This is a genomic window from Streptomyces sp. ID05-26A (genome assembly GCF_033794685.1).
In the GTDB taxonomy this organism is placed as follows: domain Bacteria; phylum Actinomycetota; class Actinomycetes; order Mycobacteriales; family Pseudonocardiaceae; genus Lentzea.
The window spans coordinates 507227-564897 of record NZ_JARAYZ010000003.1; the positions used below are offsets into that span (position 1 = coordinate 507227).

Genomic DNA, 57671 nt, shown 5'->3' on the forward strand with positions numbered 1-57671 from the left:
AGGGTGAGCCGGCTCCGGGCCGAGTGACCCGGTGCAGGTCCGGTCGTCTGCTGTTTCCAGGTTTCCTGCCGACCGGGGCGACAGGAAACCACTTCTGTCCGGCCCGTCCGCAGGCGAAGCTTCTGGTGTCGGCAAAAGCTGACGAAGAAGAGGAAGAAAAGCGTCGGTGGGCGCGGTCGCGGAGGTGTGAGATGAATTTCTTCATATCTGCCTCCGTGCTGCGCAGAATCGTCGCACTGGCCTTCGTCGCAGGACTCGTCCTCGGCGCCTGGATCGGTGACCGGATCGGTTCCACGCCACCTCCGCAGCCTTCCTCGGCCGTCCAGGAGGTAATACAGCCATGCACACCCACTTCGTGGTCGTCGTTGATTTCGTTCAGCTCGTGCTCGCCCTGATCTGAGTGGGCAGTGATGTTCCGGCTGCCGGGTGAAGCTTCCGGCCGGAACGTCCGAGAACATCCTTTTCAGCTGCTGGGTGAGGCATCATCAATCCATGGCAGCAGCGGAATTGTCCCTTTTCGGCGGTGAGTTGCGGCGGCTGCGTCTGTCGGCTGGGCTGTCCCAGTCCCGGTTCGCCGTCATGATCCACTACAGCAAGGGCTATCTGAGCAAGGTCGAGACAGGCAGTGCCGAGGTCAACCGCGAGTTCGCGCAGGCCTGCGACAACGCTCTCGAAGCGAACGGCGCGCTGCTGGAACTCGCCGGTGATCGTCCGCGCAAGCGGTCGGTGGGGCAGCTCGCCACCACCATGAGCGGGTTGCCACCGTCCACACCGCACTTCGTCGGCCGTTCCGCGGAACTGGTCCGCATCACCGCCTTTCTGGTCGCCGAGCAGGGAGCTGTCGCCTGCGCGCTGACCGGGCTCGCGGGCGCGGGCAAGACCGCGCTCGCGTTGCGGGCGGCGTGGACCGTGGCGGACTCGTTCCCGGACGGGTGTGCCTACCTCGACCTGGCCGGACACACGCCCGAAGCGCAGGCCGTGAACGCACAGGACGCGTTCCACCCACTTCTGCGCATGCTCGGCGTCCCGGCCGAGCAGATCCCGTCCCATCCGGACGCCAGAGCCAACCTTTACCGCAGTGTGCTGCGCGGCAAGCGATGCCTGTTCGTACTCGACAACGTCGGCAGTGCGCGTCAGGTCGCGCCGCTGCTGCCTTCCGAACCGAGGTGTCGAGTGATCATCACGAGTCGCAACCGGCTGAACGCGTTGGACGACGCGGTGCACGTCGCGGTGGACGTGCTCCCCGCGGAAACAGCGGCGTCGTTGTTTCGCGCCATTGCGCGGGAGCGTGCGGAGTCGGCCCCGGACGAGGTCGTCGCCCGAGTCGTCGATCGCTGTGGTCGTCTGCCGCTCGCGGTGCGCATCGCCGCGGCGCGCTTCCGCGGCAGTCCGATGTGGACGCTGGAGGAGTTCGACGAGCGGCTGGTCGGCGAGGCGTCCAGGCTGAGCGCGTTGAACGACGGCGAGCGCAGTGTCGCCGCGGCGTTCGCCCTGTCGTGCCGGGCGTTGACCGCTGACCAGCTGCGATTGTTCGCACTGCTCGCGCTCCATCCCGGCCGCGACGTGGAGGTGCGCAGCGCGGCGGCTCTCGCCGAGCTGGGGCTCGTGGAGACGCGACGGTTGCTGGACGACCTCGGCGACGTGCACCTCGTCTCCCCGCTCGGTACGAACCACGTCACCGTCCACGACCTCGTGCGCGCGTTCGCCGGCGATCGACTTCTTCCGGGCATCGCGCCGGACGAGCAGACGGCGGCGGTGCGGCGGTTGCTGGACCACAGCCTCGTACTGGCCGAGTCCAGCGACGAGTTCCTCGCGCCACACCGGCATCGCCTGGCTCTGTCGGTCGGGACAATCCCGGAGGTGTCGGTGAAGTTCACCGAGCGCACAGCAGCCGCCGCGTGGATCGACGCCGAGTGGCCGAACCTGGTGGCCTTGTGCCGTGCCGCGGCGGCACGCGGACTCCACGACCAGTGCTGGCAACTGGCGTTCCTGCTCAGGGACTTCTTCTTCCTGACGAAGCTGTGGGACGTGTGGATCGACATCCACCTGCTCGCCGCTGACGCCGCTCGTGTCGCCGGGGACGGGAAGGCGCTCGCGATCACGTTGAACAACCTGGGCATGGCTCACGCCGACCGGGGCGAGCTCGCAGTCGCGATCGGCTACTACGAGGAGGCGCTGGAGCAGTTCCGCGAACTGGAGGACGCGCGCGGGGTGACCGACGCGCTGTCCAACATCGCCTGGATCGCGCTCTACCAGGGCGATCCGAGCAGGACGGTGCGCGACCTGAACGAGGCGCGCGCTTCCTACCGCCGGATGAACGCACCGCGCAACGCGGCGATCGCGTTGCGGGGCATGGCACTGGCCGAAGTCGAGCTCGGACTGGGCGAGGATGCCGTGCGGCACGCGGAGGAGTCGCAGACCGAGTTCGCGACGCTCGGCCTGGAGCTGGACGTCGTCATGTCCGCCAACTGCACGGCGTGGGCACACTTCCGGGCCGGACGGCTCGACGACGCGGCCGAACACTACGCACGCGCGGCCGAGCTGGCCCGGAACTGCGGAAGTCAGTACGAGATGGCCCGCGCGACGACAGGCCTGGGCAACGTCGACGCGGCGAAGGGAAACCGGGCCGCGGCGGCGACCCACTGGGCCGCTGCCGACGAGCTGCACGGTGGCCTGAACGACGTCATGGTCGGCGAGACACGCGCCCGAACCTCTTTGGCGTGACAGGGTTTACCCAGAAGCCGGGCAGTTCCGTGACAACCGCGGCAGGTCGTTAACGGCGTCGCACGCCGTCCGATGACGAGCGGGGAGGCAATGAAGACCCCGACCATCCGGAGGCCGCAGTGGAAGAATCACGAACACAGGAAACACAACAGGAGAACCCGAGGCGACGGCGCCGTTCGATCGCCTGGGTGTACTACGCGATCCTCGCCGCAGTCGGCCTGTACCTGGGTTTCGACGTCAACGCGAGTCTGCTGATCCCCGGCGCCCTGTGCGCGATGTACTCGGTCTACCTCTTTCGCGGTGGCCGTTTCGTGCTGTGGATCTGGTGACCGCCATGAGAGGAATGTTGCTGATGATCGTGGTGTCCGTGGCTCTCACCGGCTGCTCGTTCGGGCCGACCACGAAGGACGAGGTGTGTGAGAGTTTCCAGGACCTCGCGCACAGTGTGAGCAACGCCAACGGGATCTTCGACAACGCGATCTTCAGCGATGCCGGCACGTTGTCCAGTGTGGCCGGTCGCTACGAGGGCGGTGAGCAGCTCAAGTCGGACGCGGAGGCACTCGACGCGATCGCCGACTCGAAAAGCACCAGCGTTCTGGCGCTGATGAACGCGACGCAACAGACCGCACGGCTTTGCGGTCAGCAGTTGGGCCGTGGACTCTCGCTACCCGGCTAGTGGTGTGGACACGGAGATGGGCGACTGCCGCACCGGCAGTCGCCCATCTCCGTGCAGGCGCACGGATCAGCAGTGCCCCACCGAGGTCTGGTTCTCCACCAGTGAGGAGTGGGTCCATCCGGTGCCGGCCGGAGACGCGATCCGGAACCAGCGCGCCGACGCGTAGTCGGACTGGGGCGGGTAGACCCACTGCGTGTCGGCCCAGCACAGCATCGTGACCGACGTGCCGTTGCCGTTGTAGCCGATGACGCCGCACGAGGTGGTCCCGCACGTGCGCAGGTTGGCACCGCCGGAGTTCGATCCGATGTAGCTCGGGCCGAAGAACGCGGACACGTCTGCCGAGGCCTGCGGGGCCGACATGAGCAGGCCGGTGGCACTGGCCGCCACCGCGACCAGCAACGCCTTCCAGCGCACCCCGCGCGTCTTCGCGACGTTGTTCATGAGAACCGCCTTTCGATGGGGACGGACTTCCTCGGAACAGCCACCATCGTGAACCGGCGAAATGTGCGATATAAGGTCAGTAGCCGGTCAACAAGCGGTGGTTCAGGCCTGATCGTGAGGAATACTCGAATGATTGAGAACGGGACGTCGAATCGACTCGTCCGAGTGGTTGCCGAACTGAAGGCACTGCGCAAGGGGTACGGCGTCGAGTCCCGTGACATAGCCACGCGCATCGGCCCGGAACTGCGTCTGATCTGCGGTCTCGTCGAATCCGACAGTCAATCCGCGCAACGCGTGAAGCTCGTCGAGGCACTGGCCGCGGTCGTCGCGGTGCTGCCGGGCCACCTGGCATCCGCGGCGGCCACGGCATTCGGTTTGCAAGGCCGCGGCGAGCGGCGATTCGAGGAACGAATAGCGCGAATGGCTGCCGAGATGGAACGCGACGTGCGAACCGCGCGCCGCCACGTGGACCACCTGATGGATCGAATCGCGGAGATGCTGATCGAATTCGCGCAGTCGAACAGCGTCGAACGCGAGCCTGAATGGACTTGGCACACAGCGGACCTCGCCACCGTCGTGGTGCTGGGGGCGGAGAGGACCGAGGTCATCGAGCAACGCCGTGTCGTCAGCAGGACCGAACACCTGACCGCCGTCGACTTCTCGATGACCATCGCCGAGAACCAGCCGCTCGACCTGGCCACCCTGGGAGTCGACGTCATCCGCGGAGCGATGCTGCGGACACCGCAGCGAGTGGGATCGACACGGGTCAGGTTCGATCTCGACCTGCCCAGGTCGCTTGGCACCGGCGAGGAGCACACGGTCGTGATGCGCATGCGGTTGCCCACGACGTTCGCGCCCTACTACGTCTGCACACCTACCCGCCCGTGCGACCGGTTCGACCTCGTGGTGCGGTTCTCGCCGGACAAAGCACCGAGCAGGGCCTGGCGTCTCGAGAACGAGCTCCCGATCGACATCACGGACCCCTTGTTCACCAGGGAACCGCTGGACGTGGACGTGGTCGGTGAGGTGCACGCCGAGTTCACCGGGTTGACGCTGAACCGCTCCTGCGGGATCCGCTGGGAGCCGGCCGACCCGCGCTGAAGGTCCTCTTCGGGTCAGTCCTCCGGCGGGGCGATCAGGTCGTCGAGGGCCGGTTGGCCCGCTTCCTCCAGCGCTGCCTCGGCCGCGGCGCGCAGGGATGCCGCCAGCAGCTCGTCGCCGCCCGCACAGTGGAGCACCTGGCCGTCGTCTGCTGCGGCGATGGTGTTCGCGTCAGTGAGCTTGTCGTGACGAAGCCGGAGGTACACCTCCCGATCGACGGCGCGGTTCAGGTGTCTGACCACGGGGGCGAGTCCTTTGCCGACCCCCGCCGAGAGCTGCCACGGCAGGTTCTCGGCGAGTTCGCCGAGATCGGCGTCCGGGTGCAGGTGCCGGGCGATGTCGATGACGGGCTGGATGACGTCGGCAGTGCGTCGGGCGGCGTACGCGATCGGACCGGGGTCACGGATGCCCGCCTGCGGGCGCAGGTAGAGCGACAGGGCTTGCTCGATCTCGGTGATCGGCTGGCCGGCCGACCACATCTGGCACGCGATCGCGCGCCTGGTCCGTCCGGTCCTGGCTCCTTTCTCACTGCGCCGCCCCAGGAGCGCGCCCGCCACCGCCGATGCACACAGCTGGCGGACCAGTTGCTGGGCGAACCTGTCGTACTCGCGGTCCCAGTTCGCGGACTTCTTGGCGAATCTGCTGTCGTCTGCTTCCGTGACCAGCTGCGCGGCACCGATCAGAGTCATCCTGGTCAGGTCTGTGGCGGAGACGTCCTTGAGCGTGGCGGCCAGCGCGCGAGCGGACGAGACCGAAAGTCCGCTGCGGACGACGGTCTCGCCGAGCGGGGTGAGCTGCCATCCGCCGGCTACCAGGAACCCTTCCTCGCTGAGGGCATCAACAGCGAACCGCACCCGTTCGAGGGAGAACGGGTTGTGCGCGTCGTCCCAGCGTTCGTGGAAGGCGGCGAACGACCACCGCAGGAAGTCCGCGACTCCCGCCGCGTCGGCTCCGCCTTCTTCCTTTTCCAGCACGTTGAGCACGGTCAGAACTACAGCGTCGAGATCGAGTTCGGGACCGATCAGCGCGGATCGAGCCACCTGCGGTTCGGCGTTCACGTAGTCGCGCCAGACGCGTTTCACCTCGTCCTCCCCGGCACAGACGACGAACGCCTGCCCAGGCTGGTCACGGCCGGCCCGGCCCGCCATGTTCTGGTACTCGTCAGCGGTGTACGGCCGGTCGGGATGGTCGAGCTCACAGATGACCACGGCGTCGGCGAACAGGTTCACGCCCTGGCTCAGCGTCGTGGTGGCGACAACGACCCGGATGTCGCCTGCGCGGTCGCCGAAACCCCGCACGACGGCTTCCTGCTCGACGTCGAGGAGGTCGGCGTTGTGGAAGGCGACCCCGCTTTTCAGACAGTCGCGCAAGAGCAAGCCCAGCCGCGACACGTCACCCTGGGGCAGCGCGGTGAGCGTGGACTTGGCTGGAGGCAGACCGAGCTGCCGGGCGAGTCGCCGGGCGAAGTCGCTGGCACCGGCGCGCCGCGCACGGAACACCAGGACGCGTTTCCCTTGTGCGACCAGAGTTTCGACCACGCGCTCAGCGAGGCGGCCGGGGCTGTTCTCCTCCGAGGCGGCCAATAGCCGCTGTGTGGACTCCTTCGCCTGTTGCCCGCCACCGTGTACCCGATGGCGATAGCTGCCATCCGGACCGACCACACCCTCCGAGAGCTCGACGGTGCGTTCCTCGTGCCGGGCCGGGTACGCGCCCAGCCAGCCCGCCAGCTGGTCAGGCTGGTCGCCCAGCACGGCGGACAGCCCGACGAGCTGGGGGATCGGCAGGCCCTGCTGGGCGGCCTTGCGCAGCCTGGTGAGAAACAGTTCCAGCCGCGGGCCCCGGTCGGGCAGCAGCAGGTTCTGGATCTCGTCGACCACCAGCACACCTACCCGGTCCAGCAGCTTCGGGTGCGCGGAGTACAGGCCGATGAAGGTCTCGTACGTGACCACCGCGATCTCGAACGAGCCCGAGACGAGATCGCCGACCTGCTCGCGCAGCCCGCCCGTGGCGCGTACGACCCGGTGACCGAGCGGACCGTACGTCGCCTGGAACCGCTGGTACTGCTCGCTGACGAGCGCGCGGCTGGGCAGCAGGAAGACGGCCTTCCGGTTGCCGTCCAGCGTGCGCAGTGCGGCGATCTCGCCGACGAGTGTCTTGCCACTCGCGGTCGGTGCGCTGACCACGACGTTGCACCCGTGCAGGAGCCCGCCCGCGTTGATGGCGTTGACCTGCATGTTGTTGAGCTTGCTGACTCGGTTGCGCCACAGTTTCGCCATCGCCGAGTCGATGCCGTGTGGCACGAGGGACATCAGATCCTTGTTGACCGGAGGGGGCTGGGCGTGGTCGCCGATCGCCAGGTAGCGCGGCCCCGGTCGCAGCGGCAGGAAGCTGGGCCTGCGCATCGTGCCCTCGAAGGTCGGGTGCTGACGGCGCTTCCATGTCCCGATCTCCTCCGCGCCGACCTTCGCCTGCACGTAGCGCACCAACGACGTCAGACACACCCTGCCCTTGTCGTCGAGGACGTCACCGGCGCCCATGAGCGCCTGGACTAGATGATGCGTCAGGATTCCGTGCCGGTAGAGGGGCAGTTCGAACGCCTCTTCGTCGGCAGAGGCCGCGCCGAGGAAGATCCGGCCATCACCGTTGATCGACTTCAGCACGTCCCACGCGCCGGTCGTGTCCGACCGGGCGACACTGCCGTCGTCGCCGGGCGCGTAGAACGCCCTCGCCAGCACGCCACCGGAGAAGCAGCAGTCGAGCACGACGACCAGCAGCCGGGCCTTGATCGTCCGGACAAGTGAGACGAACTCCGTCAGCGGCAGGGCGGTGTCCGCGAACTGACCCGGGACCGCGTCGTAGGTGGCGAGTTGCCGCGTCCGCGTGCCGTGACCGGAGAAGCTGATGAACACCACGTCATCGTCGCTGCTGACCTCGGCGAGGCGGTGGAGTTCGGTGACCAGCCTGACTTTCGTGGCCTCCGCGTCCTGAAGCAGGACGCAGTCGCCGCTCGAGTTGTCGGTCAGCAACGCGTGCACGGCCAGCGCGTCGCGCCTCGCGAACTGCATCGGCCTGAACTCAGGGTCGCGGTAGTTGTCGATGCCGATGCAGAGCGCGTGCAGGGTGCCGGTCAAGGCCGCTCCCATCCCTGCCACGGCGCGGTGTCGTCGATTGCCTTGAGCAGGGTGCCGAGTTCGCTCTCGATCAAGGCCTCGACCTGATAGTGATCCATGGTCTGCGGGTGCAGGAACATCGGGATCTCGTCCACCGAGCGGCCGGGCAGGACGACCGGCAGGAGGTGACCCGCCCAGTCGGGGTGTTTCTGCACCAGGTTCCTGATCATCCCGAGCTCGTTGCGGATGCCCGCGCGGTCAGTGCCTTCGTACGTACCGTCGCCGACGGCTTTGACGACCGGTGAGGCGATGACGGCGATGAAGTCGGCCCCGCGGATCTGATGGAGTGCCCAGTGATCCCACGACATGCGGGGGCCCTCGTGGGCGTGGTCGATCACCGGATCCAGGCCACACGCGCGCAGCAGGTCGGCGAAGTCCCTCACCAATTTCTTGTGCGCCTCGTCCTCGTGCGCATAACAGATGAAGATGCGAGATGAACGTGCGGGAAGGCCGATTGCGGGACCGCTTGTCGACGCGGTGTCGACCTGAGGTGCCAGTGTCGGCCCGGTCAGTTCGATGGAGAACTCGCGCGACGTGCCGGTCGCCCCGAAGTCGTCACCTTCCGCGAGTTCCGGGTCGAAACGGGCGGTCAACCGGAATTTCTCGCTGGTGCGGTCCGCAGGGGCGAGCAGCACCATCCAAGCCGAATAGGAGCCCGGCCGAACGCCGGTTTCGGTCGCGGCGACGTACAGCCAACGGATGTGGTCGCCGGATGCGCCGTAGACGTGGACCGGGCCCTCCGTCGCCGGGACGTGCGCGAGCGCGGTGCTGCCCTCCGCGGGGACGAACTCCAGGTTGCGGCTGAGGCCGTACGACGTCTCCGGCTGCGGTTCCACGGCGCCTCGTGGCACCGCAGCCACGATCGTCGACCCGCTTTCCGCCAGGCAGAAGCCGACCTCGAACCAGCGCACCGAGGGTGCGTCGTGGTCGAGCAGGACATCGAAGCTGACCTTGACCTGGTGCGCGGCCGAACCGGGGAACGTGGCGCTCGACCCGGCCACGGGGTGCACCTGCCATCGCCTGAGATGGATCGCGCCGAACGTCACCTTCTCCGGTCCCTGGTCGATCCGCCGCCCGCTCCTGTCGACCAGGGTCAACGGGACCACGATGCCGTTTTCCGGCTGCATATCACTCCTCTGGAGGGAGACCTGCGATGTTGGCGACAGATTAGACGTGCGGATTGTGAGGCGACGCGCGCCCCGCGCATGTCATGAAAATGTCCAAAAAATGTCATATTTCCGCCGAATTTGACCAATTGCAGTGATTAATGGGTTGTGGTTTGCTTCCGACTCAAATTCGCCAATCCGGTGACGGGTTTCAGAAAGGTTCGTTCGTGGTCGAAAGCTGGGCCGAGACTGTTTCGGCGACCCGTGCTCCCGCTGATCAACGCCGTGGCCAGGCCGTGACGGCGTGCTGCCTGGCGGCGTCGGTCGTCGGCGATCCCGCCGTGCCGCGTGCTCGCCAGGCACGCGTGCTTATGAGCTGCCTCGGCGTGCTTTCCGCGGCTCATCCCGTCGGCGAGGCACCCACGATGGCGGTGTTCCGCGAGGGGCTCAAGGGACATCTCGAAGATCTGCTGCCGGAGGACCTGGACCTCAGCGGGATCGGGAAGCTGAAGCTGCTCGACCAGGACGGCAGCTTCAGCGACGAGGCCGAGGACCTGTGCGGCGAGTTCCTGGTGCCCACCGCGGCGCTGGAGGAGCACTGGCCGTGGCCGCGGGTGGCCGCCGAGCAGGAGGAGCGGCGGTTGTTCGAGATGCTGCGGAGGCTTCCGCAGGGGGAGTACACGCGGTTGCGCACCGAGCTCGTCGAGCGTCCTGCGGGAGATCTCCGCACCCTGCGCCGAACGTGGGACAGCCTGCTGCCGCAGTTCTACGAGCCGGTCGCGCGGCTGCCGGGCCGACAGTTGCGCGGCTGGTTCTTCCTGTGCCCGTCGTGCCGGTGGCCGATGCGGGTGCTTGGCACCGGTTCGGTGGTGGACGTCCGGTGCGAGGCGCATTTCCGCCACGGGGTGTCGTACAGCTGCCGGACCAACACCCCTGCGGGCGAGGCTCCCCGGCTGATGCCGACCGGCGAGGCGGCGACGCCGGTCGACGCCCAGCCGGCCACGAGTGAGTCGTTCGCGGTGTCCCGGATCGCGTGGCGCTACATGACGCTGCCGGGCCTGCTGGAGTGCGAACTGCGGAACCACGCGACCGGTCTCCGTGCCGACAAGGTGGTCATGTGGCCGGACCGCGACCTGTACGACCTCGCGATCAAGCTGGCTGGAAAGGAATGGTTCGTGGATGCCAAGATGTGGGCGTCTCCGAGGGCGTTGGGCGAGGCGCTGCGTGCCCGTCCTCCGGCCGTGCCTGACCTGGTCATCGTCATCCCTGATCACCAGCGCAAGGACCTGCACCTGCTTCGGCAGCTGGTCGAGGGGTGCGGCTACCGGATCGTGACGGCACGGGAGTTGAAGAAGGAACTGGCTGACGCTGCGGGGAGGACGGCGTGATCGGCACCAGTCCCAGCGGGCTCGCGACCCAGATCGCCTGCGCCTTCGCCGAGGAGTTCTTCGGCTTTCCCGAGGACGGACGCACGGCCGTGCCGGTGGATGCCGCGGCGCTCATCGCCGCAGGCCTGGTGCACCGGTGGCACGGCTGGTCGGCGCAGGCCGCGGACACCCGGCAGCTCATGGGCCGGTTCCTGCGGGTGCGGCCGAACGAGATCGGTGCGCCGCGCAGGTTCCGCGCCGCTGTTCGTCAGATGTGCGCGGACCCGGACAGTCCCTATCGCACCGACGATGGTGCTCCTGTGGTGGTGGCACGGCACGGCCAGCGGCCGTTGGAGCTCGTGGCGCGCCTGCTCGACGACGCTGAGGTCAAGTACGGGCAGAGCCGCACGCCATTGCCTGTCGCGGGTGAGGGAAGGTGGCAGTTCGGCTGGCGCGGTGAGTCCGTTGTGGACTTTCCGCTCAGGGGCGGTGGCGTGACGATCGATCCGATCGTCGTCGACACCGTTCCCGCGGTGCCGCAGGTGCGGGCGACCGGGGAGGAGCTGCGGAAGCTGGCTCAGCGGATCACCGAGTTGCACAAGCAGGAGCCATGGCGGGTCCACCGACTTGAAGAGCTGTTCGGCGGTCTGCAGGACAGCGACGGCGCCGCCGTCCAGGAGCTGGTGCTGGAACCGGGTGGCATCCGTCTGCTCAACGCCCCCACCGGGGTCGGCAAGTCCGTCCTCATGCGACTGCTCGCGATCCATCTCGCGGACGCAGGGGTGTCGGTGGCGCTTGTGGTCGGCAACGTGAACGAGGCGGTCGAAACCGCCGAGAAGATCAACAGGGACCTGCCGGTCCTGGGCAAACCGTTGCGCTGCGCCGCTCTCGTCTCACCGCGGCGGCTCGCAGAGAAGGCCGAGCAGGCCGCTGACCGGGGCGAGTGGGACCGGTTCGACACCTTGGGTTACGGCTGCGCCCTCGCCGGGCTGATGGTCGACGGACCGCGGCCGGTCGCCGGAGACGAGCCGTGCGTCAAGCTGCGGCGGGTGTCCGACGAGACCGACTCGAAGGGCAGGCGAAAGACACAGCCACGGCATGCCTGTCCGTTCACCGGAGTGTGCGATCGTCATCAGGGTCTTCACCAGGCTGCGGTCGCTGACGTCGTCGTCACGAACCACCACAACTTCGTGGCCGGCACCATCCCCGTTCCCGTGAGCGTCGACGGCACCGAGCTGAGAGGTCTGCCGGTGCGGGAGTTCGTGTTGCGGCGGGGCGCGGTGGTGCTGATCGACGAGGTGGACCTGTTGCAGAGCAACATGTTCGACGCGGGAGCCCGGCATCTAAGGCTCTCCGCCAGTGGAACGGCCGTCGAGCTGCCGCTGGTCACGTTGGACAACGATCGGGCGGCGTTGCTGCCAGCGGAGGACCGCGCTGTCGTGCCGCCGTTGACCCGCACCCGGTTCCTGGCCGACCAGTTCCTCAACTACGTGCTGGAAGGCGACCTGTGGCTCGGTGACGAGCGCCCGCAGGCGCGCCGGTCGTCTGACAGCGCGGACTCCGGCTGGCACCTGCCGGGCTCACGCGACCAGGTTCTGCTCCAGCACCTGTTCGGCATTCGGCCCGCCACCGAGGACGAGCCGGCCGAACCGGCGTCGGACGAGGTCTACCAGCAGTTCAACCAGATCTTCCCCGACACGGCCACATCCGGCGCCGCGACACTGCCCGCGTGGTTGCGAAAGGTGGCTGACCTGCTGGTCACAGCAGTCAGCAACGACAGCGGCGAGGACCGCCTCCGGGAGATCCGGCACCGGCTGCTGGAAACGGTCGCGCGGAAGGTCAAGAGCGACGAGACCTGCCGGGACGTGGTGAACGCGTTGCTGGTGCGCACCTGGCTCGGAGCGTTGCACCAGGCGCTGACCGGCCTGATGTTCGCCGTCGCCGCACCAGGAACGGAGATGCCGGCGGCCAGGGCACTGGCTGACCAACTGGGCACCGTCGCCCAGCACCAGCCGATCCCGTACGGCCCGCTCGGCTACCTGCTGTTCGGGTTCCGGGTCGAGCGGGTCGACGACCCCAGACTGGGCGGGACCCTGTCCGTGCAGGCGGTCGGCGGTGATCCGCACACCACGATCGCGCAGCTGGGTGGCACCATCGCACTGGCTTCCGCCGGAGTCGAACGGGTGGTCCTCGGGCTCTCCGCGACCGCCTACTTTCCCGGCGCCGCTCGTGAGCACGTCCTGGCACCCGTCACCTACGCCATGACCGACGCCAAGCCGGGGGCCTTCACCACCCGATCCGGCAGAACGCTCGACGAGCTGGATGAGCCGATCAAGATCGGCGGCCGCATGGAGTCGGGGAAGGACGCCGCGGTCAGGGAGCTGGGTGCGCAGCTGTGGCGCCAACGCCTCGACCCGCATCTGCAGGAGCTGGCCGCGCAGGGATCGGACCGCGAGCGGTGCATGCTGGTCGGCAACTCCTACCGGCACGCCGCACTGCTCGCAGCCGGGGTCGCGAGCAGGACACCCGACAGCAGCTGGGTGGCCGTCCTCGTCCCCAAGGACGGTGGCTCGTCGCCGGTGGTGCTGCCCTCCGACATCGTCACGTTGACGATCGACGACCTGGAGCTGCTGCCGTCTCGTCACCCCCAGGTCAAGGTCTGCATCGCGCCGATGAGCCTGGTGACGCGCGGACTCAACATTCTCGTGCCGGGCGGCCAGAAGTCCGCCCTGGCGTCCGTGTGGGTGTGTGTACGCCCGCCGACCCAGATCACGGAGTCCGCCGAGATGTTCGCGAGCGTCAACGCCCACGCGTTGCGCGATGGCGGGCCGAGCGCGGATCCGGTCGGGGAGTGGACCGAACAACGCCGACGGGCGTTCTCGCGGTTGTTCCACATCCTCACGAGCGACCCGCGGTTCAGCCGGCTGAGCAAGACGCTCAAGTCGGAGGCGGTCGCCGGGATGCTCGTCGACATGATCCAGCTGGCCGGCCGGGCGCGGCGGGGCGGCACGCCGGTGGAGCTCTTCCTGGTGGACGACGCGTTCCACGACGAGAAGCTCGGCACAGATCTGCGGCGCCTGCTCCGCTACTACTACGACAACCTCAGCCCCGTCGAACAGTGCGAACTGAGGCGCATCTACGGCTCGACGCTGGAGTCCTGGTTGGTCTTCGCGGGAATCGATGACAAGGAGACTTCGTGACCACGGACAAGAAACTGGCATTGCTCGCCTACCCGCTCACCGGGACGGTGCACGGCATGGTCCACGTCTACCGGCTTCCGGACGCGGTGGTGGAGGTCTGGGAGCAGGTGCGGGCCCGTTACCGGGAACGCGTGCGCGCCAACGTCAACCTCCCTTACGCCGGGCTGGCGACTGGGCTGCGTGCCTACAGCGGCGCCTTCGTGAACCTTTTTCCCACCAGTAGAAAGGACGCGCCGCGACAGTTGGTGGCCAGCAGGCCGTTGGACCAACAAGATCTGCGCGATGCCGTGGTGCTGTGGGAGCAGGCGGTACTGGGGGTGCCCGACGACGAGATCACTTTTCGCTACGTCAGCGAGTTGGCGGACCTGGTTGCGGGAAGCACCGTCGAGGAGGTGTCGCTCGCGGATCACGTCCACCACGTCGGCAACCAGCCCGATGCGCCGAACTGGGTGTACGAGGCCGCGACCTGGGAGGCTGGTCGCCGACTGGCCGCGACGCCGTGGCAGGTCGACGGCCGCGAAGTGACCTTCCGGGTCGACACGGACGGCAACCTGCTGGTGTGGGACCCGAAGGCGTTGTGGTCGGATGCCTGGACGAAGGAAAGCGGCCTCCAGTACGCCGCCTTGCGCATCAGGCTGTCGATGCAGACGTTGCCGGACTTGCGCACGCCCGCGCTGGTGCTGGACCCCTCGGTGGCGAGGTTGAGCCGTTGGCTGCGGAACACGCGCACTGCGTGGCTTGCTCACCAAAGGGATGATGCGCCGTTGCTCACCCTTGGGGTGGAAGGCTGGGGCGAGCAAACAAGAATTGAGCCGACGAGTCGGATCGCCCTGTCGGTGTCCCGTCTGCTCAGCGGCGAGAAGCTGCTCGGCCCGGGCGACCTCGATCTGACCGGGGAACCCCGACGGTTGCGCGCGCTTGTGCCGATGTCCGCGCGGTGGCCGGTCGGCCGCGGTGTGGGCATGTACACCGTGCGGGAGCTGTGCCGGCACGCCGCCGAGGCGCTGGAGGTCCCGAACCTCACCGCAACCGAGGTGAAGGAACACAGGTTCTCCAAGCAAGCCAGGCGAAATCCGGAGAAGGGGAGGGATACTGAACTTCTTGAAGAGAACGCCCTGTCGAGCGTTATCAAGGCCTCCGGCTGCGAGCGGTTGCGCCTTCTCGTCCTCTACTACGAGCCACGCACTCGCAGTCGTGTGCTGCGTTTGCTCGGACATCACTTCAAGGAGGCGTCCCTGGGCGAGGACAGCCCTCACGACGAGCTGATCGACGTCGGCGCCGGGGTGGAGATCGTCTTCCACCACGCGAAGGAGCTGCTCGTCCACGGCAGGCAGGGCGAACGGCTCGCCGCTGTGAACCGTGTTCCGCACCTCGTAGGGCCGGCCGGAACGCGGGTGCTGGCGCTCTGCGAGACGGAGTACGACGGCAAGACCCCGGACGAGGACGCGAAACCGTTGGTCAACCAACTGCTCGCGAGGCGCGGTGTACTGGCACAGTTCCTGGCGACCGCACCGGAAGCACGGCCGGTTCACGAGCCGGCGGCAGACTTCCGCGGCCACGCCGCACTGGCCGACCTGATGCGGGTCGCGGGTCTGGTCCACCCGCGTATGACGAAGGCGTTGTCCTTCGGGCCGATGGGGACGAAGGAACCTGTCACGTACGTCGGGCTGCATGTGCGGGAGCAGCGTGGAAACGCGTGGACCAGCGGTCGACCGAAGTTGAGCTGGTCGCTGGTCGCCACGATTCCGGATGGCGACTACTGGAGGGTTCTCGCGTATCAGGCGGTGCGGGAGCGGAAGACGGGCACCGAGGTCGGGTGGCACGACTACTTCACCGCGAACGCGGCGTTCCGGGCGAGCCCGTTGCCGGGAGGAAAGCGGCAGGACGAGGTCCTGGTCACGACGATCGACGCCGCGCTCGGTTCGCTGCAGCGGCACATCGCCACTGGGGCCGGCTACGTGGTGATGGTCTCCGGCGACAGCGCGCGATCGTTGTATCCGTTGCTGGCCAACAAGAACCTTGACCTCGAACCGGATGCCTCCTGCCTGGTGAACGGCCGCCTCGCCCTGCCGGGCTGGGGACCGGTTGCTGGTCTGCGCCCTCGGGCCGTCGTGCGGATCACCTCTGGGAGTCGTGATCTGCCCCGGCCGGTCGAGGTGCGCATCGCCGACCCGAAGGCCGACAACGGTCAGCGCATCGGCAAGACCACCCGGTCATTGCACCAGCTGGACGGTTCGGCGAACACCTGGATCCTGTCAAATGTTCCGCGCCAGTTCGCCGGCAACACGAAACCCCGTCGTATCGGGCTTGACGCGGGGCGCTGGTCCGCGAGCGCCGAGGTGGGCAGGAACACGTGGTATGCCCACTCCACCACCGAGATCGTGGTCGTGGGAGCGGACTCCGATCTGGTGCGGTACGCCGTGGCGGCAGCGAGGTTGTGCGACCACTCCGTTTCCTGGGACGGGCGGACCAGTTATCCCGTGCCGGTGCACTTGGCGAGGTTGATGGACCACGATCATCCTGAATACCGGCGGACCGTCGACGGGGACGACGACACCGAGAGCGCGGAGTAGGCACCGCGGCTCTCCGAGAAGCGGCCGGTGGACGTGTCAGCGGAAGAGCTTGAGCGGTACCGCCTCCGCGAGCATGCGGTAGCCGGTGGGGTTGAGGTGCAGGTGATCGCCGACGTCCGCGGCGGGGAGCAGCAGCCGGGGACTCGCCGGATCGCGGACGGCGGCGTCGAAGTCGAGGACGGCGTCGAAGTGGTTCGAGCGGATCCAGTTGTTCACCGTTCGCCTGGCGTCCTCGCGGAAGCCGGCGTCGTAACCGCTGCCGCCGAACGGCAGAAGCGTCGCGCCGTACACCTTGATGTCGTGCGCATGGGCGCGCTCGAGGATCTGCCGGTAGCCGGCGATGAGGTTGTCGGCGACCGTCTTCTGCGCTGGTTCGGTGGAGTCGGCCGTGCCGATGTCGTTGACGCCCTCGAACAGGATCAGCCACCGGACCCCGCTCTGCGCCAGCAGGTCGCGGTCGAGCCGGGCCAGCACGCTGGGGCCGAGGCCGTCGGCGAGCACCCGGTTGCCGCCGGCGGCCTGGTTCAGCACGGCGACCCCGCCCTTCAGGCGGTCGGCGAGGCGGTCGGGCCAGCGGTCGTTGCCGTTGGTGGTGGAACCGCGGCCGTCGCTCAGCGAGTCACCGATCACCACGACACCGGACGCGGTCGACAGCACTTCGACGCCGCTGAGGAAGTACCAGTGGTCGGTGGGGGTCGCGCCGGGCAGATCGGCGGCCTCGGTGTGGTTGCCTGCCAGCAGGTGGGACGTGGTGCGGGAGCCGGGGTGCGAGGTGATCTCGCTGGACGCCTGCCCCTGCGCGAGATAGGCGGTCACGGTGAGGTTGGTGCCTGGAACCAGGGTGAAGTCCAGCGGGTCCGAGACGATCAGCGCGCCCGCCGCGACGTCCACAGAGGACCGGCCGTTGAAGGTCACCCGGTGCACTGTGTCGGGCTGGATCGCGCCGGCGCCCGCGCGGCCGTCCTCCGGGAGGGCGACGGTGACCGCGGTGAGTGGCAGGATCGCGCCGCCGAACGCGTTGCTGAACCGCAGCCGCAGCCTTCGCCCGCCGATGGTGACCCGGACGGTCTGGCGCAGTGTCGCGTCGGCCATGACCAGGCCCGGTCGCGTGAACGGCGGAGGCGGCATGTTGCCGGGTTCGGTGAGCTGCGGCATGGACGTCCAGGTGTTCACCCAGCGCGCGCGGCCCGAGGCCTGTGCGGTGGCGGGGACGAGCACGCCGGTGGCGGCGAGACCGAGGAACGAGCGCCTGCGCATCCGCCCAAGCTACCGGCTCGACCCCAAGGTCGTCGGGGTCATTCACGCTCGGAGGAAGAGACAGCCGCTGACCGCGTCGAATCGGGAATCGACATTCGACATTGTCAGCGGGGGAGATAGCGCTGCAACGGCTGCGACTCCCGCACGAGCTTCCTCAGATCCCGCAGGGTGCCCTGCGCCGCGCCGACCGCGCGTGCCTGCACCAGGACGTTGCCCAGCGCGGTGGCCTCGGCGGGTCCGGCGACCACCGGCAAGCCGCACGCGTCCGCGGTGAGCTGGCACAGCAGCTCGTTGTGCGAGCCGCCGCCGACGATGTGCACGACCTCGACTTCCTTGCCGGACAACCGCTGGGCGTCCGCGACCGCATCGCGGTGCGCGGCGGCGAGACTGTCCAGAATGGACCGGACGATCTCCGGTCGCGACAGGGACTTCCCGCACGCGCGTTCGATTCGCGCGGGCATGTCGCCAGGCGGGAGGAACACCGGGTCGTTGGGGTCGAAAACCGAACCGGTCGCGGTCGCTGCCTCAGTCAGCAGCGGCTCCAGCGAGGTGTCCCAGCAGCGCAGGCACTCCTGCAGCAGCCACAGGCCCATCACGTTGCGGAGGTAGCGGATCGTGCCGTCCACCCCGCCCTCGTTGGTGAAGTTGGCGGCCCGGCTCTCGGCGGAGAGGACCGGGAAGTCGAGCTCCACGCCCACCAGGGACCAGGTGCCGCAAGAGATGTAGGCGAAACGGTCGTTGGAGGCGGGCACGGCGACGACGGCGGACGCGGTGTCGTGCGAACCGACGGCGTTGACGGGGGTGCCCTTGAAGGTGCCGGCGAGGTCTCCGGGGTGGCGGAGGTCCGGCAGCAGGCCGGGCGGGAGGTCCTGGGTGAGCAGAGCGGACCACTGTCCTGTTCGGACGTCGATGAGGCCGGTCGTGGTGGCGTTGGTGTACTCGGTGCCGCACTGGCCGGTCAGCCAGTACGAGAGCAGGTCGGGTATCAGCAGGAGCCGGGACGCATGGGGGAGCAGTGGCTCGGCCATGAGCTGGAACATCGTGTTGAACGGCTGGAACTGCAGGCCGTTCAGCTCGTACAGGCCTTCCTGCGGTTTGGTGCCGTCGGTGCGGGAGTCGCGGTAGTGCACCGGGTTGCCGAGCAGTTCGCCGGACGCGTCCAGCAGGCCGTAGTCGACCGCCCAGCTGTCGATGCCGATGCTGGACACGTTTCCGGCGAGCCTCAGGCCGGTGAGCACCTCGTGGTAGAGCGCGGGCAGGTCCCAGTGCAGAGAGCCGTCCAGGTGCACCGGGCCGTTCGCGAACCGGTGCACCTCCTCGATGTGCACGGTGCCGTCGGTGACGACCCCGCGCACCACCCTGCCGCTGGACGCGCCGAGGTCGACGGCCGCTACCGCTGTCATCGCAGGAACGCCGCTGCGACACCGGCGTCCACCGGCACGTGCAGGCCGGTCGTCAGTGACAGATCGCCTGCTGTCAAAACGAACACCGCTGCCGCCACGTGCTCGGGCAGCACCTCGCGCTTGAGCAGCGTGCGCTGGGCGTAGAACGCGCCGAGCTCGTCCTCGGGCACGCCGTAGACGGCGGCGCGCTGGGCACCCCAGCCGCCCGCGAAGATGCCCGAGCCGCGGACCACGCCGTCCGGGTTGATGCCGTTGACGCGGATGCCGTCCTCGCCCAGTTCGGCCGCCAGCAAGCGGACCTGGTGCGCCTGGTTCGCCTTGGCCGCCCCGTACGCCACGTTGTTCGGGCCGGCGAAGACCGCGTTCTTGCTGGAGATGTAGACGATGTCACCGCCCATGCCCTGAGCGCGCATGACCTTGGCGGCCTGCTGTGAGACCAGGAACGACCCCTTGGCCATCACGTCGTGCTGCAGGTCCCAGTCGGCCTCGGTCGTCTCCGCGAGAGGCTTGGAGATCGAGAGCCCGGCGTTGTTGACCACCAGGTCGACGCCGCCGAACGCGAGCACCGCCGCCCGGAACGCCTCGGCGATGCCCGGCACGTCCGTGACGTCGACGGTCACCGGCACCGCCACGTCGGAGGAGCCGATGCCTTCCGCGACCGCACGCGCGGCCTCACCGTCGCGGTCGGCGACCACCACGCACGCGCCCTCGGCGGCCAGCCGTTCGGCGACCGCGCGGCCGATGCCCGATCCGCCACCGGTGACGAGTGCGACGCGGGTCGCCAGCGGCTTGGGCTTCGGCATCCGTCGCAGCTTGGCCTCTTCCAAGGCCCAGTACTCGATGCGGAACTTCTCCCGCTCGTCGATCGGCGCGTACCGCGAGACCGACTCGGCGCCCCGCATCACGTTGATGGCGTTCACGTAGAACTCGCCGGCCACGCGCGCGGTCTGCTTGTCGCGGCCGAAGCTGAACATGCCGACCCCCGGCACGAGGACGATCGCCGGGTCGGCGCCGCGCATCGCGGGGCTGTCCGCCTCGGCATTGCGCTCGTAGTAGGACCGGTAGTCCTCGCGGTAGGCCTCGTGCAGCTGCTTCAACCGCTTCACGACGTCTTCGAGCGGCGCGGCCGGGGGGAGGTCGAGCACCAGCGGCCGGACCTTGGTGCGCAGGAAGTGGTCGGGACACGACGTGCCGAGCGCCGCGAGCTCCGGATGCCGTTCCCGCGCGAGGAAGTCGAGCACGACCTCGGACTCGGTGAAGTGACCGACCTGCGGGCTGTCGGTGGACGCCAGGCCGCGGATCACCGGTGCGAGCTCGGCGGCGCGACCGTGACGGTCCTCAAGGGACAGAGGGGGGTGCACCACCGGTCCGAACGGCTCGGCGCGGCCGTGCTCGTCCAGGTAGCGCTGCGCGGTCTGGATGATCTCCAGCGAGTGCGCCTCGCACTCGTCGCTCGTCGCACCCCACGCCGTGATGCCGTGCCCGCCCAGGACCACGCCGATCGCCTGCGGGTTGTTCCGCTTCACCGCGGCGATGTCCAGTCCCAGCTGGAAACCGGGCCGCCGCCACGGCACCCACACGACGCGGTCGCCGAAGCACGCCTTGACCAGCGCCTCGCCGTCCGCGGCCGTGGCGAACGCGATGCCGGCGTCCGGGTGCAGGTGGTCGACGTGGTCCGCGTCGACCAGCCCGTGCATGGCCGTGTCGATCGACGGCGCCGCGCCGCCCCTGCCGTGCAGGCAGAAGTCGAACGCGGCGACCATCTCGTCCTCGCGCTCGACCCCCGGATACACCTCGGTCAGCGCGTGCAGCCGGTCCAGGCGCAGCACCGCGAGCCCGGACTCCCGCAACGTGCCCAGGTCACCACCGGATCCCTTGACCCACATGACGTCCGCGGGCTGCCCGGTGGCGGGGTCGGTCACGGACCCCTTGGCCGAGGTGTTGCCGCCCGCGTAGTTGGTGTTGCGCGGATCGGCGCCGAGCCGGTTGCTCCGGCCCAGCAGCGCTTCGACCTGGCTCATCACGCACCCCACCCGGCGGCCTCGCCACCGACTCGTTCCACGACGATCCGCTCGGCGTACCCCGATCGCCGGTACGCGGCCATCGGATCGGGGTCCAGCCCCATGTCCTCACGAAGTTCCCGCAGCAGGGGCCGCACGTCGGTGTTGTAGGCGTCCATCAACGCCGCGTTCGCCTCCAGCACGTCACCTGCCTGCTGCGCCGCGTCCAACGCGCTGTGGTCGACGAGGAGCGCCTTCGCGGTGGCCTCCTGGACGTTGAGCACCGAGCGGATGATCGCCGGGATCTTCGGTTCCAGGTTGTGGCACTGGTCGAGCATGAACGCGATGCCGGCCGCGGGCTTCAGCGCGTCGGCCAGCACGATCTCGTGCATGATCCGGAACAGCTGGAACGGGTCGGCCGCACCGACCATCAGGTCGTCGTCGGCGTAGAAGCGCGAGTTGAAGTCGAACGCGCCGAGCTTGCCCGCCCGCAACAGGAACGACACGATGAACTCGATGTTCGTGCCGGGCGCGTGGTGCCCGGTGTCGATCACGACCTGCGCCCGGTCGCCCAGCTGCTGGCAGTGCGCGAACGCGGTGCCCCAGTCCGGCACGTCCGTGGTGTAGAAGGCGGGCTCGAAGAGCTTGTACTCCAGCAACATCCGCTGGTCGGCGCCGAGCCGCGCGTAGGTCTCCCGCAACGCCTCGGCGAGCCGGTCCTGACGGGACCGGATGTTGTCCTGACCCGGGTAGTTCAGGCCGTCGGCGAACCACAGCTTGAGATCGCGCGACCCCGTCTGGTCCATGATGTCGACGCACTCGAGCAGGTGCCCGATCGCCTTGCGCCGCACCAGCGGGTCCGGGTGGCAGACGCTGCCGAGCTTGTAGTCGTCGTCCTGGAAGACGTTGGAGTTGATGGCTCCCAGCGCGACACCACGATCCCGCGCGTACTCGGCCAGCTTCCCGAAGTCGTCGACGCGGTCCCACGGGATGTGCAACGCGACGGTCGGCGCCACTCCGGTGAGCTTGTGCACCACCGCCGCGTCGTCGATCTTCTCGTACGGCGTGCGCGGAACTCCCTGCTGCGCGAACACCTTGAACCGGGTGCCGGAGTTGCCGTACGCCCACGACGGCGTCTCGATCCGCTGCTCGCGCAAAGCGTCTTTCACGCTCATGTGTGTTCTCCCCAAAACTCAGTCGAGGTGGAAGACCTCGTCGAGGGGCCGCATCCGTTCGTCGGCGTAACCGTCACCGACGAAGAACTCCGCCATCTCGGCCTGCCACCGCGCGTTCACCTCGGTGCGGGCCATCTCCGCGAGCGCCGCGTCGAAGTCGTCGCACTCCAGGTAGCCGATGAGCAGGCCGTCCTCGGCGAGGAAGAGTGAGTAGTTGTGCCAACCCGCCTCGCTGAGGGCAGCCCGCATCTCCGGCCACACCTCGCGGTGCCGCGCCCGGTACTCGTCCAACCGATCGGCGCGGACCCGCAAGGTGAAGCAGACGCGCATGTCAGAAGTCGAACTTGTCGATGTTGTCCTTGGTGAACACCGTCGGCGGGCCGAGCACGACCTCGCCCTTGGCGCCGATCGTGTAGTCACCGAGGTCACCGGCCTTGTACTTCTCGCCCTCCGCACCGGTGATCTGCCCGGACGCGAGCGCGGCGGCGGTGTAGGTGGCGAGGTAGCCGAGCTTCGCCGGGTCCCACAGCGAGAACGACTTCACCGTGCCGTCCTGGACGAACTTGCGCATCTGGTTCGGCGTGCCGAGACCGGTGAGCTGGACCTTGCCCTTGTACTCCGACGAGCTGAGGTACCGGGCGGCGGCCGCGACACCGACGGTGGTCGGCGAGATGATGCCCTTGAGGTTCGGGTGCGCCTGCAGCAGACCCTGGGTCTTCTGGAACGACGTCTGGTCGTCGTCGTTGCCGTACGCGGTCTCCACGAGCTTGAGACCCGAGTACTCGGGCTTCGCGAGCTCGGTCTTCATGACCTCGATCCACGCGTTCTGGTTGGTGGCGTTGGGGGTCGCGGACAGGATCGCGATCTCACCGCTGCCGCCGACCGCCTCGGAGATCAGCTTCACCTGGCCCGCCGCGATCTCGTTCGAGGTCGCCTGGTTGATGAACACGTCACGGGCGTCCGCCGCGGCGTCGGAGTCGAACGTGACGACCTTGAGGCCCTGCGAACGCGCGCTCTTCAACGCGGGCGCCACGGCGTTGACGTCGTTCGCGGAGATCACCAGCGCGTCCTGCTTCTGCTGCGCGGCGGTGTTGATGTAGGTGACCTGGGAGGACGCGGCCGCGTCGGACGGCCCGGTCGGCTTGACCTCGGCCTTGATCGCCGTGCCCGCCTGCTCGGCACCCTTCTGCGCCACCGTGAAGTACGGGTTGTTGACCTGCTTGGGCAGGAACGTGATCTTCAGGCCCTCCTTGAGGGCCGCGTTCGGATCACCCTTCGCGGCGTTGGTGGCGCCGCCGGTCTGGTCCGTCGCGCTGTCCTTGGTGGTGCCACCGCAGGCGGTGAGGGCGACCACCCCGGACATGGTCAGGGCGAGCACAAGCCGTGTTTTCATGGCGCGGCCTTTCGTAGGGTTCCGACGCGACGGGTGACGGACGGGGCGAGAACACTCACCAGCAACAGGAGTCCGGTGACGATGGTGAGGACCTCGGTGGAGGTGTCCTGGAGGATCAGGAGGTTGCGCAGGCCGCCCAGCAGCAGCACGCCCGCGAGCACTCCGAAGAGCGTGCCCTTGCCGCCGAAGATGGACACACCACCGAGCAGCACGGCGGCGACCACGGCCAGTTCGAGCCCGAGGCCGTTGTCCGCGCGGGCGCTGGAGAAGCGGAACGTGTAGACGATGCCCGCGATCGCGGCGACCGCCCCGGCGAGCACGAAGAGCGACAGCTTCACGCGCTTGACCCGGATGCCGGAGAACCGGGCTCCCTCCTCGTTCGCCCCGATCGCGTAGACGGACCGGCCGAACGAACTGGCGTGCAGGGCGACTCCGAACAGGATCGCGAGGACCGCGGCGAGCACGATCGGGTACGGGATGTCGGTGCCGGGCACCGGGGCCGTGCCGAACGACGTGTAACTGGCGGGGAAGTCGGCGACGGCCGTGTCACCGAGGACGACCAGCGCGAGACCGCGGTAGAGCGCCAGGGTGCCGATGGTGACGGCCAGCGAGGGCAACCCGAGGCGGGTGACCAGCAGCCCGTTGACCGCCCCGCACACCGCGCCGGCGACGATCACGGTCGGCAGGATGGTCTCGAGCGACCATCCCGCGTTCCACAGCCAGCCGATCAACGCGCTGGACAGGCCGAGCACCGACGCGACGGACAGGTCGATCTCACCCGCGACGATCACGAGTGTGAGCGGGAGGGCGATCAGCGCGATCTCACCGATGTCGAGACCGAGGTAGAAGAGGTTGCCACCGGACAGGAACGACCCGTCCGTGCTCACCTGCCCGGTCAGCGCCACCACGATCAGGAGGAACACCAGCGCGGTCTCCCACCGCAGGAGGTTACGCATGACTGGTCCCTTCGGAGGTGCGCAGGGCCTTGGCCAGTCGCAGCGCCAGGAGCCGGTCGACGGTGATCGCGCTGAGCAGCAACGCGCCCGCGATCGCCTGCTGCCAGAAAGCGGGGATCTGCAGCACCACCAGGCAACTGGTGATCGTGCCCAGCAGCAACGCGCCGAGAGCCGCGCCGGTCACCGTCCCCGATCCACCGAAGATCGCGACGCCACCGACCACGACCGCGGCGACCACCTGGAGTTCGAGGCCGGTGCCCGCCGCCGCGTCGACCGTGCCGTAGCGGGCCACCCACAGCGCGCCCGCCAGACCGGCGATCAGTCCGGAAAGGACGAACGTGGTGAGTGTGCGCCGGGCGACCGGGATGCCCGCGAGCGTCGCGGCCTCCGGGTTCGAGCCGATCGCGTAGAGCTCGCGGCCGGACCGGTACGAGCGCAGGTAGACCGCGGCGACCGCGATGACCACGAGGGTGATCAGCACGAGGATCGGGATGCCGAGGACACGGGCACTGCCGAGGTTCAGCAGGGCGTCGGGGAGGTTGGAGGCGTTGACCTGTTTTCCCTGTGCCAGCGCGAAGTCGACGCCTCGGAACACGTAGAGCGTGCCGAGGGTGACCACCAGGCTCGGCACGTTGCCCAGCGCGACCAGCAGGCCGTTGAGCAGGCCGCAGGCGAAACCGACCGCGACGCCGAAGCCGATGCCCAGCAGCAGTGGGGTGCCGGGGTTGTCGGCGAAGTGCTGGGCGGTGAGGAACGCCGACAGGCCCAGGACCGAGCCGACGGACAGGTCGACGTTGCGGGTGACGACCACCAGCGTCTGGCCCACCGCGAGGAGGGCCACGATGGAGGCGTTGAGGAGGAGATCGCGGAGGCTCTGGGGCTGGATGAACCTCGGGTTCACGATCGCCGTGGGGATCACGACGAGAGCCAGGGCCACGACGATGCCGAGTTCGCGGACCCGGCCGACTCGGGTGGAGAGGCGGCGGGCGGCGGTGCGCCGGGCGGGTGGGGTGACGGACGGGGTGAGCTGAGTGGTCATCGGGCCACCTCCGCCCGGTCGCCCCGGCGAGTCGTTCCGTCACCGCTCGTCCGACCGGTGACGCGCTGCGGTGCCGTCACTTCGCCACCACCTGTCCGGCCGCAGCCAGCGCCACCCGTTCCTCCGTGGCGTCGGCACGCGAGAGTTCCTCCACCAGCCGCCCTTCGTGCATCACCAGGACGCGGTCGGCCATGCCGAGCACCTCCGGCAGTTCCGACGAGATCATCAGCACCGCGACGCCCTGCCCGGCCAGTTCCGACAGCAGCCGGTGCACCTCGGCCTTCGTGCCGACGTCGATGCCGCGCGTCGGTTCGTCGACGATCAGCACGGACGGCTGCCGTGCCAGCCACTTCGCCAGCACGACCTTCTGCTGGTTGCCGCCGGACAGCACGCCGACGGGGTCGCTCAGCCGCGAGAACTTCAGCCGCAGCTTCACCGCCCAGTCCTGGGCCAGCGCGCGTTCGGAACGACGGCGCAGCAGGCCGAACGTCGACAGGCGGCCCAGCGAGGCCAGCGCGGTGTTGCGTTCGATGGACGCGTCCATCACGAGTCCTTGCTGACGGCGGTCCTCCGGGACGAACCCGATGCCCGCGGCCATCGCGGCCGTGGGGGAGCCGTACTTCAGCCGCTTTCCCCGCACCGAGGCGAAGCCGGCGTCGGGTCGGTCGATGCCGAAGATCGCCCGCGCGACCTCGCTGCGTCCCGCGCCCACCAGTCCGGACAGGGCGACGATCTCGCCCGCGCGGACGTCGAACGACACGTCGGTGAACACGCCCTCGCGGGTCAGGCGCTGCACCGAGAGCAGCACCTCGCCCGCCGTCGTGTCCTGCTTGGGGAAGAGTTGCGAGAGTTCGCGGCCGACCATGCGTCGCACCAGGGAGTCCGGGGTCTCGTCGTCGAGCGTGCCGGACCAGACGAACTCACCGTCGCGCAGCACCGTGGCGCGCTGGCACAGTTCGAACACCTCGCCCAGCCGGTGCGAGACGAACAGCACGGCGGCGTCCTGCTCGCGCAACGCCTGCACCACCCGGAAAAGCCGCTGGACCTCGTGCGCGGACAGGGCCGCGGTCGGTTCGTCCATCACGATCACGCGGGCGTCGAACGACAGGGCCTTGGCGATCTCGACGAGCTGCTGGTCCGCAATGGACAGTCCGCGCGCCGGGCGGGCGGGGTCGAGTTTGACCCCGAGGCGGGAGAACAACTCCGAGGTGCGGGCGTGCATCCGATCCACGTCGATGCGGCGGCCGAGGCCGAGCGGCTGGCGGCCCATGAACACGTTCTCGGCCACCGACAGGTCTCCGAACAGCGTCGGCTCCTGGTAGATGATCGCGATGCCGGCGGCCAGGGCGTCGGCGGGACCGGAGAACCGTTGGGGTGCTTCGTCGACGAGCACCCGGCCGGCGTCCGGGCGGTGGACTCCGGCGAGGGTCTTGATCAGCGTCGACTTGCCCGCGCCGTTCTCCCCGAGCAGCGCGTGGGCCTCGCCGGGGAGCAGCCGCAGCGACACCCCGGACAACGCCCGGACGGCGCCGAAGGACTTGCTCACCTCGTCCAGCGTCACCACGGGAAGTCGGTCCACGTCCGTCTCCTCGATGTTGAAACGTTTTAACGCCTGAGTTACGAGCACTCTGGGTGTGTTACGTCACCATGTCAAGAGTTGCGGGGTACGATTCGTTGTCACGTTTCAACAAAGGAGCCGCCGGTGAAGCCGTCAGTGGGCATCCGCGATGTCGCGCAGCACGCCGGCGTGTCCAACGCGACCGTCTCGAACGTGCTGAACCGGCCCGACGTCGTCGCCCCCGCCACCCGGCAACGGGTGCTGGCCGCGATCGAGGAACTCGGCTTCGTGCGCAACGAGTCCGCGCGTCAGCTCCGCGCGGGCCGCAGCCGGGTGCTCGCCTACGTCGTGCTCGACGCGGCGAACCCGTTCTTCACGGACGTGGCGCGCGGTGTGGAGGACGCGGCACGGGAGGCGGGTCTCGCGTTGTTCCTGTGCAACAGCGCCTCGGACGGCGGCCGCGAGCGCGAGTACCTGGAACTGCTGCACGAACAACGCGTCGAGGGCATCCTGATCACCCCCGTCGACGCGGAGTGCGCGCAGATCGCCGAACGCGGCACGCCCGTGGTGCTGGTCGACCGCGAGGCGCCGGACGGCACGCACTGCTCCGTCGCCGTGGACGACGTGCTCGGCGGAGAACTCGCGGTGACCCATCTGATCGAGAACGGTCACCGGCGCATCGCGATGGTCGGCGGCCCGCTGTCCATCCAGCAGGTGCGTGACCGGCGCGAGGGCGCGCTGCGGGCGCTGAAGAACGCGGGTCTGCCGGCGGACGCGCTCACGTTCCTCGAGACCAGGGGCCTGCAGGTGGCGGAAGGGCGCGGTGCGGGGGAGAGGCTCGTCGGCCTGCCCGCGTCACGGCGTCCGACGGCGGCGTTCTGCGCGAACGACCTGCTGGCGCTCGGCCTGCTGCAGTCGATGACGCAGCAGGGGCTGCGGGTGCCGGACGACCTGGCCGTCGTGGGCTACGACGACATCGAGTTCGCCGCGGCCGCCGCCGTGCCGCTCACGTCGGTGCGCCAGCCGCGTGAGCAGCTGGGCCGCACCGCCGCCCAGCTGCTGCTGGCGGAGAACGAACCGGACCACGAGCACCGGCACGTGAAGTTCCAGCCGGAGCTCGTGGTCCGTGCGTCCACCGCGGTCAAACGGCGGGCGTGAACTACCGGACGAGCATCATTTCCCTGTCATTTTCGACAATGCTCGAACTGTCCGGAGGAAGGTAGACGTTCAGTGCGGCGGACGTGAATGCGACGCCGGGCCGGAACGCCTTCGTACGGGACACCACGGTCACGTCGATCCGGTGGTGATCGCCGCTGCACGGAACGTTCGCCGTGTATTTGTCGCCGGTCGCGAGGTCGCCGCGCACGTTCTGCGTGACCTGCACCCACAACGACCCGGTGGCGCCGTTCTGGCACATCACCCGCACCGGCACCACGACCGCGGCACCCCGTGCCTCCAGCCTGGCCTGCGACTGGAGGGCCACCGCGGCGTCGACCGACGCCGACGCCGGCAACGCGGCGGCCAGTATCGCGGCCGCGGTCAGCACGAACGCCGAAATTGCACGCACGATTTTCACCTCGTTCTTGTGGAAGAAGCGGATGCGGCCGCGAACCGACATTAGCCACAACGCCTCTAACGCTGCGAGGGGCCATTGATCGTGGCCCGGATCCACTTCGCGTGGACCGGCACGCTGGTGTACAGACCGGGCCCGTTCGCACACAGCAGATCGGTGTCACCGGGGCCCGACGTCGTGCCGATCAGTTCCCACCGGCCGTGCTTTCCGCGCTGGATCTGGGGACCGCCCGAATCGCCGACGCACGCCATCGCGCGGGGCTTGCGGCTGATCGTGCACAACCGCGTCGCGTCGGCGTAACCCGGCGCGCACTCCGACACCGCGCCACGCCGGGTGTCGAGCTGTTGCAGCTGTTCGGGGAACACGGCCTCGGTGATGTCGACCGTGTCCACTGTGGTGCCGAACCCGAGCAGTCGCGTGGCGGTGCCGGGCGCACCAGGACGAGCGGCGACGCGGATCGGTCGTTCCCGCACCGGGCGGTCGAGCCGGACCAGTGCGATGTCGTGCTGGTTGGGCCGGCCGAGCCGGTAGCCGGGGTGCCGCACCACGCGGTCGATGGCGCGCACGGTCCCGCCGGACGTCCTGCGGTCGCTGCCGATCCGGACGGTTCCGTCCGGCACCGCGCCCGTTCCCTCCGGGTCCACGCAGTGCGCCGCCGTCACGACCCACCGCGGATGGATCAACGACGCCCCGCACACACCCTTCGCGCCACCGGCGGCCGGCACGGACTCCGGGATCGACGCCATGAACTCGTAGCGCTCGGTGGAGTCGGTCCCGTTCACCACGGCTCCCGCGGTGCCGGTCATCGCCAGGGCGCACAGGACACCGGTCAGCAGGACGAGGGCCGGTTTGACTCTTGACATGGTCTTCTCTCGGTCGGCGAACGTCTTACCAGCTCAGACTGGTCGCACGGCGAGTGGTGATCGATCCGGGCAGCAGGTGTCCTCCGGTGGAGCCTGCTCCACGGTTGGATCACCGTTCGGGTGGGCACCCACAGGTGGTCCCACCCGAACGGAAAGGTCCAACCCATGCCGCCGGACAGTGTTCTTCTCGCCGACCGGTACCGGCTGGGCGAAGTGCTCGGCACGGGTGGGGTCGCGCAGGTGCGCCGCGCCACGGACGTCCTGCTGGCCCGCGACGTCGCGGTCAAACTGTTCCGGCTCGAGGACGACCTGTCGGACGCGCGCCGCATCGAGAACGAGATCTGCGCTCTCGCGGGCCTGTCCCATCCGGGCCTCGTCAAGGTCTACGACGCGGACCCCTGCGGCGAGACGCCGTACCTGGTGCTGGAGCTGATCGAGGGCAGGACGCTGCGCGACCGCGTCACCGACGGGCCGATGGCCGTCGAGGACGTGCGCCGGGTCGGTGCCGCTCTGGCCGACGCGCTGGCCCACGTGCACACCCGTGGTTTCGTGCACCGCGATGTTAAGCCCGCCAACGTCCTGCTCGACGACGAAGAGATCCCGCGTCTCTCCGACTTCGGCCTGGTGTGCTCGGCGGACGGCGCCGGACTCACCAGGACCGGCCAGGTCGTGGGCACGGCCGCCTATCTCGCGCCGGAACAGGTGCGCGGTGAGGAGATCTCCTCGGCCACCGACGTCTACGCGCTGGGTCTGGTGCTGATCGAGTGCCTGACCGGGCGCCGCGAGTACGAGGGGACGGAGATCGAGGCCGCCGTCGCCCGGCTGCACCGGCCGCCCGCCGTACCTGAGAACCTGCCGTTCGACCTCGTGCGGCTGCTGTCCAGGATGACGGCGCTGAGCCCGGCCCGCCGCCCGTCCGCCAGTGAGTGCGCCGAGGCCCTGCGCGCTCGGGCGGCCGACCTGCCGACCCTGACCGCGGTCCGGCCGCCCCGCTCACGGGGACTGCTCGCGGCCGCGTCCGCCGTGGTGCTGATCTCGGCCATCGGTACGGGGCTCAGCGCGTGGAACAGCATCACCGCGACCAGTTCCGAGCCGCCGGCCACGAACGCTCCGGCCACGAACGCGCCGGTGTCGACCCCGGCGCGCACGGTGGACTTCGAGCCCACACCCGTCGCGGTGGTGCAGCCGACGGCCCCGGTCGTCGCCCCCGTGCCGGCCCACGTCGCAGACCACGGCAAGCCTGCGGGTGGCAAGGGCAAGTCCGGCAAGGGGAAGGGCAAGAACGGCGGCTGACCTCTTCAGCGCACGGGCAGCGTGATCGCGGACGGGCGGTCCGGTCCACTGTGGATCGACTGGTTCGCCGCGACCATCGCCGTGGCCGTCGCACGTGGTTCACCGGTGCCGGGGTTGCGGGCGTAGCGGGGGAAGGCGCCGCTGGAGACCTGCACGCGGATGCGGTGCCCGTGCCGGAAGAGGTACGCCGTCGGCCACAAGCGGACGGTGGCGCACTGCGCGTCCTCCGCCGACGTCAGACTCACCAGGCCGTCGCACACGTTCCACGAGCGCCCGTCCGGGTCGACGTCGCACAGCCGGACGTGCACGTCGGCGTGCGCGAGGCTGGAGGAGAACCAGATCTCGGCACTGACCTCACCGACGACCTCGACGTCCTGGTCGAGCACGGGTGTGGTGTAGGTGAGCACGTCCTGCCGGGCTTCCAGCGCGGTGTTGTCCACGCGGCCGCCGTCCTTCGTCAGGCGCACACCTCCGGCCGCGGGGGTGGGATCGGCCGGGTCGTACCGGAACGTGTCCACTGAGGACTCTTCGGGCACCGGGCCGAGCGCGCCGTCCGGGCCGAGGTGCAGGCGCGTGGGCGTGTAGCCGGAGGGTGGCCAGGAGTCGAACGAGCGCCACGCGTCCTCGCCCATCACGTACAACCGGACCGGAGCGCGGTGAGGAGGTTCTTCACCTCGGGCGTGCGCCAGGCCGAACTCCACGGCCTCGGCGACCGGTGCGGACATGACCTCGGTGTGAGTCCATGGCCCGACGGTCAGCCGCGCGGAGCGGCCGTTGTCCTGCAACACCTGGAAGTCGCGCAACTGGCCGGGCAGGAAGATGTCGTACCAGCCGCCGATGGAGCTGACCGGCACGGTCACGCCGGCGACCCGGTGGCTGTGGTCGAACCCGTCCCAGCGCGGGGAGCCGGCGTCGTGGTCGAGCACGTCCTGGATGTACTCGGACCGTGAGCCGAACGCCGCGACGTCCGCGTCCCGCAACGGAAGCGTCCACAGCGCCCGTGCGGTCTTCCTGTCCTGGAACGTCTTGCCCAGCATCGCCAGCGGGCGTTGCTGGGTGCCGACGAGCACGCCCCACCCGAACGGCGTCTCCAGCGACATGCCGTCCGGGCGCAGGAACTCCAGCGTGAGGGCCGATTCCGTGACCACCGGGATCATCGCCTTGACCTGGGGCGGCAACCGGTCGGCGACCGCCCACTGCACGTGGCCGAGGTAGCTCAGTCCGTAGAGCACGATCGCGTCGCTCCACGGTTGCCCCACCAGCCAGTCGAGGGTCGCCAGGCCGTCCTCGCGCTCCTGGCGCATCGGGTCGAACGTGCCGCCGGAGCCGAACCCGCCGCGGACGCTCTGGATCACCACCTGGTAGCCGCGTTCGGCCAGCGGCCTCGCGATGGCCACGCCGAAGAGGCGCCGGCCGTACGGGGAGCGGATCAACGCCGTCGGGAGCCCGTCGCCACCGGAGCGCGGCGTCCACCGGTCCGCGAGCAGGTCCACGCCGTCGGGCATCGGGACGCGCAGATCCCGCTGCACCACGACGTCACGGGTCAGTGGCGGGGAGAGCTTCAGCCCGCGCTGAAGGAGGCGGCTGATCATCGGAGTTCCAGGAACACGGACATCACGCCCATCAGTCGGTCGGTGAACATCTCCGGATCGGGTGCTCCCGCCACCACCCAGGCCGTGACGAACGACCCCGCGCCCCCGGTGACGAACGCGGCGAGGTCGTCGGCCGCCTGGTCGGAGAGCCTGTCGCGGTGCAGGTGCTCGATGCCCTGGCGGTTGATCGGCAGGAGCAGCCTGATCAGCCCGCGGTCCAGGGCGTACGCGCACGGCCCTGTCAGCAGGGCGCGGTAGAAGATCTGGTGGTCGGCGAAGTGCCGGGTCAACGAGAGGATCTCGGCCCGCGCGTCCACCGGCTCCCGCAGGCCGGTGAGACGAGGCAGCAGCTCACGCCGGGCGAGGTCGAGCCCTGCCTCCAGCAGCACCGATTCGAGGTCGCCGAAGTGCTGGTACACCACGCGACGGCTGACGTCCGCAGTCTCGGCGATCTCGGACACCGTGATCGCCGCCGTGCCCCGTTCGGTGACCAGGTCGATCACGGCCCGCAGCACGGCCGCGCGGGTGCGGCGCACCCGGCGGTCGCGTGCGGGCTCGACCTCGTGCAGATCCATGCACGAAGTCTGTAACAGCTGTTACTAAGTAGTCAAGTGTTACTTATCGTCGTCCCGGTGACCGCGCAGCGAGCCGGGGTGGGCCTTGGCGGACGGGTCGTTGCGGGTCTTGATCAGGCTCGCGACCGTGACGATCACCAGGATGCCGAGGATGACGCCGAGACTGAGCGGCGTCGGGATCTCGGGCACGCTCGCGGAGATGTCGACGTGCGCCCAGTGCAGGATCAGCTTCACGCCGATGAACGCGAGGATGACCGCGAGGCCGGCCGACAGGTACACCAGCCGGTCGAGCAGACCCTTGACGAGGAAGAACAACGCGCGCAGGCCGAGCAGGGCGAACGCGTTGGCGGTGAACACGATGTAGGGCTGCTCGGTCACGCCGAACACGGCGGGGATCGAGTCCAGCGCGAACAGCAGGTCGACACCGCCGATCGCGACCAGGACCACGAACAACGGGGTGGCGAGCCGCTTGCCGTCGACGCGGGTGAAGATCTTGCCGCCGACGTAGTCGTCGGTCACCGGCAGGAGCTTGCGGGCGGTCTTGACGACGACGTTGTTCTCGACGTCGGGATCCTCGTTGCGATGCCGGAACAGCTGCACGGCGGTGAAGATCAGCAGCAGCCCGAACAGCAGGAACATGAACGAGAACAACGACAGCAGCGTGGCGCCGACGGCGATGAAGATGCCGCGCATGATCAGCGCGAGCACGATGCCGAACGTCAGCACCTTGTGCTGGTGCTCCTCGGGCACGAGGAACGTCGTCATGATGATCACGAAGACGAAGAGGTTGTCGACCGACAGGCTCTTCTCGACGATGTAGCCCGCGAAGTACTCCGCGCCGAACGTGCCGCCGTGCGCACTGGCGAACCACACGCCGAACCCGATGGCGACGGCGATGTAGAACACCGACCACAGGCCGGCCTCGCGGAAACCGATCCGGTGCGGCCGCCACGCCGCCAGCACGAGGTCGACCGCCAGCAGCGCGACGATCACCCCGATCGTCACGGCCCACGTCAGTCCGCTGATCTCCAGCACAAGAACTCCTCCGACAGCCCGGTCCGTCCGCAGTGGACGTTACCGGGCTGGGGGAGGGAACCCCGCTAGGGACTCGTCGTGAACTCCGGTGTCATCACCCGGCCGAATCCGACCTGCCTCGCCGGTCCGGTCAGCGAGAGCTTCAGCGCCGTGTGGATGTTCGCGCTCGACGTGCCGACGTGCAGCTCGACGTCACCGGCGTCGACCTGGCGGCGTCCCGCCCGGCCGGTGTAGGAGGTGAGGTCCGCGTGCAGCCGCGTGGTGACGGTGCGGGTCTGGCCGGGCGCGAGGTCCACCTTCACCGCGCCGATCAGCGACCGGACGGGCCGCGCGACCTCCGCGACCGGGTCGTGCAGGTAGATCTGGACGACCTCGGTGGCCGGGGAGTCCGTGTCGTTGCGCAGGACGACGTGCACGGCGCAGGTGCCGTCGGTCGGCCACTCGCGGTCCTCGCACCCCGCCGTCACCCACGAGACCGGCGTGTACGAGAGGCCGTGGCCGAACGGGAACAGCGGCGTCGGGTCGACCGTGCTGACCTCGCTGCGGGTGCCGAGGGGAGCGCTGAGGTAGGTCGACGGCTGGGTGGAGCCGGCGCCGGGGAAGCTGACCGGGAGCCTGCCCGTCGGGTTGACGCGTCCACTCAGGACACCCGCGAGAGCCTCCGCCCCCTCCTGGCCGGGGTAGAAGCCGCAGACGACGGCGGCGAGGCGGCCGGCCTGCCGGGACAGGTCGTACGGGCGACCCGAGAGCAGCACGAGGACCACCGGCATGCCGGTGTCGAGCACCGCCTCCAGGAGTTCCTCCTGACGGCCGGGCAGCTTCAGGTCGGCGACGTCGCAGCCCTCCCCGGACGTGCCCTTGCCGAACAGTCCCGCCTGGTCGCCCAGCACCACGACGCAGACCTCTGCCTGCCGGGCGGCGTCCACCGCCTCGGCGATCTCGTCGTCGGTGCCGCCCACGACGGGGCATCCGCGCGCGAACACGACGTCGTGGTCCTCGCGCAACGCCTCCAGCACGGTGGAGACCTCGATGCCCATCTCCGCGTCCGGGTGGTGGACGCCGACGTGCAGCGGGAACGAGTAGCAGCCCATCATCGCGCCCGGCTCGTCGGCGCGCGGGCCCACGACGGCCAGGCGCTTGCCGGCCAGCGGCAGCACGCCGTCGTTGTGCAGCAACACGATCGAGCGCTCGGCCACCTCGCGGGCGAGAGCCTGGGACTCGGCGTCGTCGAGGTCGAGGTTCGAGTCGGGCGCGGGGGAGTAGCCGGGGTCGAGCAGCCCCAGGTCGAACTTCTGCGTCAGCACGCGGGTCAGCGCCCGGTCGACGAGTGTCATGTCGACCCGGTCGAAGTAGAGGCCTTCGAGCAGCGGCTCGCCGTAGCAGTCCACAGTGGGCAGTTCGACGTCGATGCCGGCCGCGAGCGCCTGTGCGGCCGCGTCCTCCCGGCCTGCGGCGACACCGTGCAGCTTGTGCAGGAACGCCACCGAGAAGTAGTCGGCTACCACGGTCCCGGTGAAGCCGTACTCGTCGCGCAGCAGTTCGGTGAGCATCCGCGGATCCGCCGCGACCGGCACGCCGTCGTTGTCGGAGTAGGAGTTCATCACCGACCGGGCACCGGCGTGCAGGGCCATCTCGAACGGCGGCAGGATCACGTCCGCGAGCTCGCGCGGCCCGATCGACACCGGCGCGAGGTTGCGCCCCGCCCGGGAGGCCGAGTAGCCGGCGAAGTGCTTGAGCGTGGCCACGATCCCCGCGGCCTCGAGGCCCTCGACGTAGGCGGCACCGATCGTGCCGACCAGGTGCGGGTCCTCGCCGATGGTCTCCTCGACCCGGCCCCACCGCAGGTCGCGCGCCACGTCGAGGACAGGTGCGAGGCCCTGGTGGATCCCGAGCCGCCGCATCGAGCCGCCGATCTGCTCGGCCATGCGCCGCACCAGGTCCGGCTCGAAGGTCGCGCCCCAGCACAACGGCGACGGGTACACGGTCGCCTGCCACGCGGCCAGCCCGGTGAGGCACTCCTCGTGCGCCAGCGCGGGAATCCCGAAGCGGCTCGACTCGACGATCTGCCGCTGGGTGCGGGCGAGCGTGCGCGCGCCGACCTCCGGCGCGATCGGCCGGGTGCCGAAGACGCGGGTGAGCTGGCCGATCCCGTGCTTGGTCAGCTCGTCGAAGTCCTGCGGTGCCACGGCGAACTCGTGCTGGTGCGGGGCCATCTCGCCGACGGCGTCGATGCCGACCCAGATGCCCTGCAGTTGCACGATCTTCTCCTGCGGCGTCATGCGCGCGACGAGGTCGCGCACACGATCGTCCACGGGTGCGTGCGGGTCGCGCCAGACCTCGTCCGGCGCGGTGGCTTCTGTCGTCACGAGAACAACCTCACGAGGTCAGTGGGCGGGTCGACTGCCGGACGACCAGTTCGGTGCCCAGGGTGATGTGGGTGTCGGCGGGCTCGTCGCCGTTGATGAGCCGCACCAGCAGTTCGAGGGCGCGGTGGCCCATCTCGCGGATCGGCTGCTGCACCGTCGTGATCGGCGGGCTGCACAGCGCGGACTCGGGGATGTTGTCGAAGCCGACCACCGAGAGGTCCTCCGGCACGCGCAGGCCGAGGTCGAGTGCGGCCTCGACGGCCGCGATGGCGGTGGTGTCGTTGGCGGCGAAGATCGCGGTCGGCCGGTCGGAGCCGGTCAGCAGGGCGCGGGCCGACGCGGCCGCCACGTCCGCGTCGTAGTCGCCGCGGCGGACCAGGTCCTCGTCGACCGTCACGCCGGCGCTGGCGAGCGCGCCGCGGTAGCCGGTTTCGCGCTGCTGGGCCGATTTCAGGTCCTCGCGGCCGGTGAGCATCGCGATGCGGCGGTGCCCGAGCGCGAGCAGGTGCTCCGTCGCGAGCCTGCCGCCGTGCAGGTTGTCGGAGTCGACGGTGGGCAGCGCGGCGCGGCCGGTGTGGGGGTCGACGGCGACCACCGGCGTGCCGGGGATGCCCTCGAGGTCGACGGCGGGGGTGACCAGCACGGCGCCGTCGACGAGCGTGCCGCTCAACCGCGTGAGGTAGCGCTGTTCCCAGCCGTGCGGATCGCCGGTGCGACCGCCCGCCGAGTACACGACCAGCTCGAAACCGGTGCCGCGGATGGCATCCGCCGCGCCCTTGAGCAGTTCGGTGCTGAACGGCTCGATGTCGGCGACGAGGATTCCGATGACGTTCGTGCGGTGGTTGCGCAGGCTCTGCGCGACGAGGCTCGCCTCGTACCCCAGGTCCTTGATCACGGCGGTGACCCGCGCGAACGTGTCGGCGGAGACGCCGTAACGGTTGTTGAGGACCTTGGAAACGGTGGCTACCGAGACGCCGGCCTGAGCGGCGACGTCCTTGATCGTGACGCGGGAGCGTGGAGGCACCGGGTCAGGCTAGCCGTGTAAAACGTTATCGACAACGATTGACACGGGACCGGTTCACACGGGAGTCTCTGGCCCCAACACAGGCAGTCCAACCGGCCGACGTCGTCAGGAGTGGACCCCCAATGCGTTCCAGAAAGCCCCTTGCCCTCTTCGCCGCCGCGGCGTTCGTGCTGGCCGGGTGCGGTGGTGGCGGCGGTGACGCCTCCACGGAAGGCCCCGTCACGCTCACCTGGTGGCACAACCGCACCACCGAACCGATGAAGTCGAAGTGGCAGCAGATCGCCGACGACTTCCACAAGACCCACCCGAACACCTCGTTCACGATCGAACCGCTGCAGAACGAGCAGTTCCAGACCAAGGTGCCGCTCGCCCTGCAGGGCAACACCCCGCCCGACCTCTTCCAGCAGTGGGGCGGCGGTGCGCTCGCCGACCAGCTGAAGTCCGGCAAGATCGCGGACATCACGCAGGCCTCGTCGGGCTGGATCGGCCCGCTGGCCAAGAACGCCGACGGCTGGAAGGTCGGCGGCAAGCAGTACGGCGCGCCGTACCTGATGCACGCGGTCGGGTTCTGGTACCGCAAGGACGTCTTCGCCTCCGCGGGCATCACCACGCCGCCGGCCACCATGGACGATCTCAACGCCGCCGTCGCGAAGCTGAAGACCGCGGGCGTCACGCCGATCGCGATCGGCGGCAAGGACCGCTGGCCGGACGCCTTCTACTGGGCGTACTTCGCGGTGCGCCAGTGCTCGGTCGACACGCTGAAGAAGGCGGTCGAGAAGACCGAGCTCACGGACCCGTGCTTCCTCAAGGCGGGCGAGAACCTCAAGAGTTTCCTGGACACGAAACCGTTCCAGGACGGGTTCGTCGGGACGCCCGCTCAGCAGGGGGCGGGCAGCTCGGCGGGCCTGGTGGCCAACGGCAAGGCCGCCATGGAGTTGCAGGGCGACTGGAACCCCGACGTGATGCAGGCGCTCACCGAGGACAAGGAACTCGGCTCGAAGATCGGCTGGTTCCCGTTCCCGACCGTGCCGGGCGGACAGGGCGATCCGAGCGTGATGGTCGGCGGCGGTGACGGGTTCTCCTGCACCACCCGCGCTGCCAAGGCGTGCGCGGAGTTCCTCGGCCACCTGGTCGGCGACGACGTGCAGAAGATCCTCGCCGAGACCAACTCCGGTCTGCCGGTGACCCCTGCCGGTGTGGCCGCGCTGAAGAGCGAACCGCACAAGGCGATCGCCGATGTCATGGGCAAGGCGTCGCACGTGCAGCTCTACTTCGACACCGCGTTCCCGACGAAGGTCGGTCAGGCCCTCAACGACGCCATCGCGAACTTCTTCGCGGGGCAGGGCGGGCCCGACACCATCGTCAAGTCGGTGAGTGAAGCGGCTGCCGGGAACAAATGATGAGTGCCGCGATCACCACGCGGCCGCCGACCGCCCCCGTGCCGCACGCGCCAGCGGCCGGGGGCACCCGGCGGCGGTCCAGAGTCCGCACCCGCCTCGAGCTCGCGCTCCTGCTGATCCCGGCACTGCTCCTGTTCACCGGGTTCGTGCTGGTGCCGATCGGTGTCGCGGCGTACTACAGCCTCTTCTCGTGGAACGGCTTCGGCCCGCTCACGGACTTCGTCGGGCTCGACAACTACGTCGACGCCTTCTCCGGTGACGTCTTCCAGGGCGCCATCGGGCACAACCTGATCATCGCCACGCTGTCCGTCGTCGTGCAGCTGCCGTTGAGCATCGGCCTCGCGTTGCTGCTCAACCGGAAACTGCGCGGCCGGACGATCCTGCGGATGGTGGTCTTCGCGCCGTACGTGCTGTCGGAGGCCGTGACCGCGGTCATCTGGTTGCTCATGTTGCAGCCGGGCGGGTTCATCGACGAGATCCTGCGCGCGGTCGGCCTCGGCGGACTGGTGCAGCTGTGGCTCGCCGACCCGTCGATCGTGCTCTACACGCTCTTCGTGGTGATCACGTGGAAGTACATCGGGTTCGGCGTGATCCTCCTGCTGGCCGGCCTGCAGGGTGTTCCGCCCGAGCTGCGGGAAGCCGCCGCACTGGACGGCGCGAGCGCCTGGCAGACCACCCGGCACGTCGTGCTCCCGTTGCTGGGGCCGACGATCAGGATCTGGGTGTTCCTGTCGGTGATCGGGTCGCTGCAGCTCTTCGACCTGGTCTGGATCATGACGCTCGGCGGTCCCGCCAACGCGTCCTCGACCATGGCGACCTACCTGGTCGACCACGGCTTCAAGCGGTACGAGTTCGGCTTCGGCAGCGCGGTCGCGGTGATCCTCTTCATCATCTGCTTCGTGTTCGCGTTGTTCTACCAGCGGTTCGCGTTGCGCCGTGACACCGCCGGCGCGATGACGGGAGTGCGCTGAGATGGCACGTCGCAACATGATCGGCTATCTCGCCGCGTTCGCCGTCATCGGCATGACGGTGGTACCGCTGCTGTTCGTGATCCTGGGCGGGTTCCGCACCACGGCGCAGATCAACACGGCGCCGGCCGGCCTGCCCGGACCGTTCGTGTGGGACAACTACGCCGAGGTGGTGACGTCTCCGCAGTTCTGGCGGCTGCTCGGCAACAGCGCGCTGATCGCCGTGATCGCGACGACTCTCGCGGTCGTGCTCGGGTCGATGGCGGCGTTCGCGTTGTCCCGGTACGCCTTCAAGGGCCGTGAGGCGTTCTACACGTTGTTCACGCTCGGCCTGCTGTTCCCGCTCGGCGTGGCGACGCTGCCGCTGTACCTGTGGCTGCGTCAGCTGGGGCTGTTGGAGAACCCGCTCGGCGTCGCGATTCCCGAGGCGGCGTTCTCGCTGCCGGTCACGATCGTGATCCTGCGGCCGTTCATGCACGCCATCCCCGGTGAGCTGGAGGACGCCGCGTTGCTCGACGGCGCGGCGAAGCTCGGCTTCTTCTGGCGGATCCTGCTGCCGCTCTCGCGTCCGGCGCTGATCACGGTGTCGGTGCTCGCGTTCGTCACCAGCTGGAACTTCTACCTGTTGCCGTTGCTGGTGTTCAACGACTCCACGAACTTCACGCTCCCGCTCGGCGTGGCGATGTTCCAGTCCGAGCACACCCAGGACACCGCGAAGGTGCTCGCCTTCACCGCGCTGTCCATGATCCCCGCGCTCACGTTCTTCGTCCTCGCCGAACGCCGCATGGTCGGCGGTCTGACCGGCTCAGTGAAGGGATGATCGTGCGAACCCGATTAGCAGTTGGTGCGGCAGTACTGGTCATGCTCGCGCAGGCGGCACCCGCCTCGGCCGCGGGACCGTTGAAGCACAACACGAACAGGTACGTGGGCAGCGCGGTGGCCGTCCAGCACCTGAACGCCGAGGCGGACTACAAGAAGGTGCTGACGCGGGAGTTCGACAGCGTCACGCCCGAGAACGAGATGAAGTGGGGCGTCGTCGAGGCGGTGCGCGGCCAGTACGACTGGTCCGGCGCGGACGCCATCGTCGATTACGCCCGCCGGACCGGCAAGACCGTGCGGGGCCACACGCTCGTGTGGCACAGCCAGTTGCCCGACTGGGTCGCCGGGCTGGAGGCGGCCGAACTGCGCGGTGTCGTCAAGGACCACATCAGGACCGAGGCAGGCCGGTACCGCGGCAAGATCCGCGCGTGGGACGTCGTCAACGAGGCGTTCAACGAGGACGGCACGCGCCGGCAGACGGTGTTCCAGGAGAAGCTCGGCGACCGCTACATCGCCGACGCGTTCCGCTGGGCCCATCAGGCAGACCCGAAGGCCAAGCTCTACATCAACGACTACAACATCGAGGGGCTCAACCCCAAGAGCGACGCGACGTACGAACTCGTGAAGTCGTTGAAGCGGCAGGGGGTGCCGATCCACGGCGTCGGCATCCAGGGCCACCTGTCGCTGATGTACGGGTTCCCGTCGGGCATGAAGGAGAACATCGCGCGGTTCGCCGCACTCGGCCTGGACGTCGCGATCACCGAGGCCGACGTGCGCATCCCGTTGCCGGTCACGCCGGAGAAGCTGGTCAGCCAGGCCGACTACTTCGAGCAGGTCTGGGACGCGTGCCACGCCGTGCGGCGGTGCGTCGAGTTCACCACGTGGGGCTTCACCGACCGGCACTCGTGGGTGCCCGACGTGTTCCCCGGTGAGGGCGCCGCCTGCCTGTTCGACGAGAACCTGCGGCCGAAGCCCGCGTACACCCGGCTCAACCCGTAGCGGGAGCGCCACCGTGGCCCAGTACGAGAACCCGGTCCTGCCCGGCTCGCACCCCGATCCGTCGGTGTGCCGGGCGGGATCGAACTACTACCTCGTCACCTCGACGTTCGAGTACTTCCCAGGCCTGCCGATCCACCACAGCAAGGACCTGGTGCACTGGAGGTTGCTCGGCCACGTGCTGGACCGGCCGTCGCAGCTGCCGTTGCGGGGAGTGCGCGCGTCCGGCGGTCTGTACGCGCCGACGATCCGGCACCACGACGGTGTGTTCTACGTCGTGTGCACGCTGGTCGACGGCACGGAGAAGAGCGGCAACTTCGTGGTGATCGCGACGGATCCGGCGGGCGAGTGGTCGGAACCGGTGTGGCTGCCGGAGGCGGACGGGTTCGACCCGTCGCTGTTCTTCGGCGACGACGGCAGGGCGTGGTGGACGGCGACCCGCGAGGTGCCCGGCGGCCCGCCCGGCCGGACCGAGGTGTACCTGCGGGAGTTCGACCCGGTCCAGTTGGAGCTGGTCGGGGACGAGCACGTGCTGTGGAGCGGCACCTCGCACGAGTCGGTGTGGCTCGAAGCACCGCATCTGTACGAAGTGGACGGACGCTTCGTGCTGCTGTGCGCGGAGGGCGGGACCGATTTCGAGCACTCGGTGGTCGTCGCGGTGGCGGACGAGATCACCGGCCCGTACCGGGGTTCGCCGCTCAACCCCGTGCTGACCCATCGTCACCTGGGCCGTGACCACCCGATCGCGGCGACCGGGCACGCGGACCTCGTGCGCACGCAACGGGGTCAGTGGTACGCCGTGCTGCTCGCGACCAGGCCGTACGGCGGCTACGTCTACAACCTGGGCCGCGAGACGTTCCTGGTTCCGGTGTCGTGGGAGGCAGGTGGCCCGGTGTTCAGTCCCGGCACCGGCCGCGTCGAAGCCGGGTACGACGTTCCCGACCTGGTGCCGCAGCCGTGGCCCGAAGCCGGGCCGACCGACGAGTTCGACGCGTTCGACCCCGCCTGGATGTTCCTGCGCACACCGGACGAGGTGTTCTGGTCGGTGACGGACCGCCCCGGCCACCTCCGGCTCCTGCTGCGCCCGGAGTCGATCACCGGGCAGGTCACGCCGAGTGCCGTCCTGCGGCGCCAGCAACACCAGGACTTCCACGCCTCGTGCGAGCTCGACTTCACGCCGGCGGGACCGACCGAGGCGGCGGGACTGGTGTTGCTGCAGAACAACGACAACCACGTCCGGCTCCTGCTGGGCGTCGGCCGCGAGGTCACCCTGGTGCGCCGCGCCGCCGGACGCGAGGACCTGCTGGCCCGGACGACGGTGGGGGAGGGCGTGGTGCGGCTGCGCTTCGAGGCGACCGGGCAGGAACACCGGGCACTGGTCGCCTCGGGGGAGCAGGACTGGTCGCCGCTGGGGGAACCGTTCGACGGACGCGTGTTGAGCACGCAGGCGGCGGGTGGCTTCACCGGTGTCCACATCGGACTGTACGCGACCAGTGACGGTGCGCCGAGCACGTCGTGGGCCGACTTCGGCAGCTTCACCTACGGCGGTGGGTGAAACTGACCGTCCGATGGAGGTGGCCCCGGGCGCGGGGCCACCTCCCCTGACCGCGTGCGGGTGAACCAGTTGTCCTCGCGCCGCAGGGTGAACGGGTCCGCGTCACGGCTTTCGGCCGGTGACGCGGACCGGTGTCTCACCGCCGGGCGGCGACCGCCTTCTGCAGCATCGCCAGCGTCTGCTTGGCGACCACGTTGAACATGCCCATGGTGGTGTCGCGCTCACCGAGCACCACCAGCAAGGTGTCGTCGTCGACCCCGAACACGCCCACTTGTCCGGAGTCGCCCTCGAAGAACACCGCGCGCGGACTGCCGACCCTGGCCTGCGTGGTGAACTGGGTCGCGAGGCCCGCTGCCGCCGCGGCCATCGCCGCGACGCCGTCGTCCTCGACACCGCGCGTGACACCGCACAGCACCAGGCCGTCCCGCGTCGCGACGAGGACACCGTTGATCGACACCGAGTCGATGTCGTCGTGGATCTCGCGCAGCGCTTCGGACATCGTTCTCGCGTTGGCGCCTTCGGCAGGCCGTGTCGTCGAGGGTGTGGTGTCCGGCAGCGTCGAACCGCGCCGGCGCAACGGCAGCGCGTCCGGTGCCGGTGCCGCGTGGAGGGAGAACTCGGCCATCCAGGTCACACCGTCAGATCGGCTTCGATGGCCTTGAGGCTGTGCCTCGCCAGCGCGAGGTTGGCCCGTTCCCGGTCCAGCACGAGGTAGAGGAACAGCTTCGACTCGCCGCGCGCGCTGGGCGTCAGCAGGCGGATCAGGTGGTACTGGCGCTTGAGGGTGATCAGGATGTCCTCGATCTCGTCGTTCAGCTTGAGAGCCGAGATCACGCGCTGCTTGGACCGCACGACCTCGGTGTTGCCGGCCGCGGCCACCTCCAGGTTGAGCCAGTCGCCACCACCGATGGTGCCGAGCGACATCCCGCTGTCGTAGTCGACGAGTGCGGCACCCACGGCGCCGGTGATGTTCATTGCCTCTTTCAAGGCCGTTTCGATGTTCATCCTGATACTTCTCCTCGTACGCGCCCGGTCACACGCGGCGACAACTTCCCCGGACTCTCCTGCGAATCCGCTGGAAGATCGCGTGATTCGATCACCCTACGTCGCCACGGTACGTCTGGGACAAGTCCGTTCGGAGCAACATCAGGGCCAATGAGTCCGTTTAGGACCGAACGGACGTGGGGTGTGAACCGTGGACGAACAGCTCCTGTACCGGTGCTTTCGACGGCTGTTCGACTCGAACCGAGTCGAAATGAGCCGGTGAGTCTTCTCGCACGTAACCCGGGACATGAGCCTCTACAAAGGACGTTCTCTCGCGGTGAAGATCACCGCGGGTCTGCTCGGCCTGACCGCGCTCGGCGCGCTGGCCGTCGCGACCACCACAGGTGGTGAGGTGTCCGCGCTCGCCGATGGCGCGGACAAGTCCCAGTTCGTCGACATCACCAAGGTCAAGGCGAACGTCACCGTCGCCAGACCCCAGAAGGGTGCGACGACCGGCACGTTCACAGTGGACTGCGGGCGCAACGAGAACGGGCACTTCAACCCGGACAACTTCATCGCGCAGCCCGGTGTCCGCAACGGCGCCCAGCACCTGCACGACTACGTCGGCAACCTCTCCACCGACGCCGACTCGAACGACAGGTCGCTGGAGCAGGCCGGCACCACGTGCCGCAACGGCGACAAGTCCGCCTACTTCTGGCCGGTCGTGCGCATCAACGACGAGGAGGAGGCCGGGGCGAAGACGGTCAGCTGCCCCGACGTCGCGAGCAAGCTGCCCCGGGTGCCGGACCAGGCGAGGGCCGAGGTCGACCGCAACCTGGCGTTGCTCAAGACCCAGATCGACGAGGCGAACAAGCGCTTGGCGAAGAACGAGAACCCCGGCGACGAGAACTTCGCGCAGAACGCGATCGTCGGCCCGTTGAAGGACAAGCGGGTCGCCACCATCGACCGGATGGCCATCGCGATCGGCCGCAACGCACCCCGGCCGCAGGGGCTGGAGAAGCTGGCTCCGTGCACCCTCGGAGGCGGGGGAGGTGGCGGTGAGAACGAGCTCCCGGGCAACGAGGGCGACATCCAGCGCCCCGCCGTCGTCGACCTGACCTTCCGCGGTTCGCCCGTGGGCGAGGTCGTGGCGATGCCGAAGTTCCTGCGGGTGCTCTACGGCGACGCCAAGGTCTCGACCAACGGCACCAAGAACGCCCGGGACTCGTGGACCTGCACCGGTTTCGAGGACAAGGTGCTGATCAACAAGTACCCGGTCTGCCCGCAGGGCTCGAAGGTCAAGCGGATCCACGACTTCCCGAGCTGCTGGGACGGCAAGAACACGGACTCGAAGAACCACCGCGACCACATCGTGTTCCCGGACCAGAACGGCAAGTGCCAGAACGGTTTCAAGGCCGTTCCTCAACTGCGGATCTCTCTGACCTACGACATCCCGCTCGACGTCCAGAAGGCCGGCCGGTACGCGGTCGACTCGTTCCCGGAGGAGGAGCACAACCCGTTCTCCGACCACGACGACTTCGCCAACGTCATGTCGCAGCAGATCATGAACAGGCTCGTCGACTGCGTGAACAACGGCAGGAAGTGCCGGGAGTGACGACGTCCGTTCTGGTCACGCCACCGCGCAGGCGAGTCCGTTGAGGCTGAAGGCTTTCGGCGCGGTGTTGGCGGACCCGCTCGACCCCGTGAAGCCCATCAGCAACGACTCGCCCGCGGGGATGGCCTGGTTGTAGGAGACGGCCGTGGCGGAGACGTCCGCGCCTGACTGCTTCGGCGTCGCGTTCCACATCTCCGTCACCTTCTGCCCGTTGGCGAACCTCCACTGCAACGACCACCCGTTGACCGCGGTGTTGCCGGTGTTGCGGATCGTGACATCCGTGCGGAACCCGCCGGGCCAAGTGTGCGTGACGCTGTAGGCGACCGAGCACCCGGCCACGGGTATCGGCGCCGCGGTGGTGGTCGCCGCCGGAGGAGGTGGAGTGGTGCTCGGCTTCACGCAGGGCGGCCCCCAGCGGCCGAGGTGCTTCGCGGAGGCGGTGGTCTCCGCCTCCTGCATCGCGCGGTCGCCGGCGGCCTCGTTGCGCACCATGCCGAGCTCGACGGCGAGCAGCCCGTAATCGGTGCCGTCCGCGAGCCGCAGCGACACCTCCGCCGCGCCGTCCGGGCTCGGTTCCACCGGCTTCTCCAGCAGCATGGACCTCGCGAACGTGGTGGCGGCGTCGGTCCAGCACGCGTCCGGCGCCGCGAGTCCCTTGACCTTGACCTCGACGCCGTCGGAAAGCTTCATCGTGCGCACGTCGAGGACCTGTTGCACGGTCAACGCCGACTTCTGCGGCGGTTCGATGATCGACGGGACCCACGGCGGCGTCGTCGGAGCTGGTGATGCCTGCGGCTCACCGTCGCCCCCGCAGGCGGTGGCCGCGCTCGCCGCCAGCACGGCGGCGACCAGGAGCCATCGGAAGGAGGTCGGTCTCAGAACACCCAGCAGTCGTCTCATCGTTCCTCTGCGGCAAGGCATGTCGGCGATCGAACCAAGGGAGGTTCCGCCGAACGGCTGATCTTGCGCAGGCTACGACCGTTCCGCCGGATGCGGAAGGCGTTCGGTGAAAATGCAACTACCGCCTCTTTCGACGCCGTTCGAGTCGAATTCCGTCGAACGACGAGGAAGGATCGTTTCAGCGACCTGCTGTGCTGCCCCGGTCGGTGAGCCTGGGCTGGAGCAGGCGGACCTCCGGCGCGTGGTCCTGGGTGAGGCGGGTGACCACCATCTGGACGGCGATCGCGCCCAGTTCCCTGGCCGGCACGGAGATCGACGTGAGCGGCACGGGCAGGCTCTGCGCCACGTCGTCGGGGCACAACGCGATCACGGACAGGTCGCGCGGCACGTCCAGCGAACGGCGCCGCAGCTCGAGCAGCAGCTGCCCCAGGACGGCCTCGTTGTGCACGACCAGGCCGGTGATCCCGCGGTCCTGGTGCAGCACCGCGTCCAGGCAGGCGGAGACCGAGTCGTAGCCGGGAGCGCACGAGTGCACCGAGACCGGCAGGTTCCTCCTCGTGGTCTCGTGCTGGAACCCGGCCAGCAGGCGCGCGGCGTAGCTGGTGCCGCGTTCGTACACGGCGGGGGGTGAGCCGATCAGCGCGATCGACCGGTGCCCGAGATCGGCCAGGTGTCCCACCATCCGTCTGCCCGCGGCGGCGAAGTCGAGGTCGACGCAGCTCAGGCCCTCGTGGTCGTCGGGCACGCCCAGCAGGACCACCGGCGCGTCGACGGTGCGCAGTTCGGGCACGCGCGGATCGGCGCTCTCCACGTCCATCACGATGATCGCGTCCGCCATCGATCCGGCGGTGACGCGGTGGGCCTCGCCCGGCCCCGCCTCCTTGGTCAGCAGCAGCACGTCGTAGTCGTGGTCGCGAGCCGACGTCACGATCGACGAGACGAACTGCATGACGACGGGCACGTTCTGGTCGGCCCACAGCGGTACGACGAGGCCGAGCACCCGCGACCGGTTCGAGGCAAGGGCGCGCGCACCGGCGTTCGGGTGGTACCCCAGGGCCGCGATGCTCTGCTCGACCCGGCGCTTGGTCTCCTCGGAGATGCTGCGCTTCCCGCTGAGCACGTAGGAGACGGTGCTGATCGACACCCCGGCGTGACGGGCGACCTCCTTGATCGTGATCATGCCCGTCTCCTGCTCGTCCGCTGGTGGCGATCATCGTAGTGCCGCGCGGTGTCCCGAAGGTCGAACGCGTCGCGGACATCGACGTGGTAAGCGTCGAAATCATCGAACGCGAAGTGATTCCTTGACGAGCGAGTTTCACGCGTGCCACATTCTGAAATCACGATCGAAGCGCTTCGATTCGTTGCGGTCCGGAGGTGTCGGCGTGGTCACCATCGTGGACGTGGCAAAACATGCGGGTGTTGCTCCCAGCACGGTTTCGTACGTGTTGACGGGAAAACGCCCTGTTTCCGCGGACACCCGCGTAAGAGTGCGGGAAAGCATTCAGCTGCTCGGATACCGCCCGCACGCGGGCCTGTCGGCGGCGCGTGCCAGAACGAACGTGCTGGCGCTGGTGCTGCCGCTCAGGGAGGGCGTGCACCTGCCGGTCGCCATGCGGTTCGTGACCTCGGTGGTCACCTCGTCCCGCGGGCACGACATGGACGTCCTGCTGGTGACCGCGGACCAGGGCGCGGCAGGGCTGCGCGCGCTGGCGGAGAGCGGCAGGGTGGACGGGTTCCTGGTGATGGACGTGGAGCTCGACGACGAACGGGTGCCGGTCCTGCGTCAGCTCGGACTTCCCTCCGTACTCCTCGGCCATCCCGCGGCCGTGAAGGGCCTGACCTGCATCGACCTGGACTTCGAGGCGGCCGGGGCGCGCTGCGTCGACCACCTCGCGGACCTGGGGCACCGCAACATCGGCTTCCTCGGCGCCCCGAGCGTCGTCTACGAGCGCAACACCGGTTTCGCGCAACGGACCCTCGCGGGGTTCAGCGCCGCGGCCATGCGCCGGGGCGTCACGTCGACCGCCGTACCGGGCGAGCACGGGCACGACTGGGTGCTCGCCGTGGTCACCTCGCTGCTGCGCGAACTGCCGCGGATGTCGGCGCTGGTCGTGCAGAACGAGGCGGTGCTCGGCCAGGTGGTCGACTGCCTGCGCGCCGAGGGCAGGCGCGTGCCCGACGACGTCGCCGTGGTCGCGATCTGCCCGGACGAACTCGCCGAACGACTCCGGCTCACCTCGGTCCAGCTGCCGGTCGAGGTGCTGGGCCGGTGGGCCGTCGACCTGCTGATGGCCAAGCTCAAGGGCCACCAGCCGCCGGCGCTGACGTTGCTCCCGCCGAAGCTCGCCAGCCGGACCGGCTCGAAATCCCCGGAGCCCAGGCTCCGGGTGACGAATGGTGTCGAATGATTTCGCAGGAAGGTGTGCGATGAACAAGGTGACACGTGCGCTGATTGTCGCGGTGGTGACCGCACTCGTGGTTCCACTCGGCTCGGGCAGTGCCCTGGCGGCGGCCTGGAATTCCTCCGACCGGTGGGGAACGTGGTCGAACGGCGGTTACACGGTCCGCAACAACATCTGGGGCGGCGGTGCCGGGCCGCAGTCGATCTGGGCCAACTCCTACAGCAACTGGGGTGTGTGGTCCAACCAGCCCAACACCGGCGGGGTGAAGTCGTATCCCCACTCCGAGAAGATGGTGAACCGCAGGCTCAGCTCGATCGGCAACCTGCGGAGCAGCTTCAACGTCTCGTACCCCAACGCCGGCGCGTACACCACCGCGTACGACATCTGGGCGGACAACAACGCCTACGAGGTCATGCTGTGGATGAACAAGGTCGGCGCCGTCGGCCCGATCGGTTCGTGGCAGGCGTCCGCGACGGTGGGCGGCCACAGCTGGAACGTCTACCGCGGCTCGAACGGCTCGAACGCGGTGTTCTCGTTCGTGCGCACCTCGAACACCGGCTCCGGCACCGTCGACGTCAAGGCGGTGATGAACTGGATCCGCGCCCGCGGCTGGTTCGGTGACGTCACGGTGGGCGCGGTCCAGTTCGGCTACGAGATCACCTCGTCCAGCGGCGGCCTGAACTTCACGACCAACAGCTACTCCGTCTCCTTGAGCTAGTGGCGTGACTCAGAACGTCGGCGGCGAATCCGCGCCCAGCAGGGCGCCTCGCGGCACCGCCCCCACGCCCCGTACAACCAGTACGAGGACGCGGGGGCGACACCACGATGCACCCGTCTGACCGCGAATTCCCCCGGCAACGTTCCGGGCCACACCACTAGGCGCCGAGCCCCCGGTCGCGCAACCACTCCAGCTGCGCGACCGGGTTGGAGCCGTGCCCGCCGCCGTGGTCGGCGAACTGCCACACGGTCATCGTCCGGTCCTCACCCGCGTACCGGTTGTACGCGGCGTACACAGTGGACGGTGGGCAGATCGGGTCCATCAGGCCGACGCTGAACAACGCCGGCGCCGTCGCCCGTCGCGCGAAGTGCACACCGTCGAAGTAGGAGAGGGTGGCGAAGGCGGGATCGACGCCGTGCCTGCTGTGCCACCGCAGGTACTCGGCGAGCTCGGGGTACGGGCCTTCGCCGCAGATCTCCGCCGCCCGGCGGTAGTGACACAGGAACGGCACGTCCGGCATCACCGCGGCGACGCGCGTCAGTCCCGCGACGGCGAGCGCCAGCCCGCCTCCCTGGCTGATGCCCGTGGCGACCACGCGGTCCGGGTCGAGTCCCGGCAGCTGGGCCACCGCGTCCACGGCCCGGACGCAGTCGGTCATCAGGCGCCGGTAGTAGTACGTCCCGGGGGACTCGATGCCCCGGGTCAGGAAACCCTTGGCCCACTGGACCCCGCCGCCCGCGTCCGGGGTGTCGTGTCCCTGGCCGCGGCTGTCGACGACGAGCTGGGCGTACCCGGCCGCGGACCACAGCAGGTGGTCGGTGGGCAGGCCGCGTCCGCCCGTGTAGCCGATGTAGGTGACGACGACGGGCAGCGGGCCCTCCGCTCCCCGTGGCCGCAGCAGCCAGGCCGCCACCGGTTCGCCGTTCCAGCCGGGGAACCGGACGTCGTCGACCTCGACGGTGCGCAGGAGGTGCGGGACCCGTTCGGTGCTCACCGCGCCGCCACACGCGCGCGCCTCGGCCAGGGTGGCCTCCCAGAACGCGTCGAAGTCCTGTGGTGCCACCAGGTCCGGGCGGTAGGCGGTGAGTTCGTCGAGGGACAGGTCCGTCAACGGCATCGGATGCTCCTTCAGTCGGCCGTGGTGAACCGGAAGGCGGCGAGGCGGACACCGCCGTGCAGCGTCACTTCGAGGTCGTGGACGCCGTCCAGCGGTGCCGTCAGCGCGGTCCGTCCGGTGGTCCACACGTACGGATCCTCGTTGGCCGGCACGGGAATCTCCACCTGCAGTTCGCCGCACCGGAACTCCACGCGCCCACCCGGACCGGCGACGTCGGCCTCGACGCGGACGGCACCGGTGAGATCCACCGAACGGAACCACAGCGTCGCCGGCACGGCCGGGTCGGCGGCGGTCACCGCGTCCCCGGCGGCACGGGTGGCATCGACGAGCGTCGCGCCGTCGTGGTCGTCGAAGTCGGCGGCTCGCAGACGTCCGGCACGAGGTTCGGGGACCGGTCCGGCGACGGTGATCGGGGCGGTGAGCACGACGTCCCGCGCGGACCTGGCCACGAGCACCTCGTACCCGCCGGGGTCGACGGCGAACGCGCCGGTGCCGACGTCCCAGTGCGCCAACCGGTCTCCCGCCAGCCGGAAGGTCAGCACCCGGATCTCGCCCGGCGCGAGCGAGACCTTGCGGAAGTCGGCGAGCCGGATCCGGGCGGCCTCGTACCGGGCGTCCATCGCGCGGACGTAGAGCTGGACGACCTCGCTGCCGGTGCGGGTGCCGGTGTTGGTCAGCGTCACCGACAGGTCCACCGCGCTGTTCGCCGTGATGGTGCCGGCGGACAGGAACAGGTCGCGGTAGGCGAAACCGGTGTAGGACAGGCCGTGCCCGAACGGGTAGAGCGGCTCGGCCCGGTGGTACTGGTAGGTCCAGCCCGCCTTGATCACGTCGTAGTCGAGCGGGTCCGGCAGTTCGTCGTCACCGCGGTACCAGGTCTGCGGCAGCCTTCCGGCGGGCTCGGCCTCACCGAGCAGCACGGCGGCCAGCGCCCGGCCCGTCTCCTGTCCGCCGTGCGACGTCCACACGACGGCGGGCAGGTGCTCGTCCGCCCAGTCGAGGGCGTAGGGGTAGCTGCTCATCACCACCAGCACGGTGTCCTTGCGGACGTCCGCGACCGCGCGCAGCAGCGCGTCCTGCGAGCCGGGCAACGCGAGTCCGGCGCGGTCCTCGGTCTCGCGGCCGTGGATGAGCGGGTGGTTGCCCAGGACGACCACCGCGACGTCGGCCGCCAGTGCCGCGGCGAGGGCGTCGGCGGTGCCGTCACGCAGCACCTCGCGGTCCCAGCGTTCGGCGGCGTCGAGGCTCTCGGCGGTGACCCGGACACCGCCCGGCCCGGCGACGGCGTACCGGCCCGTCAGGACGTTCCGCAGCACGAACGAGTCCTCGACGGGCAGCAGCCGGAACGTCTCGCGCACCTCCCAGCTCTTGATCACCTCCTGGTCCGCCACGAGCGACGTGCCGTCGAGCCTGAGGTACCGCCCGGTCTCCGCGGACCGCAACGTCAGCACGCCGTCGCCCCAGTCGGTGACGTCGAACGCGGTCCCGCCCAGCAGTTCGCCGCTCGTGCGGGACCGCAACGCCACCCGGTCGGCACCGTCCGCGACGGTCACGTCCTCCCCGAGCACCGCGTCGAGTCCGTTCGCGACGGTGACGGCGTACGGCAGCGTGCCGCTGTACCAGTCCTCCAGCACGGCGTCCGCGAGCGGCCCGATCACGGCGATCTTCGGGGTGCGCAGGGGAAGCAACCCGTTGTTGCGCAACAGGACCACCGACTCGGTCGCCGCCTTGAGTGCGAGCGCCCGGTGTTCCTGGCAGTCGAGGGCGTCCTGGCCGATGCCCGCGTACGGGTCGAGCTCGGGGTCGAACTCGCCCAGCCGGAACCTGATCGAGAGCTGCCGTCGCACCGCTCGGTCCACATCGGACTCGTCGATCAGGCCGCGGTCGAACGCCTCCCGCAGCCTGCCGACCGGCGTCGCGCTGTCCACGCCGTGGTCGGTGAAGCTGTCGATGCCCGCCTTCAGCGCGGCGGCGTGCGACTCGGCGTGGTCGTCGAAGTAGTGCTCCGGGTCGACCAGGTTGGACGGTGCCTCCGCGTCGCTCACCACGAACAGCTCGCGTCCGGTCGCTTCGGCCCAGCGGCGCAGCTCCGTCGCGATCAGCGGGGTGACGTGGCACGGCCGTCCGTTGACCAGGTTGTAGGCGGCCATCGCACCGGTCGCGGCACCGGACGTGACCACGGGCCGGAACGCGGCGAGGTCGTACTCGTGCAGCACCCGCGGGCGCACGCTCGACGACGTGACGCAGCGGTCGTTCTCGTTGTTGTAGGCCAGGAAGTGCTTGAGCACCGGGGCGGCGCGCAGGAACCGGGGGTGGTCGCCCGCGAGCCCGCGGCAGAACGCCGTGCCGAGCCGCGCGGTGTGCACCGGGTCCTCGGAGTAGCCCTCCTCGTTGCGGCCCCAGCGCGGGTCGCGCAGCAGGTTCAGCACCGGTGCCCACGCCTGCAGGCTCATGTCGGGTGACCGGTGGCGCATCGCCCGCAGTTCGATCGAGGTGGCCTCGGCGACGGCGTGCACGAGCTCCTCGTCCCAGGTCGCCCCCAGCCCGACGGCCTGCGGGAACACGGTCGCGGTGCCCAGCCAGGCGACGCCGTGCAGCGCCTCCGTGCCGGTGCGGAACGCGCCGAGGCCGAGCCGCTCGACCGCCGGTGAGTACTGGTGCAGCATCGCGATCCGTTCGTCGAGCGTCAGCCGCCCGAGCAGGTCGTCGATGCGCTTGCGCGTCGGCTGTGCCGGATCGAGGAAGAGCGGCCGATCGGCGACGGGGAGGTACTCGGAAACCACGGGACAACCCCTCGGGTCGGAGCCGGAAGCGAAGCGCTTCGACATTGGCATTGCGAGGTTTCCGCTGTCAACGCCCTTGTCTTGGGAGACCTGCGTCACTAGCCTCGCCGACATCTGTTTAAGCGCTTCGACACTTCGACGACGAAGGATCGGTTCCGTCATGGGCCTCGAGTTGAACCGCAGAAGCTTCCTCAACGCCGCCGTCGCCGCCGCGGGGCTCGCCGCGGCCGGGCCGCTGCTGTCCGCGTGCGGCGGTGGAGGGGCGCAGCGGGCCGGGGTGGGGTCCGAAGCCGCCCTCAAGGCCGTCCTGCCGGCCTACGTGCCGAACACGTCGATCAAGCCGGACATCCCGTCCGTCGCGGGCGGTCCCGACGTGCTGACGAACCCCGGCTTCCTCCGCTACCCCGCCGACCGGATCGCCACGGTGTCCGGTGTCCCGGGCAAGGGCGGCAGGTACTCCGCGGTCACGCCGCTCTGGGGGACCATCCCGCCCGCCGGCAACGCGTTCTACGAGGCCATGAACAAGGCCCTGGGCGCTCAGCTGGAGATGAAACCGGCGGACGGCAACACCTACAACACGATCGTCCCGACGATGACCGCCTCCAAGAGGCTGCCCGACTGGATCCAGCTGCCGACCTGGTGGAACTCCCAGATGAACGTCGGCGGCCTGGTGGGCAACCAGCTCGCCGACCTGACGCCGCACCTGTCCGGTGACAACATCAAGAAGTACCCCAACCTCGCGGCCATCCCGACCGCCGCGTGGCGCACCGGTGCCTGGGGCGAGAAGTTGTACGGGATCCCGTCCTTCGCCACCGGCTTCCAGATCGCGGGCGCCCTCTACTACCGCCGCGACGTCTTCGACGCCAAGGGCATCAACGCCGACCAGGTGAAGTCCGCCGACGACCTGATGGGGCTCGGCAAGGAGCTGACCGACGCCAAGAACGGCGTGTGGGCCTTCGACGACGTCTACCGCTACGTCTTCACCGCCTTCGGTGCGCCGCTGAAGTGGCGGGTGGACAACGGGAAGCTGATCCACCTGTACGAGACCGAGGAGTTCCTCGCGGCGCTCGACTGGTGCAACCGGCTGGCGACCGCGGGCTACGTGCACCCCGACGCGCTGGCGGGCGACACCGCCAACGGCAACACCCGGTTCTACGGCGGGAAGACGCTGATCTCCAGTGGTGGCACGGGGGCGTGGAACCTCGCCGACCTCCAGTCCGGCAGGGCCGCCGACCCCGCCTACCGGCGCGGGGGCCTGAACTTCTTCGCCGCCGACGGCAAGAGCGAACCGCGGGTCTACATGGGCGCGGGCGCCAGCATCATGAGCTATCTCAACATCAACCTGAAGCCGGAGCAGATCGAGGAGTGCCTGGCCATCGCGAACTACCTGGCCGCGCCGTTCGGCTCCGCCGAGTACACGATGGTCAACTTCGGGGTCGAGGGCACCCACTTCACCACGGTCGGCGGCGTGCCGACCGCCACCGAGGCCGGCAAGAAGGAGGTGCAGGCGCAGACCTACCCGTTCCTCGCGTCGCCGGCGGCGGCGGTCAGCAGCCCCGGCGGGGACGTCGTCACCAAGGACTACACCGCCTGGCAGGTCGCCAACGTGAAGGCACTGGCCAAACCGGTCTTCTGGAACATGAACATCAGCATGCCCCAGGCGCAGGCCACCGCGGACGCCGGACAGCAGGTCGAGGACGCGATCAAGGACTGCTACCACGGCAAGAAGAAGGTGGCCGAGGTCAAGGAGGCCGTCGCGAACTGGAAGACCAGTGGTGGCGGGGACAAGCTGATCCAGTGGACGAACGACAACGTCCTGCAGAAGCACGGCACCGGGCAGTGACCACGACGACCGCGGCGCGGCCGGACCGCACGGCGCGACCGGCGCGACAGAGCTGGCGGGTGCGGCTGCGCCGCGACCGGTCGCTGGTCCTGATGACGCTGCCCGCCGTCGTCCTGCTGGTGGTCTTCAACTACGTCCCGCTCTTCGGGCTCGTGACCGCGTTCCAGGAGTACGACCCGCTGGCGGGGGTCTGGCAGAGCACGTGGGCGGGTCTCGACCAGTTCCAGCGGCTGTTCGGTGACCCGCTGTTCTGGAACGCGGTGCGGAACACGCTGTACCTGAGCTTCGTGCAGCTGGTCCTGTTCTTCCCGATCCCGATCGCGTTGGCACTGCTGCTCAACTCGGTGCTGAGCAGCCGGGTGCGCAACTTCGTCCAGTCCGTCGTCTACCTGCCGCACTTCTTCTCGTGGGTGCTGGCGATCACGATCTTCCAGCAGATGCTCGGCGGCGCGGGCGCGCTCAACCACTTCCTGCGCAACAACGACATCGGTACCTGGGACGTCATGACGAACCCGGACACCTTCGCGCTGCTGGTCTCCTCCCAGGTGATCTGGAAGGAGGCCGGCTGGGGGATCATCGTCTTCCTGGCCGCGCTCGCCGCCGTCAACACCGATCTCTACGAGGCGGCGGCGGCCGACGGTGCCGGGCGGTGGCGGCGGCTGTGGCACATCACGTTGCCCGGCCTGCGCGGGGTCATCGTGCTGATGCTGGTGCTGCGCCTGGGCAACGCGCTGACCGTCGGCTTCGAACAGTTCCTCATCCAGCGCGACGCGGTGGGCTACGACAACGCGGACGTGCTGGACACCTTCTCGTTCTACTACGGCATCGCCACCGGCGACTACAGCTACGGCGCCGCGGCGGGCCTGTTCAAGAGCGTGATCTCGCTGCTGCTCATCTGGGGTGCGAACAAACTGGCGCACGCCTTCGGCGAAGACGGGTTGTACCGCTCATGACCGACACGCTCACGGTGGTCGAACGCGCGATCACGGACACGTCCCAGCCGGTCGTCCCGCGCAGGCGGCGCGGTGGCCGTCCGGCGTGGGAGGAACCGCCGACGGTGGCCGGCGAGACGGCCAAGGGCGTCACCCTCGGCGTCGTGCTGCTGGTGGTGCTGGTGCCGCTGTGGATCATCGTGATCACCAGCCTGTCCACCCAGGGCGCGGTCAACCGCGCCGGTGGTCTCGTCCTCTGGCCGGACGGACTCACCCTGGAGGCCTACCGGGTGATGGTGCAGGACACCACTGTCCGCACCGCGTTGCTGGTGAGTCTCGGCATCACGGCGGTGGGCACCGTCGTGTCGATGGCGGTCTCGGTCATGTGTGCCTACGGCCTGTCCCGTTCGCGCTCGTTCGCGCACCGCTTCCTGCTGACCCTGTTGATCGTCACCATGTTCGTCAACGGTGGCCTGATCCCCACCTTCCTGGTCGTCACCGGGCTCGGCGGCTACGGCCAGTGGTGGGCGCTGATCCTGCCGAGCGCGGTCTCCGTCTTCAACATCCTGATCCTGCGGTCGTTCTACTCGAGCACGTCGGCCGACCTGATCGAGGCCGCCCGGATCGACGGCGCGGGGGACTGGCGGATCCTGTGGTCCATCGTCCTGCCGACCTCGCGGGCGGTGACCGCCGTGATGGCGCTCTTCTACGGCGTCAGCTACTGGAACTCGTTCTTCAACGTGATGCTGTACCTGCCGACCGACAGCGAGAAGTGGCCGCTGCAGTACGTGCTCTACACCTACGTCAACCGGGGCAACGGCATGCCGGGCTCGGTCAACTCGGGCTTCGGCACGGCGGTCTCGCAGACCGCGCCGCTGTCGTTGCAGATGGCCGTGGTGGTGCTGACGCTCGTGCCCCTGCTCATCGTCTACCCGTTCGTGCAGAAGCACTTCCGCACGGGTGTCCTGACCGGCGCGATCAAGGGCTGAACACATGGTGACCATTGCCGACGTGGCCAGGCACGCGGGCGTGTCGTCCAGCACGGTGAGCTACGTGCTCAGCGGCAAGCGCGCGATCTCGGAGGAGACGCGGAGCCGGGTGCGCAGTTCCGTGCAGGCGCTGGGGTATCACCCCAACGCCGGTGCGCGGGCACTGGCGGCCCGGCGGTCGCACATCATC

The 57671-nt window shown here is 69.1% G+C and carries 46 protein-coding genes and 1 pseudogene (2 of these 47 running past the window's edge); 22 read left to right on the forward strand and 25 right to left on the reverse strand.

Annotated features, from left to right (window positions below):
- The 4 genes and pseudogenes from PV646_RS29700 to PV646_RS29715 form a co-directional block, all read left to right on the forward strand.
- Positions 1-27, forward strand: a pseudogene (locus tag PV646_RS29700) (ABC transporter permease) (its annotated part extends 762 nt beyond the left edge of the window); the annotation flags it as partial.
- A 465-nt stretch (positions 28-492) separates the two neighbouring features.
- Positions 493-2724, forward strand: a complete 2232-nt coding sequence (locus tag PV646_RS29705; RefSeq protein WP_500345586.1) for a tetratricopeptide repeat protein — start codon at positions 493-495, stop codon at positions 2722-2724.
- 188 nt (positions 2725-2912) lie between these two features.
- Positions 2913-3053 carry a hypothetical protein gene (locus PV646_RS29710; RefSeq protein ID WP_500345587.1) on the forward strand — a complete coding sequence of 47 codons (141 nt, stop codon included), beginning with the start codon at positions 2913-2915 and terminating at the stop codon, positions 3051-3053.
- A 5-nt stretch (positions 3054-3058) separates the two neighbouring features.
- Positions 3059-3400, forward strand: a complete 342-nt coding sequence (locus PV646_RS29715; protein WP_500345588.1) for a molybdenum ABC transporter substrate-binding protein — start codon at positions 3059-3061, stop codon at positions 3398-3400.
- A gap of 66 nt (positions 3401-3466) precedes the next feature.
- On the opposite strand, the gene PV646_RS29720 is transcribed toward PV646_RS29715, so the two are convergent.
- Positions 3467-3841: a hypothetical protein gene (locus tag PV646_RS29720; protein WP_500345589.1), complete on the reverse strand. Its 375-nt coding sequence runs from the start codon at positions 3839-3841 to the stop codon at positions 3467-3469.
- A gap of 165 nt (positions 3842-4006) precedes the next feature.
- Between PV646_RS29720 and PV646_RS29725 the strand changes: the two genes are divergently transcribed.
- Complete coding sequence (locus PV646_RS29725; RefSeq protein ID WP_500345590.1) at positions 4007-4942, forward strand: hypothetical protein; 936 nt, start codon at positions 4007-4009, stop codon at positions 4940-4942.
- A gap of 14 nt (positions 4943-4956) precedes the next feature.
- Here PV646_RS29725 and PV646_RS29730 read toward each other — a convergent pair whose 3' ends face one another.
- The gene (locus PV646_RS29730) at positions 4957-8073 is read right to left on the reverse strand and encodes a DEAD/DEAH box helicase (protein ID WP_500345591.1); all 3117 of its coding nucleotides are present in this window, start codon (positions 8071-8073) and stop codon (positions 4957-4959) included.
- Positions 8070-9239, reverse strand: a complete 1170-nt coding sequence (locus PV646_RS29735) for a toll/interleukin-1 receptor domain-containing protein (RefSeq protein WP_500345592.1) — start codon at positions 9237-9239, stop codon at positions 8070-8072. Before PV646_RS29735 ends, PV646_RS29730 begins: the two co-directional genes overlap by 4 nt.
- 206 nt (positions 9240-9445) lie before the next feature.
- On the opposite strand from PV646_RS29735, the gene PV646_RS29740 reads away from it, so the two are divergent.
- Genes PV646_RS29740 through PV646_RS29750 form a run of 3 tightly spaced genes read left to right on the forward strand, consistent with a single transcriptional unit; the run spans position 9446 to position 16358 of the window.
- The gene (locus PV646_RS29740; RefSeq protein ID WP_500345593.1) at positions 9446-10606 is read left to right on the forward strand and encodes a restriction endonuclease-related protein; all 1161 of its coding nucleotides are present in this window, start codon (positions 9446-9448) and stop codon (positions 10604-10606) included.
- Positions 10603-13785, forward strand: a complete 3183-nt coding sequence (locus tag PV646_RS29745; RefSeq protein ID WP_500345594.1) for a hypothetical protein — start codon at positions 10603-10605, stop codon at positions 13783-13785. The genes PV646_RS29740 and PV646_RS29745 overlap by 4 nt, the downstream gene beginning before the upstream one ends.
- Positions 13782-16358 carry an RNaseH domain-containing protein gene (locus PV646_RS29750; protein WP_500345595.1) on the forward strand — a complete coding sequence of 859 codons (2577 nt, stop codon included), beginning with the start codon at positions 13782-13784 and terminating at the stop codon, positions 16356-16358. Before PV646_RS29745 ends, PV646_RS29750 begins: the two co-directional genes overlap by 4 nt.
- A gap of 36 nt (positions 16359-16394) precedes the next feature.
- On the opposite strand, the gene PV646_RS29755 is transcribed toward PV646_RS29750, so the two are convergent.
- From PV646_RS29755 to PV646_RS29795, 9 genes are all read right to left on the reverse strand, one after another.
- Positions 16395-17615, reverse strand: coding sequence for an SGNH/GDSL hydrolase family protein (locus PV646_RS29755; RefSeq protein ID WP_500345596.1), 1221 nt, complete (start codon positions 17613-17615; stop codon positions 16395-16397).
- A gap of 104 nt (positions 17616-17719) precedes the next feature.
- A complete protein-coding gene (locus PV646_RS29760; RefSeq protein ID WP_500345597.1) occupies positions 17720-19018 on the reverse strand; it encodes a rhamnulokinase in 1299 nt (432 codons plus the stop codon).
- Positions 19015-21039, reverse strand: a complete 2025-nt coding sequence (locus PV646_RS29765) for a bifunctional aldolase/short-chain dehydrogenase (protein WP_500345598.1) — start codon at positions 21037-21039, stop codon at positions 19015-19017. Before PV646_RS29765 ends, PV646_RS29760 begins: the two co-directional genes overlap by 4 nt.
- Positions 21039-22193 carry an L-rhamnose isomerase gene (gene rhaI / locus PV646_RS29770; protein WP_500345599.1) on the reverse strand — a complete coding sequence of 385 codons (1155 nt, stop codon included), beginning with the start codon at positions 22191-22193 and terminating at the stop codon, positions 21039-21041. The genes PV646_RS29765 and rhaI overlap by 1 nt, the downstream gene beginning before the upstream one ends.
- Before the next feature lie 18 nt (positions 22194-22211).
- Positions 22212-22523 carry an L-rhamnose mutarotase gene (locus PV646_RS29775; RefSeq protein WP_500345600.1) on the reverse strand — a complete coding sequence of 104 codons (312 nt, stop codon included), beginning with the start codon at positions 22521-22523 and terminating at the stop codon, positions 22212-22214.
- 1 nt (position 22524) lies between these two features.
- Positions 22525-23586 carry a rhamnose ABC transporter substrate-binding protein gene (gene rhaS, locus PV646_RS29780; RefSeq protein ID WP_500345601.1) on the reverse strand — a complete coding sequence of 354 codons (1062 nt, stop codon included), beginning with the start codon at positions 23584-23586 and terminating at the stop codon, positions 22525-22527.
- Entirely contained in the window at positions 23583-24542 is a 960-nt protein-coding gene (locus PV646_RS29785) for an ABC transporter permease (RefSeq protein ID WP_500345602.1), read from the reverse strand. Before PV646_RS29785 ends, rhaS begins: the two co-directional genes overlap by 4 nt.
- On the reverse strand, positions 24535-25581 hold the full coding sequence (locus tag PV646_RS29790) for an ABC transporter permease (RefSeq protein ID WP_500345603.1): 1047 nt from the start codon (positions 25579-25581) through the stop codon (positions 24535-24537). The genes PV646_RS29785 and PV646_RS29790 overlap by 8 nt, the downstream gene beginning before the upstream one ends.
- Positions 25582-25657: 76 nt before the next feature.
- Positions 25658-27175: a sugar ABC transporter ATP-binding protein gene (locus PV646_RS29795; protein ID WP_500345866.1), complete on the reverse strand. Its 1518-nt coding sequence runs from the start codon at positions 27173-27175 to the stop codon at positions 25658-25660.
- A gap of 108 nt (positions 27176-27283) precedes the next feature.
- Here PV646_RS29795 and PV646_RS29800 point away from each other — a divergent pair, with 108 nt between their 5' ends.
- Positions 27284-28297 (forward strand): LacI family DNA-binding transcriptional regulator, encoded by a 1014-nt coding sequence (locus tag PV646_RS29800; protein ID WP_500345604.1) that lies wholly within the window; start codon positions 27284-27286, stop codon positions 28295-28297.
- 1 nt (position 28298) lies between these two features.
- Here the strand turns inward: PV646_RS29800 and PV646_RS29805 are convergent, their stop codons facing one another.
- Together PV646_RS29805 and PV646_RS29810 are read right to left on the reverse strand one after the other, a co-directional pair.
- On the reverse strand, positions 28299-28811 hold the full coding sequence (locus PV646_RS29805; RefSeq protein WP_500345883.1) for a hypothetical protein: 513 nt from the start codon (positions 28809-28811) through the stop codon (positions 28299-28301).
- Entirely contained in the window at positions 28772-29575 is an 804-nt protein-coding gene (locus PV646_RS29810) for a S1 family peptidase (RefSeq protein WP_500345605.1), read from the reverse strand. Before PV646_RS29810 ends, PV646_RS29805 begins: the two co-directional genes overlap by 40 nt.
- 165 nt (positions 29576-29740) lie before the next feature.
- On the opposite strand from PV646_RS29810, the gene PV646_RS29815 reads away from it, so the two are divergent.
- Complete coding sequence (locus PV646_RS29815) at positions 29741-30868, forward strand: serine/threonine-protein kinase (protein WP_500345606.1); 1128 nt, start codon at positions 29741-29743, stop codon at positions 30866-30868.
- A 5-nt stretch (positions 30869-30873) separates the two neighbouring features.
- On the opposite strand, the gene PV646_RS29820 is transcribed toward PV646_RS29815, so the two are convergent.
- The 5 genes from PV646_RS29820 to PV646_RS29840 form a co-directional block, all read right to left on the reverse strand.
- Positions 30874-32460 (reverse strand): CocE/NonD family hydrolase, encoded by a 1587-nt coding sequence (locus PV646_RS29820; RefSeq protein WP_500345607.1) that lies wholly within the window; start codon positions 32458-32460, stop codon positions 30874-30876.
- Positions 32457-33035 carry a TetR/AcrR family transcriptional regulator gene (locus tag PV646_RS29825; protein WP_500345608.1) on the reverse strand — a complete coding sequence of 193 codons (579 nt, stop codon included), beginning with the start codon at positions 33033-33035 and terminating at the stop codon, positions 32457-32459. Before PV646_RS29825 ends, PV646_RS29820 begins: the two co-directional genes overlap by 4 nt.
- Positions 33036-33074: 39 nt before the next feature.
- Positions 33075-34070 carry a TerC family protein gene (locus PV646_RS29830; RefSeq protein ID WP_500345609.1) on the reverse strand — a complete coding sequence of 332 codons (996 nt, stop codon included), beginning with the start codon at positions 34068-34070 and terminating at the stop codon, positions 33075-33077.
- 65 nt (positions 34071-34135) lie between these two features.
- Positions 34136-36436 carry a beta-xylosidase/alpha-l-arabinosidase gene (locus PV646_RS29835; RefSeq protein ID WP_500345610.1) on the reverse strand — a complete coding sequence of 767 codons (2301 nt, stop codon included), beginning with the start codon at positions 36434-36436 and terminating at the stop codon, positions 34136-34138.
- A 10-nt stretch (positions 36437-36446) separates the two neighbouring features.
- Positions 36447-37460 carry a LacI family DNA-binding transcriptional regulator gene (locus PV646_RS29840; RefSeq protein WP_500345611.1) on the reverse strand — a complete coding sequence of 338 codons (1014 nt, stop codon included), beginning with the start codon at positions 37458-37460 and terminating at the stop codon, positions 36447-36449.
- A 122-nt stretch (positions 37461-37582) separates the two neighbouring features.
- On the opposite strand from PV646_RS29840, the gene PV646_RS29845 reads away from it, so the two are divergent.
- The 5 genes from PV646_RS29845 to PV646_RS29865 are packed head-to-tail and all read left to right on the forward strand — an operon-like array spanning position 37583 to position 43198.
- Complete coding sequence (locus tag PV646_RS29845) at positions 37583-38860, forward strand: extracellular solute-binding protein (protein ID WP_500345612.1); 1278 nt, start codon at positions 37583-37585, stop codon at positions 38858-38860.
- A complete protein-coding gene (locus PV646_RS29850; RefSeq protein ID WP_500345613.1) occupies positions 38860-39831 on the forward strand; it encodes a carbohydrate ABC transporter permease in 972 nt (323 codons plus the stop codon). The genes PV646_RS29845 and PV646_RS29850 overlap by 1 nt, the downstream gene beginning before the upstream one ends.
- A gap of 1 nt (position 39832) precedes the next feature.
- Positions 39833-40648 (forward strand): carbohydrate ABC transporter permease, encoded by an 816-nt coding sequence (locus PV646_RS29855; RefSeq protein ID WP_500345614.1) that lies wholly within the window; start codon positions 39833-39835, stop codon positions 40646-40648.
- Positions 40645-41646 (forward strand): endo-1,4-beta-xylanase, encoded by a 1002-nt coding sequence (locus tag PV646_RS29860; protein WP_500345615.1) that lies wholly within the window; start codon positions 40645-40647, stop codon positions 41644-41646. The genes PV646_RS29855 and PV646_RS29860 overlap by 4 nt, the downstream gene beginning before the upstream one ends.
- Positions 41647-41659: 13 nt before the next feature.
- Positions 41660-43198: a glycoside hydrolase family 43 protein gene (locus PV646_RS29865; RefSeq protein ID WP_500345616.1), complete on the forward strand. Its 1539-nt coding sequence runs from the start codon at positions 41660-41662 to the stop codon at positions 43196-43198.
- Positions 43199-43334: 136 nt separating this feature from the next.
- Here PV646_RS29865 and PV646_RS29870 read toward each other — a convergent pair whose 3' ends face one another.
- On the reverse strand, positions 43335-43823 hold the full coding sequence (locus PV646_RS29870; RefSeq protein ID WP_500345617.1) for a roadblock/LC7 domain-containing protein: 489 nt from the start codon (positions 43821-43823) through the stop codon (positions 43335-43337).
- 5 nt (positions 43824-43828) lie between these two features.
- A complete protein-coding gene (locus PV646_RS29875; protein WP_500345618.1) occupies positions 43829-44203 on the reverse strand; it encodes a hypothetical protein in 375 nt (124 codons plus the stop codon).
- A gap of 286 nt (positions 44204-44489) precedes the next feature.
- Between PV646_RS29875 and PV646_RS29880 the strand changes: the two genes are divergently transcribed.
- Positions 44490-45797 carry a DUF1996 domain-containing protein gene (locus PV646_RS29880; RefSeq protein ID WP_500345619.1) on the forward strand — a complete coding sequence of 436 codons (1308 nt, stop codon included), beginning with the start codon at positions 44490-44492 and terminating at the stop codon, positions 45795-45797.
- 15 nt (positions 45798-45812) lie between these two features.
- Here PV646_RS29880 and PV646_RS29885 read toward each other — a convergent pair whose 3' ends face one another.
- Together PV646_RS29885 and PV646_RS29890 are read right to left on the reverse strand one after the other, a co-directional pair.
- Positions 45813-46697 carry a cellulose binding domain-containing protein gene (locus PV646_RS29885; protein ID WP_500345620.1) on the reverse strand — a complete coding sequence of 295 codons (885 nt, stop codon included), beginning with the start codon at positions 46695-46697 and terminating at the stop codon, positions 45813-45815.
- Positions 46698-46875: 178 nt separating this feature from the next.
- Positions 46876-47877, reverse strand: a complete 1002-nt coding sequence (locus tag PV646_RS29890) for a LacI family DNA-binding transcriptional regulator (protein WP_500345621.1) — start codon at positions 47875-47877, stop codon at positions 46876-46878.
- Positions 47878-48097: 220 nt separating this feature from the next.
- Here PV646_RS29890 and PV646_RS29895 point away from each other — a divergent pair, with 220 nt between their 5' ends.
- Together PV646_RS29895 and PV646_RS29900 are read left to right on the forward strand one after the other, a co-directional pair.
- The gene (locus PV646_RS29895) at positions 48098-49105 is read left to right on the forward strand and encodes a LacI family DNA-binding transcriptional regulator (RefSeq protein ID WP_500345867.1); all 1008 of its coding nucleotides are present in this window, start codon (positions 48098-48100) and stop codon (positions 49103-49105) included.
- Positions 49106-49124: 19 nt separating this feature from the next.
- Positions 49125-49817, forward strand: a complete 693-nt coding sequence (locus tag PV646_RS29900; protein ID WP_500345622.1) for a glycoside hydrolase family 12 protein — start codon at positions 49125-49127, stop codon at positions 49815-49817.
- 157 nt (positions 49818-49974) lie between these two features.
- Here the strand turns inward: PV646_RS29900 and PV646_RS29905 are convergent, their stop codons facing one another.
- Positions 49975-50934: an acetylxylan esterase gene (locus tag PV646_RS29905; protein ID WP_500345623.1), complete on the reverse strand. Its 960-nt coding sequence runs from the start codon at positions 50932-50934 to the stop codon at positions 49975-49977.
- An 11-nt stretch (positions 50935-50945) separates the two neighbouring features.
- A complete protein-coding gene (locus tag PV646_RS29910; RefSeq protein ID WP_500345624.1) occupies positions 50946-53717 on the reverse strand; it encodes a glycoside hydrolase family 3 C-terminal domain-containing protein in 2772 nt (923 codons plus the stop codon).
- 160 nt (positions 53718-53877) lie between these two features.
- On the opposite strand from PV646_RS29910, the gene PV646_RS29915 reads away from it, so the two are divergent.
- The 4 genes in view from PV646_RS29915 to PV646_RS29930 are tightly spaced (at most 4 nt apart) and all read left to right on the forward strand, a layout consistent with a single transcriptional unit that may run on beyond the window.
- Complete coding sequence (locus PV646_RS29915) at positions 53878-55560, forward strand: type 2 periplasmic-binding domain-containing protein (RefSeq protein WP_500345625.1); 1683 nt, start codon at positions 53878-53880, stop codon at positions 55558-55560.
- Positions 55557-56513, forward strand: coding sequence for an ABC transporter permease (locus PV646_RS29920; protein ID WP_500345626.1), 957 nt, complete (start codon positions 55557-55559; stop codon positions 56511-56513). The genes PV646_RS29915 and PV646_RS29920 overlap by 4 nt, the downstream gene beginning before the upstream one ends.
- Positions 56510-57481: a carbohydrate ABC transporter permease gene (locus tag PV646_RS29925; RefSeq protein WP_500345627.1), complete on the forward strand. Its 972-nt coding sequence runs from the start codon at positions 56510-56512 to the stop codon at positions 57479-57481. Before PV646_RS29920 ends, PV646_RS29925 begins: the two co-directional genes overlap by 4 nt.
- Positions 57482-57485: 4 nt before the next feature.
- Positions 57486-57671, forward strand: partial view of a LacI family DNA-binding transcriptional regulator gene (locus PV646_RS29930; RefSeq protein WP_500345628.1) — the 5' end (the start) only. It continues 837 nt past the right edge of the window; only the first 186 of its 1023 coding nucleotides appear in the window; it begins with the start codon at positions 57486-57488; its stop codon lies beyond the right edge, outside the window.

Bases quoted from the DNA above. Each gene is read 5' to 3' on its own strand.
- PV646_RS29870 (WP_500345617.1), bottom strand. From the start codon at position 43,823: ATGGCCGAGTTCTCCCTCCACGCGGCACCGGCACCGGACGCGCTGCCG.
- PV646_RS29810 (WP_500345605.1), bottom strand. From the start codon at position 29,575: ATGTCAAGAGTCAAACCGGCCCTCGTCCTGCTGACCGGTGTCCTGTGC.
- PV646_RS29900 (WP_500345622.1), top strand. From the start codon at position 49,125: ATGAACAAGGTGACACGTGCGCTGATTGTCGCGGTGGTGACCGCACTC.
- PV646_RS29785 (WP_500345602.1), bottom strand. From the start codon at position 24,542: ATGCGTAACCTCCTGCGGTGGGAGACCGCGCTGGTGTTCCTCCTGATC.
- PV646_RS29915 (WP_500345625.1), top strand. From the start codon at position 53,878: ATGGGCCTCGAGTTGAACCGCAGAAGCTTCCTCAACGCCGCCGTCGCC.
- PV646_RS29705 (WP_500345586.1), top strand. From the start codon at position 493: ATGGCAGCAGCGGAATTGTCCCTTTTCGGCGGTGAGTTGCGGCGGCTG.
- PV646_RS29815 (WP_500345606.1), top strand. From the start codon at position 29,741: ATGCCGCCGGACAGTGTTCTTCTCGCCGACCGGTACCGGCTGGGCGAA.
- PV646_RS29755 (WP_500345596.1), bottom strand. From the start codon at position 17,615: ATGCGCAGGCGCTCGTTCCTCGGTCTCGCCGCCACCGGCGTGCTCGTC.
- PV646_RS29875 (WP_500345618.1), bottom strand. From the start codon at position 44,203: ATGAACATCGAAACGGCCTTGAAAGAGGCAATGAACATCACCGGCGCC.
- PV646_RS29820 (WP_500345607.1), bottom strand. From the start codon at position 32,460: ATGATCAGCCGCCTCCTTCAGCGCGGGCTGAAGCTCTCCCCGCCACTG.
- rhaI (WP_500345599.1), bottom strand. From the start codon at position 22,193: ATGAGCGTGAAAGACGCTTTGCGCGAGCAGCGGATCGAGACGCCGTCG.
- PV646_RS29905 (WP_500345623.1), bottom strand. From the start codon at position 50,934: ATGCCGTTGACGGACCTGTCCCTCGACGAACTCACCGCCTACCGCCCG.
- PV646_RS29790 (WP_500345603.1), bottom strand. From the start codon at position 25,581: ATGACCACTCAGCTCACCCCGTCCGTCACCCCACCCGCCCGGCGCACC.
- PV646_RS29845 (WP_500345612.1), top strand. From the start codon at position 37,583: ATGCGTTCCAGAAAGCCCCTTGCCCTCTTCGCCGCCGCGGCGTTCGTG.
- PV646_RS29850 (WP_500345613.1), top strand. From the start codon at position 38,860: ATGAGTGCCGCGATCACCACGCGGCCGCCGACCGCCCCCGTGCCGCAC.
- PV646_RS29885 (WP_500345620.1), bottom strand. From the start codon at position 46,697: ATGAGACGACTGCTGGGTGTTCTGAGACCGACCTCCTTCCGATGGCTC.
- PV646_RS29825 (WP_500345608.1), bottom strand. From the start codon at position 33,035: ATGGATCTGCACGAGGTCGAGCCCGCACGCGACCGCCGGGTGCGCCGC.
- PV646_RS29925 (WP_500345627.1), top strand. From the start codon at position 56,510: ATGACCGACACGCTCACGGTGGTCGAACGCGCGATCACGGACACGTCC.
- PV646_RS29855 (WP_500345614.1), top strand. From the start codon at position 39,833: ATGGCACGTCGCAACATGATCGGCTATCTCGCCGCGTTCGCCGTCATC.
- PV646_RS29720 (WP_500345589.1), bottom strand. From the start codon at position 3,841: ATGAACAACGTCGCGAAGACGCGCGGGGTGCGCTGGAAGGCGTTGCTG.
- rhaS (WP_500345601.1), bottom strand. From the start codon at position 23,586: ATGAAAACACGGCTTGTGCTCGCCCTGACCATGTCCGGGGTGGTCGCC.
- PV646_RS29860 (WP_500345615.1), top strand. From the start codon at position 40,645: ATGATCGTGCGAACCCGATTAGCAGTTGGTGCGGCAGTACTGGTCATG.
- PV646_RS29760 (WP_500345597.1), bottom strand. From the start codon at position 19,018: ATGACAGCGGTAGCGGCCGTCGACCTCGGCGCGTCCAGCGGCAGGGTG.
- PV646_RS29765 (WP_500345598.1), bottom strand. From the start codon at position 21,039: ATGAGCCAGGTCGAAGCGCTGCTGGGCCGGAGCAACCGGCTCGGCGCC.
- PV646_RS29880 (WP_500345619.1), top strand. From the start codon at position 44,490: ATGAGCCTCTACAAAGGACGTTCTCTCGCGGTGAAGATCACCGCGGGT.
- PV646_RS29890 (WP_500345621.1), bottom strand. From the start codon at position 47,877: ATGATCACGATCAAGGAGGTCGCCCGTCACGCCGGGGTGTCGATCAGC.
- PV646_RS29735 (WP_500345592.1), bottom strand. From the start codon at position 9,239: ATGCAGCCGGAAAACGGCATCGTGGTCCCGTTGACCCTGGTCGACAGG.
- PV646_RS29715 (WP_500345588.1), top strand. From the start codon at position 3,059: ATGAGAGGAATGTTGCTGATGATCGTGGTGTCCGTGGCTCTCACCGGC.
- PV646_RS29775 (WP_500345600.1), bottom strand. From the start codon at position 22,523: ATGCGCGTCTGCTTCACCTTGCGGGTCCGCGCCGATCGGTTGGACGAG.